The sequence below is a fragment of the Sphingomonas anseongensis genome (assembly GCF_023516495.1).
In the GTDB taxonomy this organism is placed as follows: domain Bacteria; phylum Pseudomonadota; class Alphaproteobacteria; order Sphingomonadales; family Sphingomonadaceae; genus Sphingomicrobium; species Sphingomicrobium anseongensis.
In genome coordinates this window covers 726,935-782,899 of record NZ_JAMGBC010000001.1, presented here as the reverse complement: position 1 = coordinate 782,899, position 55,965 = coordinate 726,935, and the positions used below count along the sequence as shown (strand labels likewise).

Here is a 55,965-nt window from a genome sequence, read left to right as displayed (position 1 = left end):
TTCCGACGACGGTGACGAGCACGAACTCGCCGTGCTTTGCCCAAAACCCAACCGCTAATACCGGACCGGTCGGCAGTCCGTTCCACAACTGCCTTGCGAACACTCAGACGACGCTGATCACGTCGGCTGGTAACCCCGACCTGAAGGAAGAAACCGGGAAGAGCATCACCCTGGGTGCAGTCATCACTCCGAGGTTCATCCCCGGCTTCAGCTTCAGCGCCGATTATTTCGACATCAAGGTGACGAACCTGATCTCGGTGCTGGGCGGTAACGCGATCCTCAACAACTGCTTCAATGCGTCGAGCATCAACAACCAGTACTGTAGCCTGCTCGGGCAGCGCGACCAGTTCGGGCTGTTCATTGAGCCGGCGCTGACCTCGGCGGGCGTGAACTTCGCGAAGCAGACCTCACGGGGCGTCGACTTCGACCTGACCTATCGCAAGCGCTTTGCGAACGGCCATCGTCTCGATCTCCGCGGTATCGCGACCTACACGCTCAATCGGACCAACTTTACCGATCCGACGTTCCCGAAGGTCGGTGATCGCCAGCTGAGCGAGCTCGGCGACCCGGTCTTCTCGGGCACCATGATCGCCGGCTACGGGATCGGTCCGTTCGATCTGCGGTACACGTTCCGGTACATCGGTTCGATGACCGACTGGGATTACGAGGACACGCATTCGTTCGGCCCGGCGTGCGATCCGATCGACCCCACCCAGTGTCCCCCGTTCAATTCGGACGTCGCCGACCGCATCAACACCGGCTCGGTGACCTATTCGGACATCCGTCTGAACTTCACGATCAAGAACCGGTACCAGATGTACTTGGGCGTGGATAACCTGTTCGACCGTCAGCCACCGCTGCGTCTGACCGGTGCGGGCGCGGGCTCGGGCATCTACAGCGGTATCGGCCGCTTCTTCTACGCCGGCTTCATCGTCGACCTGAAGTAGCCCGAGCTAGACTAACCAAGGGGCTGGAGGGCTTGTCGCTCTCCAGCCCTTTGTTTTGCCATCTGCTCGCGCATATGAAATGAGCATGGGCAGAGGGGATCACTGAGGCGTGAGCGCGTTAGCGACGACCGGCTTCATCGCCGCTGCGCTGGCCGCGCTCTGGATCTTGCTCGCCGGGGCGCTGTCGATCGTCGCCGCCCGCCGGATGCGGGACGCAAGCACGATCCTCAGCGCCGCCCGCTCTCTACAGAACCTCGTCGAGCTGTCACCAGCGCGACCCCTGGTCGTTCGGCCGGACTCGACGATCGAAGCCGACGCCCGGCTGCTCCGCGAGATCGGAATCGAAAAGCCGCCGCGAACGCTGTCGGACCTCGCCGGAAGCGACAACGGCCTGCTCGCCGAAGACGTCGACATGCTTGCGAAGAGCGTTGGCGAAGCCGCGCTGTCGAGCAGCAGGTTCCAGTGCCAGGTACGGGTCGGAGGGTCGGGCCGTGTCCTCGACGTTCGGGGAGCGCCGGCGCCTGCGCCGGAGCCTCCGGGAACGATGCTGCTGTGGCTATTCGACACGAGCAGCGCCGAAGCTGAGCGCTCCAAGCTCGCACAGCGGCTGGAGCAGGCGGAGGCGGCTCTCGACGCTCTGACGCGCCTCATCGAAGCTGCGCCTTTCCCTATGTGGTACCGCGGCCCGGACCTCAGCCTCGGCCTCGTCAACAGCGCGTTCGTGGAAGCGGTCGAAGGCCGCGATGCCGCGGACGTGATCGCCCGATCGAGCGAGCTGATCGGCGACGTCAACGAAGCCCAGAGCAGTGCCATGGCTGCGCTCGAAAGCGGCAAGCCGACCTCGCGCAAGCAGGCGGCAATCGTCCGCGGCGAACGGCGAATGCTCCAGATCGTCAATGTCCCGCTGCCGACGGGCGCGGTGGCCGGCTTTGCGCTCGACGTGCAGGATCTGGAGGAAGCCCGGGGGGAGCTTGCCCGGCAGGTTCAGTCGCAGCGCGACCTTGTCGACCGGATGACCGCGGGCGCCGCCCAGTTCGATTCGGACCGCAACCTCGATTTCTTCAACGGGCCGTTCGCGGCAATGGCCGGGCTGGACGGGGACTGGCTGAGCGAAAGGCCGGAATTCGACCGGGTGCTCGAGCGGATGCGCGAGCATAATCGAGTCCCGGAAACTCGCGACTTCCCGACCTGGAAGGCGGAGCGGCGGGAGTGGTTCACCAGCCCGCTGGAGGTGATCGAGGAAGACTGGATGCTTCCGGGCGGCGATCATTGGCGAGTGGTCGGCCAGCCGCTTCCCGATGGCGGGCTCAGGCTTTTCCTGGAGGACAGGACCGAGCAGGCCCGCCTTGCTTCCGCCCGCGACACGCTGCTTCGGGTCCGCTCGGCGACCTTCGACAATCTGTTCGAAGCCGTCGGAGTCTTTGCAAGCGACGGCCGCCTGTACCTGTGGAACCGGCGGTTCAGCCAGGTCTGGGGCCTCGACGAGGAATGGCTGGCCGAGCATCCGCGAGTCGACGAGATGGTTCCGGCGCTTGCCCGCAAGCTCGTCAATCCGACGGCCGCCGCGCAGATCAGGGAGATGGTCCGCAAGACCATCAGCGACCGCGAGCCGGCCAACGGGCGGATTACGCTGACCGACGGTCGGCATTTCGAATTCGCGGCCGTTCCTCTCCCGGACGGGAACGCGCTTTTCACCCTCGTTGACGTGACCGATTCAACGCGGATCGAAGCAGCCCTTCGAGAGCGCGCCACGGCTCTCGAGCAGGCGGACAGGGTCAAGACCGACTTCGTCGCCAACATGAGCTACGAGCTTCGTACCCCGCTGACGTCGATCGGCGGCTTCGCCGAGATGCTGGCGGAGGGCTATGCTGGGACGCTCACGCCGGCTGCGTCGGACTATGTCGCTGCGATCCTGGAGTCCGTCGCCCGCTTGTCCAAGCTGATCGATGACGTGCTCGACCTTACCCACGGCGATTCGGCGGCAATCGTCCTTGAGCGAGAGCGGGTGGATATCGCGGGCCTGTGCAAGATGGCGGTCGAGAAATTCGAGCCGCGAACCAAGGCGAAGGGGCAGAAGCTGCTGCCCGACATCGCCGAAAGCTCGGGCACCGTCGTGGGCGATGCTCGCCGCCTCCGCGAATCGATCGAGCATCTTCTCGAGAATGCCGCCGCCTACACGGAGCGCGGCGGCAAGATCTCCGCGAAGGCCTGGGGCGACGAAGAGCAGGCCTATGTGCAGATCAGCGATAACGGACCGGGAATCGCCAAGAAGGACCTGCCGCGGGTGTTCAATCGCTTCGACCGGATCAACCACGACCCGTCGCGCGGAGAGGCTGCCCTCGGGCTCGGGCTCCCGCTAGCCCGCCAGTTCGTCGAGGCGCATGGCGGCAAGGTCGACCTGGTGTCGAGCAAGAGCAAGGGCACCACAGTGACACTGACCATCCCGCGCGCGCCGCGATGATCCTCGAAGACGAGGTGACGACGGAGGAGCTCGGGCGACGCCTGGCGGGCCTGATCCGCTTGGGCGACGTGGTGACGCTTTCCGGCCCGCTGGGGGTAGGGAAGACAGCGTTGGCCAGGGGGCTCATTAGAGCACTGGGACACGACGGTGACGTTCCCAGCCCCAGCTTCGCGATTGTCCAACCCTATGAGGATCTCGAACCGCCCGTGTGGCACGTCGACCTGTTCAGAGTCGAAGATGCGGGCGAGCTGGATGAGCTTGGCCTCGATTTCGCGGCGGACGCCGTTCTGCTCGTCGAATGGCCCGAGCGGGCAGGGGAGACGGCCTGGCCGGACGCACTTCGGCTGGCGCTCGAATTCGATCGGGGCGGCGCTCGGCGCTTGACAGCATCGGTGCCTCCGGCATGGCAGGATCGATGGCCTCCGCGATGATTCCGGCTCCCGAAGTGCATGAATTCCTTGCCCGAAGCGGTTGGGCTGGTGCGCGAGTCGAGCCGCTCGCGGGTGACGCCTCGTTCCGACGTTACTTCCGTGTGATCGATGGACCGCGAAGTGCGGTGCTGATGGACGCTCCGCCTGCGCATGAGGACGTGCGGCCCTTCGTCGCCGTCGCCGAATGGCTCCACTCGGTAGGGCTGAGCGCTCCGGAGATCCTCGCCCGCGACCTTGAGCACGGGCTGCTCCTGCTCGGCGATTTCGGCGACTGGCGGCTTCGCGAGATGCTCGATAGCGATCCGTCGCGCGAGCTCGAGCTGTACGAGCTTGCGACCGACGTTCTGGTCCACCTCCACAACCACCCGCCGATGTCCGGCCTCCCGCCTCATGGGATGGACCAGTGGCTGGACGAGCTTTCGCTGTTCACCGACTGGTACTGCCCGGCCCTTGGCCTCGCCGTGGACACGGACGGGTTCGCCAAGGCGTGGCGAGAGGTTCTGGAGCCCGTGGCCGACGACGGCCTCGGGCCGGTTACCGTCCTTCGTGACTATCATGCGGAAAATGTGATGCTGGTCCGCGATCGCGAGGGCGTGCGGCATTTCGGCCTTCTCGACTTCCAGGACGCCCTGGTCGGCCACCCGGCTTACGATCTGGCATCGGTCCTTGAAGATGCCCGCCGCGACGTTCCCCCGGAGATCGAGCGGGCGATGATCGACCGCTACGTCAGCGCCACAGGCAACGCCGAAGCGTTCGAGCGCGCTTACTGGACCCTCGCCGCGCAGAGGAACACGCGGATCCTCGGAGTCTTCACGCGCTTGTGGAAGCGCGACAACAAGCCGCACTACACCGCGTTCCAGCCGCGAATGTGGGGCCTGCTCGAGCGGGACCTTGCCCGTCCGGCCCTCAAACCGGTGAGGATTTGGTTCGACTCCAACATAGCGCCGGAGAATCGCGCGACGCCGTGGGCGAACGCGGCATGAAGCGGGCGACCCAGGCGCTTCGGCTGAAGGCCGAGATCGCGAGCGAGGTCCCCAAGACCGCGATGGTGCTTGCAGCGGGCCTCGGCAAGAGAATGCGGCCGCTGACCGCAAGCAGGCCAAAGCCGCTGATCGAGGTCGCGGGACAGTCGCTCCTTGACCACCTGCTGGAGCGGCTTCGCGTAGCCGGCGTCGAGAACGTGGTCGTGAACGTCCATTATCTCGCGGACGCGGTCGAGGCCCATCTCGCGAAGAACACCCACGGCCTTTGCGTTCAAATCTCCGACGAGCGCAGCCTGCTGCTCGAAACCGGGGGGGGAATGGTGAAGGCCGCGCCGCTGATCGACGCAGACCCGTTCCTGGTGGTCAACAGCGACAATTTGTGGATCGACGGCCCCGCCGACACGCTCAAGCTGCTCGCTTCGCACTGGGACGGCGCGAAAATGGACGCCCTGTTGCTTCTGGTCCCGCACGCCCGCGCGGCAAATCACGGCGGCCGCGGCGATTTTCACATGGACAGTTCCGGACGCCTTCGCCGCCGAGTGAAAGCGCATGTCGCGCCGTTCGTCTACACGGGCATCCAGATGGTCTCGAAGAAGCTCCTGAACGATGCGCCGTCGGGACCTTTCTCCACCAACCTGCTGTGGGACCGGGCGATGGAGGAAGGCCGCTGCTTCGGCGCGGTTCACCAGGGACTGTGGTTCGACGTCGGCACCCCGCAGGCGATCAAGGCGACGGAGCTCATCCTGGAGGATGCCTGAGGCCGCAGCCGAGCAGGTGCGGCGGCCGGCCGTCTTCAATATCCCGACCAACCGATCGTTCGCGGATTCGCTCGTTGCGGGACTGATCGCGCGCTACGGACGCGACCCGCTGAGCCTCGCCAACGGCCGGATACTGCTGCCCAACAACCGCGCGGTCCGGAGCGTCACCGAAGCGTTCGTCAGAGCGAGCGAGTCAGGCCTGGTTCTTCCTCGGCTGATCGCCATCGGCGAACCGGAGCTCGACGAGCGGATCGGCGGCGCTCTCGACCCTGCCGATGCGATCGAAGCCGTTCCCCCTGCCGTAGAACCGCTGCAGCGTCTGCTGGCTCTGGCCGAGCTCGTTCGAAGCGATGGCGAAAGCGCCGTTGAAGCACTGCGAATGGCCTCCGATTTGGCTCGGACGCTCGACAGCCTGCTGGTGGAGGAGGTGGAGCCGGCCAGTCTCACGGAAGCGGCTGCCGACGCTCCAGAACTTGCGAGGCACTGGCAGATATCGCTCGACCGGCTGCGCGCCGTCCTCGTTCAATGGCCGCAGCGGCTTCGCGAGCTTGGCCGGATCGACGTAGCCGAGCGGCGCAACCTGCTGCTCCACCGCCTCGCCGATCGTTGGGCGGCCGATCCGCCGCCGGGCTTCACCGTCGCGGCCGGAATCACCACCGCCGCACCCGCAGTCGCCGCAGTGCAGGCTCGCGTTGCAACAATGCCCGAAGGGATGGTGGTTCTCCCCGGCCTGTCGCTCAAATCCGCGCTCCCCGATGAAGAATGGGACGCGCTCGGACCGTACGACAACGGCCGCGGCCAGGACACCCATCCGCAATTCCACCTCAAGCTGCTGCTCGATCGGATCGGGGTAGCCAGGGACGAGGTCAGGCTTTGGCCGCGGGTGGGGTTGGCGGCCTCGAGTCCGCAGCGTTCCCGTGCCGTCACCAATGCGTTCGCGTCGGCGCAATTTTCCGACAAGTGGAGCGCTCTCAAGCCCGATGAGCGGCGGCTGAGCGGAATCCGCGCCGCGGTCCTTCCGGACTCGGCCGCCGAAGCCCAGGCAATCGCGCTTGCGATACGCGAAGCGGTCGAGACTCCCGGGAAAACGGTCGCGCTGGTCACGCCCGACCGCTCACTTGGGCGCAGGGTGTCGGCGCTTCTAAACCGCTGGGGCATTGCAGCGGACGACAGCGCCGGAAAGCCACTCTCGGAAACTCCTCCCGGCACGCTCCTCCTCGGCATAGCATCCGCCATCGCCGAGGAGCTGGCGCCGGTGCCGCTGCTGGCGCTGCTCAAGCACCCGCTTGTCGGCGGTTCGGACGAGGCGAGGCTGAAGTGGCTCGACGACGTGCGGCTCCTCGACCTTGCTCTGCGCGGTCCGCGACCGGCACCAGGGGCCGCCGGCCTCGATCGGCACTTCGAGGAGAAGGAGCAGCAGGACAGCAAATGCCGCGGCTGCCTGGCCGCGTGGAAGCGCATCCGGCCGAGGCTGGAATCGCTGGACGGCCAGTTGAGCGAGCCGGTTTCGTTGGCGGCATTTGCCGGAAAGCTCGTGGTCGGCGCCGAGCGCCTGGCGGGCGATAAAGGATGGCGGGGGCAGGACGGGCGAATGGCCGCCGAGCTTCTGGCCGAGTTGCAAGCCACCGAGCAGGCGCGGCGGATCGCCGTCGCGCCCGAGGAGGCGGCCACCCTGCTCGGCGACTTGCTGGCAGGCAAGAGCATCCGACCGGCCTACGGCGGGCATCCGCGGGTGTTCATCTGGGGTCTTCTGGAGGCGCGGCTCCAGCAGGCCGACGTGATGATCCTTGGCGGCCTTAACGAGGGCGTGTGGCCGGCCATTCCTGCGCCGGACCCGTGGCTTGCGCCGAAGATCCGCACCAACCTGAAGCTTCCCGGGCTCGAGCACCGGATTGGGCTCTCGGCCCAGGATTTCGCGAGCGCTCTGGGCGCGCGCGAGGTGCTGATCACAAGGGCAAGGCGCGACTCTCGCTCGCCGACGGTCGCTTCGCGCTTCCTGCTGAGGCTAAATGCTCTCACGGGCGGTCTCCCGCGCGACATAGTGCTGGAGCGGCTGACGGCCGCGCTGGACGATCCCGGACCGCCCCAACCCGCGGACCGACCCGAACCCTGCCCGCCAGCCGCCGAACGGCCGAAGCGGATTTCGGTAACCGCGGTAGACCGCCTGAAGGCGGACCCCTTCGCCTTTTACGCGCAGGCCATCCTCGGTCTTCGCACCATCGATCCCGTCGATGCCGATCACAGTGCGGCGTGGAAAGGAACGGCGGTTCACGAGGTGCTGGAGGAATGGCTGAAGCAGGATGACTGCGATCCCGACCGGCTTATGGACCGGGCAAGGGCGCTTCTGGCCGACGAGACCATCCACCCCATGCTTCGCGCCTTGTGGTCGCCGCGCCTCATTGAGGCGATCCGCTGGGTCGAGGAGGAGGAGCGCAGGAACCGCGCCGAAGGCCGACGCCCCGTGTCCGCTGAAGCCTGGGGTGAGGCCGACATATCGGGAATCACGCTTTATGGAAAAGCCGACCGCATCGACCGGCTCGCGGACGGCGGCCTGGCGGTCGTCGACTACAAGACCGGCAAGGCCCCCGCACCCAAGGCGATCGACGCTGGATTCAGGCTACAGCTCGGCCTTCTCGGGCTGATCGCCCAGGCTGGCGGGTTTGAGCGCACCAGCGGTTCGCCCCGCGCATTCGAATATTGGTCGCTGACCAAATATGGCGATCAATTCGGGAAATGCGTGAAGCCTGACAAGAAAATGGGTCCGGACGATTTCCTGGCCCATGCGCAGGCGCATTTTGCCGATGCTGCCGCAAGATGGCTGATCGGCGCCCAGCCGTTCACTGCCAAGCTTCACCCGGCTTATGCGCCGTACGGCGATTACGACCAGCTGATGCGGCTCGAAGAATGGTACGGCCGCAGATGAGCTGTTCAGCTCCTCGGCTTCTTCTTGACCTTGGATGCGTAGAGAAGCGCCGCGACGATCGCGGCCGAGCCGATTCCGACGGCGAAGCCCGCCTTCACGAACTTGGCGCGGCGTTCCTCGTTGGCCCGGTCGTCGTCGCGATCGCTCATCGTCCTGTCCTCAGCTCCTCTGCCACAGGTCCATCTATGGCGGCCGTCGCGGGTTGGGAAGGGCACGCGACATGAGCAACCGCGTCAGGGCGCTTCCCGAACTCGGAGCCGAACAGGCGCTGGCGGCGGACCCGTTCGCAAATGCTTCGCTGTCCGCGTCTGCCGGCACCGGGAAGACCCAGGTCCTGACGGCGCGGGTGCTGAGGCTGATGCTCCACGGCGCCTCTCCTGAATCGATCCTCTGCCTGACCTTCACGAAAGCGGCGGCTGCGGAAATGGCCAACCGTATCGGCGAACGGCTGGCGGCGTGGGTGCGGATGCCGGACAAGAATCTCCGCAAGGAGCTGTTCGCTCTTCGCGAGCCCAACGATCCGGTAACGATGCGCCGCGCGCGGCAGCTGTTTGCCAAGGTATTGGATTGCCCCGGCGGCCTGAGAATCCAGACGATCCACAGCTTCGCCCAGGCGCTTCTCGCTGCCTTCCCCGCCGAGGCGGGAGTGGTTCCGGGATTTGAACCGATCGAGGGACGGGCGGAGCAGGAGCTGGCTCGAACCACGCTTGCCAATTTGCTGGCCGATGCGGAAGCGAACGGGCGGCGGAGCCTCGTCGATGACGTGCAGCAGCTCAGCCTCCGGCTCGGCGAAGTCGATGCTGTTCGCTACCTGATGCGCTGCGGGCATTCGGCGGAAGCGATGACCGGGCTGGGATCGGCCGAGGAGATCGAGCCAAAGCTGCGGCAGATGATGGGACTTCCGGAAGGTTCGGTGGGAGACTTCCTGTCGGAACATTGCTCCGATGAGCGCTTCGATTGCGAGCTGTTGCGGGCGGTCGCGCGGGTGAACCGCCAGTGGGGCGCATCGACCGGGGCGGGCCATGCCGATGTGATTGAAGAATGGCTGGCGCAGCCGGCAGTGCAGCGCGCCGCGACACTCGATCGGTTGGCGAAAATCGTCTTCAAATCGGACGGCGACCGCCGCAAAGCGACGGCCGGTCAGCTGAAGATCGAACCCGATTACGACGATCACGCCGACGCAATGGCGGACGCGGTCGCCGAGCTGATCCATATCCAGAACGCATCTCGCCTGGCGGGGGAAATGGCCGCGGGGCTGCGTGCCGGACAGGCGTTTGCGGCCGCTTATTCGCGAGCGAAAAGAGCGGCGGGAGTCGCCGACTTCACCGATCTCATCGACTGGACCCGCCGCCTGCTTGCCGAGCCGGGAATGGGCGAATGGGTCCGCTACAAGCTCGACCGGCGAACCGACCATATTCTGGTCGACGAATCCCAAGACACGAACGCGGCGCAGTGGGAGATCATCCAGGCGCTGGCCGAGGAGTTCTTTGCGGGCGCCGGAGTCCTCGAGAACCGCCACCGCACAATCTTCATGGTCGGGGATTTCAAACAGGCAATCTTCCGGTTCCAGGGTACGGACCCGGAAGAGTTCAAGCGCGCCCGGGCATGGGTTCGCGAACGGAGTGACACGCTTCGGTCCGCGCTTGACGAGGACTCGGAGCTTGTCCTTCCGGACTATCGGGAGCTGTCGATCGACGCGAGCTTCCGATCGTCACAAGCGGTGCTCGACGCTGTCGACGCCACGATCGATGAGATCGGCTACCCGAACATGGGCCTGCCGGAGCAGCCGAACCGCCACCGCGCCTTCTTCAAGCGTCCCGGTAGCGTCGAGCTTTGGAGCCCGTTCGCGATCCCGAATGGCGATGAAGATGCGGGCGAGGAAGGATGGCTCGGCGAAGATGCCCGCATTTACGCGGGCGAGCTTGCGAAGCAGGTTCGCGACTGGATCGAGGACGGTCCGGTGCTGCCGTCGACCGGGCAACGCATTGCACCGGGCGACATACTGGTCCTCGTCAGGAGCCGCGGCGAGCTCGCCTCGCTCATCGTCGCGAGGCTGTTCGAGGAAGGCGTTCCCGTTGCGGGAATCGACAGGTTGCACCTGCAAAAGCCCCTTGCCGTCCGCGACCTGCTCGCGGCGGTCGCCTTTGCCGTGCAGCCTTTGGACGACCTGAACCTCGCCAATTTGCTCGTCTCTCCGCTGGTCGGGTGGAGCCAGGACGAGCTTCGCGAGCTGGCTTATGGGCGAGACGGCAAGCCGCTCTGGGAAACCCTGCGGGCGAAATCGTCGGACTTTCCGGAAACGCGCGAGCTGCTCGGCTCGCTGTTGGCGATGGCGGATTACACCACACCGCATCGGTTCCTGGAGACGGTGCTGACCGGACCAATCGAGGGGCGGCGCAAGCTCTATTCGCGGCTCGGGCTGGCGGCGCGCGACCCGATCGACGAGCTGCTTTCGAGCGCCCTGGAATTCGAGCGCACCGAGACCGCCTCGCTCGACCGATTCCTCGCCTGGTTCGCCCGCGGCGAGGTCGAGATCAAGCGCGACCCGTCGGCCCCAGCGAATGCAGTCCGGGTGATGACGGTCCACGGCGCGAAGGGATTGGAGGCGCCGGTCGTCATCCTTGCCGACTCGACCGCCGATCCGGCCAAGGCGGGAGGCACTCCATCGTCCGTTGAAATGCCGATTCACGGGCGGCAGGTGCCGGTCGTCCGGCCGCGCAAGGCGGAGCAAGCCTCTCCTTTCGCCGAGGTGATCGCGCGCGGCGAGGAACTCGACCTCCAGGAGCATTGGCGGCTCCTCTATGTAGGGATGACCCGCGCCATCGACCGCCTGGTCGTCGCCGGGCTCGACAAAGGCGAGCGGGTCGAAAATTGCTGGCACCTTCGGGTGGAGAGAGCCTTGCGGTCGCTCGGCGCCGCAGAATCCGAAGATGAGCGCTGGGGAAAGGCGCTGACCTACAGCGGCGACGTCACCGCGGCTGCGGAGAAACCGAAGATTTCGAAGGCCCGAGTTGCCGCGCCGGCAATTCCAGAGTGGGCGAAATCACCTGCGCCACCGGAAGCGCGCCCGCCGCGGCCGCTTGCGCCTTCCGCGCTTGCGGAGGATCGCGAGGCGGCGCCGCCCCCGTCGCCCGGAATGAAAGCCGCCGCCGAACGCGGGACGATTATCCACGCGCTGCTGGAGCGGCTTCCGCCGGTGGCGCCCGAAAATCGCCGGCAGGCGGCGTTGCGCTGGCTGGAGCGGGCAGCCGGAATGAGCGACGAAGGCGTCCGCGAGGAGATTACGGGCACTGTCTGCGACCTGATTTCAGACGGCCGCTTCTCTCCCCTATTCGGTCCGGGCTCGCTTGCTGAAGCCCCAATTGCCGCAACCTTGCCCGATGGGCGGGTCATCGCGGGGACCGTCGACCGGCTGCTGGTCGAAGATCGGCGCGTCGTGGTGGTCGACTACAAGACGGGTAGGGCGCCGGAACGGGAAGCGGATATCCCCGCCGCACACCGGCTGCAGATGCAGGCCTACCGCGAGGCGCTGTCGGTGATCTTCCCGGAACGGGACATCGAATCCGCGTTACTTTACACCGCCAGCGGACAATTCTTCATGATCGGCAGTTGAGAGCGGCCTTCGGGCTGCCCATATGCAAATCAAGCGACTCAAAGGAGACTGAGGCCATGGCCACCAAGACCGTAACCGACCAGAATTTCGCAAGCGACGTGCTGGGCGCGTCAGGTCCGGTGCTCGTGGATTTCTGGGCCGAATGGTGCGGTCCGTGCCGGATGATCGCTCCGGCGCTCGAGGAAATCTCGAACGACCTCGGAGACAAGGTGACGGTGGCCAAGCTGAACATCGACGAGAACCCGGACGTTCCGGCGCGCTACGGAGTGCGCGGAATCCCGACGATGCTGCTGTTCAAGGACGGCCAGCCGATCGCCCAGAAGGTCGGCGCCGCCCCGCGCAGCCAGATCCAGCAGTGGCTCGAGAGCAATCTCGTCAGCACGCAGTCGCAGGCGGGCTAGCGTCGGTCACCCGGGCGGCTCGGATCCATCGAGGCCCCGGGTGTCGGGACGGAATCTGTCGTGCCTCGGAATCCCGTCGGACGGGTTGAACCATCCGATCTTGCTGCCCCAGAAGATGTGAAATTCCGGAGCAATCGTTTCCGGGTCATCGAGCGTGGCGACGCTGAAATCGACCGTTTCCGGCTGGTGATCGACCTTCATCAGGAAGGGCGTGCCGCACTCGCCGCAAAATTCGCGATGGCCGAAGCTGGAAGAGTGGACGGAGCGGACCTTGTCAGCGCCCTTCGTCCAGGCGAAGTCGCCGTCCGGAACGCTTGCGAACACCATCGCCGGCGCCCCGCTGTTCAGCTGGCAGGTCCGGCAATGGCACCATCCGCAGTCGAACGGCTCGCTCTTCAGCTCGTAGCGGACCTCGCCGCACATGCACCCTCCGGTCAGCCCCATGCTCGCTCTCCGTTTGACTATCCCTAGCGCCGTTCCTACATCGCCGCCGCAACGCCCGCGCGCGGGCGAGGCAGGTCGCCGGTTCCGCCGTGGCGCCTCGAGCATCTAAGGGAATTCCATGATCGCCGCACTGGCCAAACGCGTCTTCGGATCGGCAAACGACCGCTATGTGCGGAGCCTCTCGAAATATGTCGACGCGGTCAACGCGTTCGAGACGACGATCGAGGCGCTTAGCGACGACGAGCTTCGCGGCCAGACGGAGATTTTCCGCAAGCGGCTCGCGGACGGCGCCAAGCTCGACGATCTTCTGCCGGAGGCCTTCGCCACGGTCCGCGAGGCTGCCAAACGTACGCTTGGCCAGCGGCATTACGACGTCCAGCTGATCGGCGGAATTGCACTCCACCGCGGCGAGATCGCCGAGATGAAGACCGGCGAGGGAAAGACGCTCGTCGCGACGCTCGCGGTCTATCTCAACGCGCTGACCGGCAAGGGCGTGCACGTCGTCACGGTCAATGACTATCTCGCCCGCCGCGACGCGGACTGGATGGGCCAGATCTATCGCTTCCTCGGGATGAGCGTGGGCGTGATCGTCCCCAACCTGACGGACGATGAACGGCGGGCTGCTTATGCCGCGGACATCACCTACGGCACGAACAACGAATTTGGCTTCGATTACCTCCGCGACAACATGAAGTTCACCCGCGAGCAGATGGTGCAGCGGCCGTTCAATTTCGCGATCGTGGACGAGGTGGACTCAATCCTGATCGACGAGGCCCGGACTCCGCTGATCATCTCCGGCCCGACCGACGACAAGTCGGAGCTTTACGTGTCGGTCGACAAGATCGTGAAGACCTTCACCGAGCAGGATTACGAGAAGGACGAGAAGCAAAGGTCGGTTGTCCTGACCGAGGACGGCACCGAGAATGCGGAGCGGATGCTCGAGGAGGCGGGTCTGATCGAAGGCCGCAACCTCTACGACATCGTCAACACGCAGACGGTCCATCACCTCAACCAGGCGCTCAAGGCCAACGTGATGTTCAAGAAGGACATCGACTATATCGTGAAGGACGGGAAGGTCGTCATCATCGACGAATTCACCGGTCGGATGATGGATGGGCGGCGCTGGTCGGACGGACTTCACCAGGCTGTGGAAGCCAAGGAAGGCGTGTTCATCGAGCCGGAGAACCAGACACTCGCGTCGATCACTTTCCAGAACTATTTCCGGATGTACCCGAAGCTGTCGGGAATGACCGGCACGGCGATGACCGAGGCCCCGGAATTCTTCGACATCTACAAGATGAACGTCGTCGCAATCCCGACCAACGTGCCCGTCAAGCGCGTCGACGAGGACGACGAGTTCTACAAGAACATCACCGACAAATTCTCCGCCATCGCCAAGGAGCTGAAGGAGAAGCAGGAGAAGGGCCAGCCGGCGCTCGTCGGCACCGTCTCCATCGAAAAATCGGAGATGCTGTCCGAATATCTCGACAAGGAGGGCATCAAGCATTCGGTCCTCAATGCCCGCTTCCACGAGCAGGAAGCGCATATCGTCGCCCAGGCCGGCCGCATCGGGGCGGTAACGATCGCGACCAACATGGCCGGCCGCGGAACCGACATCCAACTAGGCGGCAACCTCGAGTTCCGGATGCTCGACGAGTTCCCGGACCTGGTCGCCGGAACGCCCGAATATGAGGCGCAGGCGGAGAAGATCCGCGCCGAAATCGTGCAGGAGAAGCAGCGCGTGCTCGAAGCCGGCGGTCTCTACGTGCTCGGCACCGAGCGCCACGAGAGCCGGCGTATCGACAACCAGCTTCGGGGCCGCTCAGGCCGTCAGGGCGACCCCGGACTGTCGAAATTCTACCTCAGCCTCGACGACGACCTGCTTCGAATCTTCGGCCCGCAGACGATGTTCGCGCGGCTGATGAACAAGAACCTGGAGGACGGCGAGGCGATCATCTCGCCGTGGATCTCCAAGGCGATCGAGACCGCGCAGAAGAAGGTCGAGGCGCGCAACTACGACATCCGCAAGCAGGTGGTCGAGTTCGACGACGTGATGAACGATCAGCGCAAGGTCATCTACGAGCAGCGCGCAGACATCATGGACTCCGAAAGCGTCAGCGACGTCATCGTCGAGATGCGCGCGGAGACCGCGGCTTCGATCATCGCGACCCATTGCCCGCCGGGCACCTATCCGGAGCAGTGGGACGTCCCGGGGCTGAAGGAGAGCATCGACGTCGTCTTCGGACTCCAGCCACCAGTCGACGATTGGCTGGAGGAGGAAGCGGTAGAGCAGGACATGCTGATCGAGCGGCTTCAGAACCTGGCCGAGGAACACATGGCCGAGAAGCTAAAGGACGTGGAGCAGGAGCGCTGGGCCGAGGCGGAAAAACAGATCCTGATCCAGACACTCGACCATCACTGGAAGGACCATCTGGCGACCCTCGACGCACTCCGGCAGGTGATCCACCTGCGGAGCTACGCGCAGAAGAAGCCGATCGACGAGTATAAGCAGGAAGCTTTCCTGCTGTTCGAGCGGCTACTGGTGTCGATCCGCGAGGAAGTCACCAAGATGCTGATGCGCGCGAACATCCAGCTTGAATCCGCGCCGCCGCCACCGCTGCCCGATTTCATTACCCAGCACATCGATCCGTTCTCGGGTGACGACGATACTGCGGACGTTGACGCAGCCACCGGAGCGATCCTGTCCAATCTGCCGCCGCTTTCGATACCGCAGCCCGATCTGCCGGCGATGGAGGGTGGCACCGATACGGCGACGGCGCCGGTCAGCCGCAATGCACCATGCCCCTGCGGGTCGGGCAAGAAGTACAAGCATTGCCACGGCCAGCTCGGATAGCTGAAGCGGCGGCTGCGCCCGCCGTCGGCATCGATCGCCAGCGGGTCCGGCTCGCCTATCGTCCGTGCGAAGAAGCCGTCGCGTCGGAGCGTATCGAGCAGGCGCGGTTGAATCCCGAGCAGTCCAGGGAAGCGGGTTCCATCGCCCGGACGCTGGTGAAGGGAATGCGCGCTCACAAGCCCGCAGGCCTCGACGCCTTCCTTCACACCTACGACCTTGGAAGCGACGAGGGCATTGCCTTGATGTGCCTTGCCGAAGCGCTCCTTAGGATTCCCGATGCCCATACGGCAGACGAGCTGATTGCCGACAAATTGTCCAAGCCGCGCTGGGCCGAGAAGCTTGGCGATTCCGGCTCGGCCTTCGTCAATGCGGCGACCTTCTCGCTTCTCCTCACCGGCAAGGTCCTGGAGAATGCGAACGACCGTTCCGACAATTGGCGGGCGGCGATCGGCCGGGCGGTCGGACGTCTCGGCGAACCGGTCATTCGAACGGCGGTCGACCAGGCGATGCGAATCCTGGGCCGCCAGTTCGTCTTCGGCCGGACGATCGATGAAGCGCTAAAGCGGGGTGCGCCCGAGCGGAAGAAGGGGCTAAGCCACAGCTTCGACATGCTCGGCGAAGCGGCGCGGACAGTCGCCGACGCCGAGAGCTACGCAGATTCCTACCGCAACGCGCTCGACAAGATCGCCGCGCAGGCCAGCGGCGGCTTCGCTCGCTCGCCGGGCATCTCCGTGAAGCTGTCGGCGCTCCATCCGCGCTACGAGTGGAGCCATGCCGAGGAGGCGAAGGCCTATATCCTCCCTGTTCTCCGGGAGCTTGCGGCCAAGGCGAGCGCGGCCGATGTGCATTTGACGATCGACGCCGAAGAGGCCGATCGGCTCGAGCTCCAGATGGACCTGTTCGAGGCGCTGGCTGCGGACGATTCGCTTTTCGCCAACGGCTGGGGCGGCCTCGGGATCGCGGTCCAGGCCTACCAGAAACGGGCGCTGCCGTTGTGCGAATGGGCGGTGGATCTCGCCCGCGCTCGCGGCCGCAAGTTCATGATCCGCCTGGTCAAGGGCGCCTATTGGGACACGGAGATCAAGGCTGCGCAGGTCGCAGGCCTTCCAGATTATCCGGTCTTCACCCGCAAGGTCGCCACTGACGTGTCCTACCTCGCCTGCGCCAAGGCCCTGCTGAGCGCGAGCGACGTCATCTATCCCGCATTCGCCACGCACAACGCCAACACCATCGGGCAGATCAAGTCGCTCGCGGGGGGCGCGACGTTCGAATTTCAGCGCCTGCACGGCATGGGCGAGGAGCTTTACGAAGAGCTGGCCAAGCTCGAGAAGGCCATCGGCGACGCGCAAACTCCCGTGCGCATCTACGCGCCCGTCGGAAGCCATAAGGAGCTGCTCGCCTATCTCGTCCGCCGACTGCTGGAGAACGGCGCCAATTCGAGCTTCGTCAACCGCATTGCGGACGAGCAGGTGTCGGTCGAGCAGCTGGTTGGGGATCCGGTCGGCGAGCTTGAATCTCTGGAGCCCAAGCGGAACCCGAAGATCGTCCTCCCACCTGACCTGTTCGCGCCTCAGCGGCGCAATAGCGCCGGGGTCGATCTAAGCGATCCGCTCGTTCGTGAGCCGTTGCTCGAGCGCCTCAAAGCGCTCGAAGCGCGCAATTGGACCGCGAAACCTGGCCTTGGAAAGGGCGAGGGCAGGGCGATCGTATCGCCTCATGACCACCGGATCACCGTCGGAACGACGTTCGAGGCGACCACGGCCGAGGTCGATCGCATGGTTCATGCCGCGCATGCGGCGCAGGTGGGTTGGGATTCGCTGGGCGGCGAAGCGCGTGCGCAGCTTCTCGAGCGCGCGGCCGACCTCTACGAGGCGCATGCCGAGGAATTCTTCTCGCTCTGCATTCGGGAAGCCGGGAAGACCTTGGTCGATGCCGTGCTTGAAGTGCGCGAGGCGGTCGATTTCCTCCGCTTCTACGCGTCAGAAGCACGGCGCCAGTTCACCAGGCCGCTCCCGCTTCCGGGACCGACCGGGGAGCAGAATGAGTTGCGGCTGCACGGCCGTGGGGTCATCGCCAGCATTTCGCCTTGGAATTTCCCGCTCGCCATCTTCACCGGGCTGATGTCCGCGCCGCTGGCCGCGGGCAATGCGGTCATCGCCAAGCCTGCCGGGCAAACGCCGCTGATCGGCGCGCTGGCGGTCGAGCTGATGCATCAGGCGGGCGTTCCCAAGGATGTCGTACAGCTTGCGCCCGGTTCCGGCAGGGTCGTCGGCGGTACGCTGACCGCCCACCCGCTGCTTGCGGGCGTGGTCTTCACGGGTTCGACCGAGACCGCGCGGATGATCAATCGGACGCTGGCCGAGCGCGACGGGCCCATCATCCCGTTCGTCGCCGAAACCGGCGGCCAGAATGCGATGATCGTTGACAGCTCAGCGCTCCCGGAACAGGTCACGCGCGACGTCATTTCGTCCGCCTTCCAGAGCGCGGGCCAGCGGTGCTCGGCCTTGCGGGTCCTGTTCGTCCAGGAGGATGTCGCCGACGGCATGATCAAGATGATCGCCGGCGCGATGGAAGCGCTCAAGGTGGGCGACCCGAGCGATCCGGCGACGGACGTCGGCCCGGTCATCGACCAAGCTGCGAAGAAAGTGCTCGATGATCACCTCAAGTGGCTCGACAAAAATGCGAAGAAAATTTGCCGGCTGGAGCCGCCGAAAGAGGCGAAGAACGGCTGCTTCGTTGCTCCCGCCTTTTATGAGATAAAGTCGCTAAGCCAATTGGATCGCGAGAATTTTGGCGCGATCCTGCACGTCATTCGCTTTGCCGGCGACAAGCTCGATGAAGTGGTCGAGGCAATCAACACGACCGGCTACGGTCTAACGCTCGGCCTCCAGAGCAGAATCGACACGGTCCGCGACTATGTCGAAAAGCATGCTCGCGTCGGCAACCTCTACGTTAACCGCAACCAGATCGGCGCGGTCGTCGAAAGCCAGCCGTTTGGCGGCGAGGGCCTCAGCGGCACCGGCCCCAAGGCTGGCGGTCCTCATTACGTCGCGCGCTTCGCCACCGAGCGCGTCACCTGCGTCGACACGACGGCCGCTGGGGGCAACGCCAGCCTTATGGCTGAGCTTGAAGGCTAGCAGCGGCGAATCGAGTCCAACAGGTCGCGGCGGATCGATTCGTCGGTCTTGAACTCGCCGATCCAGCATTTCGTCACCATCGAAATGCCGTGCTGATTCACTCCGCGCGTGGACATGCAGCCGTGGGTCGCTTCCACCACGACCGCGACCCCCCTGGGTTGAAGCACATCGTCGAGTGCATGAGCGATCTGGTTGGTTAGCCGCTCCTGAAGCTGAAGGCGCCGCGCATAGCCATCGACCAACCGCGAAAGCTTTGAAATGCCTACCACGCGGCCGTTGGGCCGGTAGGCGACGTGCGCCTTGCCTGTGATCGGCGCCATATGGTGCTCGCAGGTGGAAACCAGCGGAATGTCGCGCAGGAGCACCGTCTCTTCATAGCCTTCGGTCTCTTCGAACACCCGGCCGAGAAAAGACTTGGGATCGATCCGATACCCGGCGAACCACTCGGCATAGGCCTTGGCTACGCGGGAAGGCGTGTCGCGGACGCCTTCGCGAGACGGGTCGTCCCCCGCTGCCGCGATCAGCATGCGAACCGCCCGCTCGATCTCGAGCTGCGCCGGCCGTGGAGCCGGCGCGCTCTCCTCGAAAATGTCGCTGTCCGAAATGTCGAAAGCGTTGAACTCGGTAAGATTCACTAAACCCTCCCCGCACTGGCATTGATGCAATTTTCGAGGGTCAGCTCGTCTTCCAGATTGTCCTTGTCGCGGCCGACCGAAGCCGACGCGCAATGGACGTCATCGCGGAAGTATCGGATCGTGAAGGACCCGCCCTCGACGTCGCCGTCGACGAGGACCTTGTCCCAGCCTGCACCGCGGCCGACGTAGCGGATTGAGGTGCCGAACTGCTGGGTCCAGAAGAAGGGCACGGACTGATAAGGCCGGCGGGCGCCCACCATGTTCGCGGCCGCAACCTGGCCCTGGCGCTCCGCCACCACCCAATGTTCTATCCGGACTCGCTCGCCGGTTGCGGCATCCGGGTAGGATGCGATGTCTCCGGCGGCGTAAATCCCCGGGACGGAAGTTTCCAGGAAGGCATCGACCAGGATTCCGTTGTCGACCTCCGCGCCCGCGGAACGCGCCAGGTCGGTGCGCGGCTGTACGCCGATGCCGACGACCACGAAGTCGGCTTCGATCTGTTCGCCGTTGGCGATGGTGACCGTGCGCCCGTCATAGCCCGAAGCTACGCACCCCAGGTGGAAACGCACGCCGTTCCTCTGGTGGATACCGGTGATGTACTCGCCCAGCGCGATCCCGAAGACCCGGTCGAACGGCACGTGTTCGACGGCGACGACATCGACCTCGGCGCCGCGGGCACGAAGCGCGGCGGCCGCTTCCATTGCAATGAAGCTGGCGCCGATGACCACTGCGCGGGACCCTGGCGTCGCCTGGGCGGCGATGGCGCGGGCGTCGGCGATCGAGCGAAGGGTGAAAACCTTCTCGCCGTCGAATCCGGGTGTCATCAGGCGATTGGGCTCCGAACCGGTAGCGATCAGGAGCTTGTCGAAGTGGATGTTCTCGCCCGACGCGCAGTGGACGGTGCGAGCTTCCGGGTCGATTCGAGTCACCGGCGTGGAAAGCCGCAGCTCGATGTTGTTGTCCGAATACCAGTCGGCTGGGCGCAAAGGCAGCCACTCCTCGGGCGCCGTCCCGGCGAGATAATCCTTCGACAGGTTCGGGCGATCGCACGGCGGGTCGGAATCCGCGCTCAGCATGATGATCGACCCCGAAAAGCCGAGCCGGCGAAGCTCGTTGGCACAGGCGAGGCCGGCGGCACCGCCGCCGATGATGACGATCCGGCGAGCGTCGGCTCCCGTGTCCTCCCCGCTCTCGGGCCGCGCCTTCAGCTTGTAACTGACATAGGCTTTGTCGCTGTCGACATCGACCTGCCAGCGGTCGAGCGGGTCGAGCGCGGGGGCTCTCAGCGCGGCGCCCGTCTTCAGGTCGAAGCAGGCGTGGTGGAGCGGGCAGCGCACCGTTCGCCCGTCGGCAAGCCCGTCCGGCAGATGCCCGCCATAATGGGTGCAGGTGCCGCTTACCGCGTAGAGCTCACCGTCGATCCGAGACAGGAGCACGGCCTCGTCGCTGACGCGGCCGGCAATCGTCCCGCCTTCGGTAATGTCCGACAGGGGGATTCCGGCCGTCAGATCCGGTCCCGTCGCCGCCTGTGCTTCGCTCACCTTCAAATCCTCTCGCTCCTTTGATGGAGGGCGGGGCAAAAAGGTTCCGGATGGCAGACATCAGCGTCCGGACTCGCGAAATGCTGACGAAATCTGCGGTGTTTTCGATCCACCGCCACCGATTACCGTGGTATGGAAGCGTGCCTGGAAGGGAGCCTCCACATGCAGCGTCTTAGCCTGATGGGAAGATCACTGGTGACCAGCCTTTGCCTGACATTCTTCGCCGGAATCGCTGCAGCAGAGCCGGTGAAACCGGCCCCAAAGAAGCACCCGGAGTGCCAGGGAACAAAGGTGAAGACCGCCTGCAACCACGCGGCCGACGTGAAGGACTTCGTAACAAGCATACAGGTCCCACCGACACCGGCGCCGACGGCGGACGGACAACAAACCACTGTCCCACAAACTCGTGAAGAGCTGCAGCCCGCGAAGGAGGACAGCGCGGGCGCAAAGCCGCCGCCCGAAAGCGTTGGAGAAATGGCTCCCCGGGCCTGATTCGAACAGGCGACCATTCGATTAACAGTCGAACGCTCTACCGCTGAGCTACCGGGGAGCAGCCCCGTCTCAACGGAGCGCCGCGGCTAGATAGCGAAGCCGGCTCCAAAGGCAAGGCCGGAAAGCCTCCAGGCTCAGGTCGCGAACTGCTCCATCGCGATCCGCTCGTCGAGGGCGTGCTCCGGATCGAACAGCAAGGTTAGCGAGCGCTCCCGGTCGAGGCTGACGTCGACCTGGGCAACCTCACGCACCTCGAACTGATCGGCAACCGCGGATACCGGGCGGTTCTCCGGGTCGAGCACCTTGAAGCAGATGTTGGTGTCGTCGGGCAGGATCGCGCCTGACCAGCGCCTCGGCCGGAATGGGCTGATAGGCGTCAACGCAAGCATCTTCGCCTGGAGGGGAAGGATCGGACCCCCGGCGGACAGGTTATAGGCGGTCGAACCCGCGGGGGTGGCCACGAGGATTCCGTCGCAGGCGATCTCCGGCATCGCCGTCCGGCCGTTCACCGACACTTCGATCTTCGCCGTCTGGCGCGTTTCGCGGAGAAGCGAGACTTCGTTGATTGCCGCGTGTGTGAAAGTCTCGCCCGACACCGTTCGCGCGGTCATCTGAAGCGGTGCGACCCGGATCGCCTTGGCGCCTTCGATCCGCTCCGCCAACCGGTCGAGCCGCCATTCGTTCATCAGGAAGCCGACGGTGCCTCGGTTCATCCCGAACACCGGGCGCGCGGCGCCGCTCTCCAGCATGTGGTGGAGCGTGTGGAGCATGAAACCGTCGCCGCCGAGCGCGACGAGGATGGTGGCCTCGTCGGCCTTGGCCCAGCGATAGCGGCGGCGAAGCATCGCCTCGGCGGCCTGCGCGACCTCACGGTGGGACGCCAGCAGCCCGATCCCCAGCTCGGCGAGATCGACCTTTGCCTGCTTAGGCACGCCCGACGGGTCATTCGCGCTCAGAATTCTACTCCCGGCTGCTCACGTGAGGCCGAGCATAAACGCAATCGCGCAGCCCTGCGAATCGCCTTGGGGTTCCAGCTACGCAGGCTGCAGCTCGTTTTTCGCCGCTTCGCCGGCGGCCGCGACCCGGGAGAGGCCGAGCGACAGCTGCAACGCGCCGTTGAGGCGGTCCTCGGGCGTCGGCCAGTTGCGGCTCACCGCCAGCTTGCTGTCCGGCCGAAGCTTGGCGCTCCCTTTCAGCCGCTCGATGTAGGCGAGGAGCCCCTGAAGGTCGGGGAAGCCGTTCGACGCAAAGGTCACCACGGCGCCTCTCGGCCCGGTATCAAGCTTGGCGACCATGGCTTTCTTGCAGTTGAGCTTGGTCTCTACGATCTTGAGCAGGTTCGCCGTCTCCTCCGGAAGCGTCCCGAAGCGGTCGATTAGCTCGGCTGCGAATTCCTCGATCGCGTTCTTGTCCTCCAGATCGCCGAGGCGGCGATAGAGGCCCATCCGAAGGTCGAGGTCGGGAACATAGGCTTCCGGGATCAGGATCGGCGCATCGACGCTGATCTGCGGCGAGAATCCCTCCTGCCGCTCGATTCCGCCGGCCTTGGTCTCGACGATCGCCTCCTCCAGCATCGACTGGTAGAGCTCGAAACCGACCTCCTTGATGTGGCCCGACTGCTCGTCGCCGAGAAGGTTGCCGGCGCCGCGAATGTCGAGGTCGTGGCTTGCAAGCTGGAACCCGGCACCGAGGCTGTCGAGGTCTGCCAAGACCTGTAGCCTCTTCGCGGCCGTGTCGGTGATCTGCCGGTTCGCGGGCGTCGTCAGATAGGCGTAGGCGCGAACCTTGGCTCGGCCGACGCGCCCTCGAAGCTGATAGAGCTGCGCAAGACCGAAGCGGTCGGCGCGGTGGACGATCAGGGTGTTGGCACTGGGGATGTCCAGCCCGCTCTCGACGATGCTGGTCGACAGAAGCACGTCATATTTGCGGTCGTAGAAGGCGCTCATCCGCTCCTCGACATCGGTCGCGCTCATCTGGCCGTGGGCGGTGACGGCCTTCACTTCGGGGACTTCCTGCCGAAGCCATTCCTCCAAGTCGGGGAGGTCGGCGATGCGCGGAGCGACGAAGAAGCTCTGGCCGCCGCGATAATGTTCGCGGAGCAGCGCTTCGCGGATCACTACATGGTCCCACGGCGTGACGTAGGTGCGCACCGCAAGCCGGTCGACCGGCGGGGTCTGGATTACGCTCAGCTCGCGAAGCCCGCTCATCGCCATCTGGAGCGTGCGCGGGATCGGGGTCGCGGTCAGGGTCAGAACATGGACGTCGGCCTTGAGCCCCTTCAACCGCTCCTTGTGAGTCACTCCGAAATGCTGCTCCTCGTCGACAATAACGAGGCCCAGCTTCTTGAACTTCAAGCCTTTTGCCAGAAGTGCGTGAGTGCCGATAACGATATCGACGGTGCCTTTCTCAAGGCCTTCCTTCGTCTTCTTGGATTCTGCCGAGGGAACCAGCCGCGACAGGCGTCCGACCTCGATCGGAAAGCCGTGGAGGCGGTCGACGAAGTTCGAATAATGCTGCCGTGCGAGCAAAGTCGTCGGGCAGATCAGCGCGACCTGCATTCCGGACATGGCGACAAGGAAGGCGGCGCGTAGCGCGACTTCGGTCTTTCCGAAGCCGACGTCGCCGCACACCAATCGGTCCATCGGCCGCCCGGCCTCCAGATCCGCCAGAACCTCCTCGATCGCACGTTCCTGGTCGTCGGTCTCCTCGTAGGGGAAGCGGTCGACGAACTGCGGGAACGCCGAATCCGCCTCGATGACCGGCGCTGGCCGCGTCGCCCGGATCGCAGCGATCTTGATCAGCTCGCCGGCGATCTCGCGGATCCGCTCCTTCATCCGCGACTTGCGCCGCTGCCAGGCTTCGCCGCCGAGCCTGTCCAGGCTCACTCCGTCGCTCTCGCTGCCGTAACGCGACAGGAGCTCGATGTTCTCGACCGGAAGGTAGAGCTTGTCGCCGCCCGAATATTCGATCGCGACGCAATCGTGCGGCGACTTGCCGACCTGGATCGACGTCAGCCCTTCATATTTGCCGATCCCGTGCTCGGCATGGACGACGAGGTCGCCGGGGGACAGGCTCGCGATCTCGGCAAGAAAGGCGTCCGCGCTCTTGCGCCGCTTGCGCCGGCGGACGAGCCGGTCGCCGAGCATGTCCTGCTCGGTGAGGACGGCGACGTCGGCGGTTGAAAAGCCGTGGTCGAGGGGAAGCACCAACAGCGCCGGCTGGGTCTTGGCGCCGAGAGCTTCCTGCCAGCTTTCGACCTTCGCCTGAGCCTTCACTCCATGGTCTTCGAGAAGCCCGGAAAGCCGCTCGCGAGCGCCGCGGGTGTAGCTTGCGAGCACGACCTTGCGGCCGCTCCGCCTAAGCTTGCCGATATGCTCGGCCACCGCTTCGTAGACGTTGGCATTTCTAGCGCGCTCCGGCGCGAAGTCGCGCGCTGCCTCGACGGCGAAGTCGATCGTCCGCGGCCCCTCGGCTTCGGGCAGAGGCGAACTCCGATGGATCGGTCGCGAGGCTACTGCCCCGTCCCACTCATTCTTGGGGAAGTAGAGCGCGTCGGGAGGAAGGGGGCGATAACTCCCCGGCTCCGACTGCATGGCGCGAGTCCGGTTCTCGAAATAATCCGCGATGCTTTCGCAGCGCGATTCCAGGGCCCCGTCGGTCCCCGAATCGCGGACGAGGATGTCGTCCTCTCCCAGATAGTCGAACGGCGTTGCCAGCCGCTCCTCGAGCAGTGGCAGCCAATGCTCCATTCCCGCCATCCGGCGCCCGTCCGACACAGCTTGGTAGAGCGGATCGCCGGTCGCGGTCGCGCCGAAGGTTTCGCGGTAGCGTTCGCGGAACCGCTTGATCGTGTCCTCGTCGAGCAGTGCTTCGGAGGCCGGCATCAATGTGAAGGCTTCGGCAGCGCCGGTTGACCGCTGGTCGGCGGGATCGAACCGCCGAAGGGTTTCGATCTCGTCGCCGAAGAAATCGAGGCGAAGGCCGGTCGACTCTCCCGACGGGAACAGGTCGATCAGCGATCCTCGGACGGCAAATTCGCCATGCTCGGCAACCGTGTCGCTCCGCTGATAGCCGAGCGCCGTCAGTTGTTTCACAAGCTCGTCGCGGTCGATCCGCTCGCCAACTGCGATCCGTCGGGTCAGCTGGCGCACCCGGAATGGCGTCAGTACGCGCTGCGTCGCGCCGTTCGCGGTGACGACCAGAAGCTGCGGCTTCTTTATCGGCTCCTGGAGTACATGGAGCGTCGACAGCCGCTCCGCCATTACCCGAAGCGCGGGCGAAGCGCGGTCGTAGGGCAGGCAGTCCCACGACGGGAGGGCAAGCACCTCCACTTCCGGAGCGAACAACGGAACCGTGTCAGTCAGCGCTCGCATCGCCGCTTCATCCGCGGCGACGATGACCGCCCGAGAGGACTTGCTTCGCCCATGCGCAGCGCGGGCGAGGTCCGCGGCGAGCCACGGCAGGAATCCCCCCGGGACGCCGGTGAGGGTCAGCGGCTCGCTGGCGGCGAGGATCCGTTGGAGCGGCTCCGTCATGGGGCCTTGGTTATGTAATCGAGCTTGCGCAGCGCATCGAGCATTGGCCCTTGGTAGCGTTCCGGCGCCTCGGCGGTTCCGCTCGCCCAGGCGAGGATGTCGACGTCCTGCTCCTCGAGCATCTCGGCGAAGCTTGCCCGCTCCGACGAACCCCACGACGGATGGTGAGCGTCAAAGAACCCGCCGACTAGGAGGTCGGCTTCATACGTCCCACGATGATGGGCGCGCCAGCGCAGGCGCTTCAGTTCCGCGTCCTGATGCATGGCCGCCATGTAGGAGCGCAGCACGACGGAGGAAAGTCGCCGCATCCGCTTGGGATTCGTTGCGGCCGAAACATCCATCTTCTACGACTTGCGAGATGGACGTCCTTGGCGATTTTGACCGCGACGGATTCGCTCATCTGCGCGGTCTGATTCCCGGCGAAGTCGCGCGTGCGTTCATGGGTAGGCTCAAGGAAGCGACGCGCGGGCGCGCCATTCCGCTCAGCAAACCCCAGCCATTTCCGGCTGTGCTGAAGCATCCGGCATTCGACGTTTCGTCGGACGCATTCAAGCCAATGGAATTTTTCCTGTGGGGGCTGACGCCGATCATGAGCCAGTTGCTCGGACGGCGTCTCCTGCCGAGCTATACTTATTTCAGGATCTACCTGAAGGGTGACATCTGCCGGATTCACTCGGACCGTCCTTCGAGCGAGTTCGGGCTGTCACTAACTCTGGACTACAGCGACGGCGAGGTATGGGACCTACAGTTGGGCAAGGAACGGATCGATTCCCTCTATCCCCTGTCCGACGACTTTGGCTCCATGGATTATGCCTCGATTGGGATGCAGGTCGGTGATGCTGTCCTCTATCAGGGAAGCCATTACGCGCACGGGCGAATGCAGCCGAACCCCAACAAGTGGTCCGCTCATCTCTTCTTATTCTTCGTAGACCGCGACGGTCCGTATCGGCAGCATGCGTTCGACGAGAAAAATTTCGAGAAAGTCGACTTCACCTTCGTTTAACGCAGCGGCGACGGGGGGCATCACGGAATTGAACACCTATGCGGCCTGACGTGCTCAATGCGTTGTTCGCGGAGGTCGAGACTCTTCCGGGTGTCGGGCCGCAGGTGGCGAAGCTTCTAAAGAAACTCGACATCACTCGCGTCATCGACCTGCTCTATCACCTGCCGACCGGTGTCATCGACCGAGTCAGGGTTCCCGCGGCAAGCCCAAGCCTTGTGGGCCGCAACGTGATCCTCGAGCTGAAGCCCTACCAGGCGCGCGAGCCCCGCTCCGGGCGCGGTCCGATGCGGGTGTTCGCGTCCGACGGCGACGGCAACACCATCAGCCTCGTCTATTTCAACAACCCCGGCTGGGCTAAGAAGAGCCTGCCGATGGACCAGGTCCGGATCGTCTCCGGAAAGCTCGAGCAATATGGCGACGAGTGGCAGATCATCCATCCGGACGTGTCGGAGCCCGGGAAGGGGCCCGCGCCCGTCATTCGCGAGCCGGTCTATCCCCTGACCGAGGGCATCACCAACAAACGGATGCGGGAGCTTGCCGGAGAATCGGTCGAGCGCGCGCCCGACCTGCCCGAATGGATCGAGCCGAGCCTTGCCGCGCGCGAGGCGTGGCGGCCGTGGCGGGCCGCGGTCGCCGAGGCCCACCAGGACCCCAATGCCACCGACGCTTGCCGGCGCCTCGCCTATGATGAGATTTTCGCGAACCAGCTGGCGTTGCTCCTGCTCAGGCAATCGGCACGCCGGAACCGAGGCGTCCCGCTGGTCGGCACCGACGCGCTGATCGGCAAGCTCAAGCTGCCCTACGAGCATACAGGAGCGCAGCGGCGGGTTATCGGCGAAATTCGCGGCGACATGGAGCAGGCGGTGCCGATGCTCCGGCTGCTCCAGGGGGACGTCGGATCAGGCAAGACCCTGGTCGCGCTGGAAGCAATGCTGATTGCGGTGGAGGCGGGCGCCCAGGCGGCCCTCCTGGCGCCGACCGAGATCCTCGCCAGGCAGCATTTCGAGACCCTGACGAGGCAATTAGGCTCGCTCGGCGTGCACGTCGCCATCCTGACAGGCCGGGAGAAAGGCCGCGCGCGGGAGAGTGTGCTGATGGGTCTCGCCGACGGTTCGATCGATATCCTCGTCGGCACCCATGCCATCTTCCAGGAGAAGGTCGCGTACAAGAAGCTGGGGTTGGCGGTAATCGACGAGCAGCACCGCTTCGGAGTGTCGCAGAGGCTGCTTCTGTCGCAGAAGGCGGAGCGGCCGCCGCACTTGCTGGTGATGACCGCAACCCCGATCCCGAGGACTCTGACCCTCACCCAATATGGCGAGATGGACGTCAGCCGGATCGACGAGATGCCGCCGGGCCGCTCGCCGGTCGAAACCCGGGTGATCAGCGACGAGAAGCTCGCCGATGTCGTTGCGGGTCTCGGCCGCCACGTCGCAGCCGGAGGCCAAGCTTACTGGGTCTGCCCGCTGGTTGAGGAAAGCGCGACGAGCGACGCCGCTGCGGCCGAAGAACGGGCTCGGCTGCTCAAGGTCAGGTTCGGCGATGACAAGGTCGGGCTTGTGCACGGCCGGATGAAGGGCCCGGAGAAGGACGCGGTGATGGCCGCCTTCGCCGCGGGCGGCATCGCTGTGCTGGTAGCGACCACTGTGATCGAGGTCGGCGTCGACGTGCCCAATGCGACCCTGATGATCATCGAAGGGGCAGAGCGCTTCGGGCTCGCGCAGCTGCACCAGCTTCGCGGCAGGGTAGGGCGCGGAGCGGGCAAGAGCACCTGCCTTCTGATCCGTGGGCCGAGCCTTACCGAATCGGCGCGGGCCCGGCTGGCGCTGATGCGCGAGACCAACGACGGCTTCCGCATCGCCGAAGAAGATCTGCGGCTTCGCGGTCCGGGCGAAATACTGGGCACCCGCCAGTCGGGCGAGGAGGGTTTTCGCGTGGCCAAGGTAGAGGACGTCGAGGCGCTCGCCCCGATCGCCCAGAGCGACGCGCAATTGCTTCTCGACCGCGACGGCGGGCTTTCCGGCCCCCGAGGGCAGGCGGCGCGGGTGTGCCTGTATCTCTTCGAGCGCGACCAGGCGGTCGGGCTCATCAGGAGCGGGTGACGAGAGACATCATGGCCCTTCTTATTCCGATCCTGCTCGTGTTCTTCGCCGGAGCGATGGTCGCCGCGCAGGCGCCGACGAATTCGATGCTCGCGAAAGCTGGCGGCTCGCCGATCCTGGCAGCGCTCATTTCATTTTGCGTGGGGACGGTTGCGCTCTTGCTCGTCTGGCTCGCCACTCCGAACCGCCCGGGGGTCTCAGCGTTCGCAGGCCTGCCGTGGTACGCGTGGATCGGCGGCTTTTACGGAGCCGTGTTCGTGGCCGTCGCGGCTTATGTGGCGCCCAGGATCGGCGTCGCTTCGCTGATCACGATCGGAATCGCAGGACAGATCGCGATGGCGCTGATGCTCGACCATTTCGGGGCGCTCGGCCTTGAGCGCGAGCCGATCAATTTCGGGCGCGTCGCGGGCGCGGTGCTGGTGATCGCCGGAGTCGTTCTCGTCCGTCGGAGCTAACGGGTGAGCAGCGCGTGGCGCTTCTTGCCGAGGCTAAGCTTCACGGGATCGGCAGTGACGGTAACGACCAGCGACGGGTCGCTGACCGGCTGATCGTTCAGGCGCACCGCACCTTCGGCTATCTTGCGCTTCGCTTCCTTGTTCGACGGAGTGAAACCAAGCGCGGTGAGGGCATGGGCAATCGTCATGCCGTCGCCGACGGACAAGGTTGGCAAATCGCCGCCCGTCCCGCCTTCCGCAAATGTCTGGTGGGCGGTCTTCTTGGCATCGAGCGCCGCATCGCGCCCGTGAAGCAGCGCCGTGGCTTCCGTCGCGAGCACGACCTTCGCGTCGTTGATCTCCGCGCCGGGAAGGCTCTCAAGCCGAACGATGATGTCCAGCGACAGATCGGTGAACAGGCGGAGGAACTTGCCGACGTCGGCATCCTGCGTATTCCGCCAGAACTGCCAATAATCATAGGGGCTGAGCATGTCCGGATTGAGCCACACTGCACCCTGAGCGGTCTTGCCCATCTTGGCGCCGTCGGCGGTCGTGATCAGCGGGGTGGTGACGCCGTAAAGCTCAGTCCCGTCCACGCGGCGTGCCAATTCGATGCCGTTGACGATATTGCCCCATTGGTCGGAGCCGCCGAGCTGCAGCCGGCACTCCTGGCGCCGCGACAGCTCCAGGAAATCGTACGCCTGCAGGATCATGTAGTTGAATTCGAGAAAGGTCAGCGGCTGCTCGCGGTCGAGCCGGAGCCGGACGCTGTCGAAGGTCAGCATCCGGTTGATGGTGAAATGCGGGCCGATGTCGCGAAGGAACGGCAGATATTCCAGGCCGTCCAGCCACTCCGCATTGTTCAGCATGATCGCATCGGTTGGCCCGTCGCCAAACGTCAGGAACGGTTCGAAGTTCTTGCGGATTTTGGCGATGTTCGAATCGATATCAGCTTCGGCGAGCAGCTTGCGGCTCTCGTCCTTGCCTGACGGGTCGCCGACCTTGGTCGTCCCGCCGCCCATCAGCACGATAGGGCGGTGCCCGGCTTGCTGCATCCGCCGGAGCAGCATGATCGACACCAAATTGCCCACGTGAAGGCTCGGCGCGGTCGCGTCGAAGCCGATGTAGCCGGTGACCGGTCCTTTTTCAGCAAGCGCATCGAGCGCCGCGGGGTCCGTCAGCTGATGAATGTAGCCGCGCTCTTCGAGCAGCTTGAGCAGGCTGGAGCGGTAGGCTGTCATGATCGTCGCTTAGCCAACTCGTCAGCACCGGGAAAGCTGGATAGGAAGCGAGGGTGCAAGTGAACCTCGTCCCGCACCCGTCCACTCCACCCACCAGCCAGCCGTTCAAGGTTTGGGCAACGGTCGATTATGTTGCCTCGTTCGGCGCCGTGGCCACCGCCAACATCTGGTTTGGGGTAGGCGCTCCGCTCGAACGGTTCGTCATTCCGCAGTCGGACGAGCCAGGGCGCGCGGACGACCTGTGGAAGACGACCTGCTTCGAAGCCTTCCTCCGAGCGGACGGCGAGCAGGAATACCGCGAGTGGAATTTCTCGCCCTCGGCTGACTGGGCGGCCTACGATTTCTCCGCCTATCGCGATGGAATGGCCGAAGCGGAGGTCCAGGCCCCCTACATCAGGCTCGAGGACAATCTGACCTGGTGGGCGCTCGGAGCGACGATTGTCGCCGAGGCGAGCAAGACCTGGCAGCTCGGCCTCGCGGTCGTTCTCGAGGAGGCGGACGGGACCAAGTCCTATTGGGCGGCGAAGCACCCGGCGGAAAAGCCCGATTTCCACGATGCGGATTGCTTTGCTTTGCAACTGGCGGCAGCGAAGCCGGCATGACCCTGTTCGGAATCGACCGGCTGCTCGCCGACCCGGAGCTTCGCCGCGAGCTCGACGGCAAGCGCGTCGCGCTTCTCGCCCATCCTGCTTCGGTGACTGCCGACTTGACCCACAGTCTCGATGCTTTGGTCGCAGCGGGCATCAAGGTCACCGCCGCATTCGGGCCGCAGCACGGCCTTCGCGGCGACAAGCAGGACAATATGGTCGAGTCCGAGGACTTCACGGACCGGGTCCACCAGATCCCCGTCTTCAGCCTGTACGGGGAGGTCCGCCGTCCTACGGGGCAGATGCTGTCCACCTTCGACACGTTCCTGGTCGACCTTCAGGACGTCGGATGCCGAATCTACACATTCATCACCACGCTGCTCTACGTGCTCGAAGCGGCGGCCGAGACGGGCAAGAGCGTCTGGGTGCTCGACCGTCCGAACCCCGCCGGCCGTCCTATCGAGGGACTGACGCTTCGCGAAGGTTGGGAGAGCTTCGTCGGCGCAGGCCCGATACCGATGCGCCACGGGCTGACGCTGGGCGAGCTCGGCAGCTGGTTCGTCGATCACTTCAAGCTCGACGTCGACTACCGGGTGATCGAGATGGACGGCTGGCGGCCGGACGAGGGCCCTGGCTTCGGCTGGCCCGAGGATCGCATCTGGATAAACCCGAGCCCGAACGCCGCCAACGTGAACATGGCGCGTTGTTATGCCGGAACCGTGATGCTCGAAGGCGCGACGCTCAGCGAGGGAAGGGGGACCACCAGGCCGCTCGAGCTGTTCGGAGCGCCAGACATCGAGCCCCGCGCGGTCCTTGCGGAGATGGTGAAGCTCGCGCCGCAATGGCTGGCCGGGTGCAAGCTTCGCGAGATCAACTTCGAGCCAACCTTCCACAAGCACGTCGGCCAGTTGTGCAACGGCGTGATGATCCATGCCGAAGGCCGCTTCTACGACCATCAGGCGTTCAGGCCCTGGCGGCTTCAAAGCCTGGCCTTCAAGGCGATCCGCCGGCTTTACCCCGACTACGGCTTGTGGCGCGATTTCCCCTACGAATATGCGTTCGGGAAGCTGCCAATCGACGTGATCAACGGCTCGCCCTTGCTTCGCGAGTGGGTGGACGGTGATTCAATACCGGCCGATCTGGACGCGATCGCTGTATCGGACGAGCGCGACTGGGAAGAGCAGCGAAAGCCCTTCCTCCTCTACTGATGGCCGACGAAGCCGAAATCGATGCGCTGCTCGAGCGGGAGCCGCGCAACATCGAAGCGCTGGTGCGCAAGGGTGACTTGCGCGCTTCCGCTGGCGACGACCGGGCGGCGATGGCCTTCTACAAGGCCGCGCTGTCGGCGGCGGCGGCGGCCCAGCCCCTGCCGCAATCTCTTCGCCCGGCGATCGAGCGCGCCCAGGCCGGGGCTGCCCGCGCGAACGCATTGTTCCAGGAGCATCTCGAGCGGGCGCTGGCCGAACGCGGCTTTCCCGAAAACCGGCGACCGCCCCGCTTCCAGGAGTCGCTCGACCTGATGCTCGGGCGGAGGACCGCGACCCTGCAGCTGCAGCAGCCCGGCAGCTATTATTTCCCGGGCCTCCCGCAGCGCCGATACTATGAGCGCACGGACCTGCTCTGGTCCGCAGGGGTCGAGGCGGCGGCAGCTGCGATCCGCGACGAGCTTCTTGCTTTCCGCTCTGCCGGAAGTGCGGGCTTTTCGCCGTACCTAATCAGCGATCCCTCTCGCCCGCGGAGCGAATTCCACGGCCTGGTCGACAATCCGGAGTGGAGCACCCTTTATCTTTGGCAGAACGGCAGCGCGGTCGAAGGTGTGACCAGCCAATTTCCCGCCACCATGGCCGCGCTGGAGGCGCTCGAGCTCACACGCCTCGGCGCCCGTGCGCCGTCAATCCTGTTTTCCCGTCTCGCTCCCGGCGCGCGCATTCCGCCGCACCATGGAGTGATGAACGCCAGGCTGATCTGCCACCTTCCGCTGATCGTTCCTCCCGGATGCGGATTTCGGGTCGGCGGGGAAACTCGCGAATGGCGCGAGGATGAGCTGCTCGTCTTCGACGATACGGTCGAGCACGAAGCGTGGAATGACAGCCCGAGCGAGCGCATCATCCTGATCTTCGACGTGTGGCGTCCGGAGGTCGGTTCGGAAGAGCGGCGGGCGATATCTGCGCTCTTCGAAGCGGTGGACAGTTACGGCGCCTAGAACGCTCAGGGAACCCGACTCGGCGGCGGAGCATTAATTCCGCGAAAGTCAACACAAAAGTTCAGGTGATGGAAAATGAAACAGCTAGCCTTGGCGCTGGCGGTAACGGGTGCGTTCGCGCTCGGCGTCCCCGCAACTCCAGCCAATGCCACCCAGAGCTACGAAGCCCGTGTAACGGCGTCTTATGCCTCGCGTTCCGCTCATGATGACATGGTTGCCACGTTCGGCGTCGATACGGTCAAGCCGGGGAAATATCTGTGGCGCGACGTGCCGGCCTCGGCCGGTGATGAGAGGGTGGTCATCAGTCTCGGCGACCAGCTCGCCTACCTCTATCGCGGCAATGAGCTGATGGCGGTTGCTTCTGTGTCCAGCGGTAGCGATGGGCGGGAGAGCCCGGCGGGCGTTTTCCAGATCCTCAACAAGACGCCGATGCACCGTTCGAAAAAGTACGACAATGCGCCGATGCCCTTCGCCCAGTTCTTCACCGATTACGGGATTGCGCTCCACGCCGGTGCGAACCCCGGTTATCCGGCTTCGCACGGCTGCATCCGGCTTCCGTCGGCGTTCGCCAAGAAGCTCTACACCGTCACCGAGGTCGGAACGCCGATCCTGATCGGCGCCTGACCTGGCAAACCCAAACGGCTTACCGCGCTTGCAGCACGTGCTGTCGGCGCGGTGAGTCTTTTTGGGCACGTTTTGCGGCGAATGGCGGTGTTTGTGCCCGGTCATCCGTTGTTAAGCACGAATCCCTCATCTAATTCAGTGTCATGAGAATGGGGATCCTTTCCGCCGCGCTTTCAGCGCTAATGCTCACCCCTGCAGTTGCAGCCGCGAGGGGTGCGCCCCCGCCGACGGCACCGGTGCAGATTCCCTATCAATCGGCGAACCTGCCCTCGTCCGGTGAGGTCGCGGCTTTTTATTCGGGCTATCGGTCTTCGCCGATCTGGTTCAGCGGCAATGCCGCAAAACCGGCCGCGACGGAGTTCATCCAGATCCTGCAGCGGTCGCCGCTCGACGGTCTCGCCAACGGCGCCCAATATGCGGCGCAGGTGCAGGCCGCCCTCGCCCAGGCGACTTCCACGGGCACACCGCAAGCGATCGCCTTTGCCGACCACACGCTGTCGGAAGCGCTGGTTCTCTACGCCCAGACCATGAGCCGCCCGACCCAAGGCGTGACATACGGCTACGAATATATGCGGCCAAAGCCGCCGAGCGCGACCAAAGTGCTTCAGATCGCCGCTGGTTCGCCGTCCCTTGAGAGCTATCTGGCGAGCGTCGCCAATCCCAACACCGTTTATACCGGTATTCGCGATGCAGCCTGGCGCCAGATGCAGGCCAGCGGCTCGGCCGTTCCCGATCCGCGCGTTGTGGTGAACCTCGACCGCGCGCGCGAAATGCCCGCCAGGGGTCGTTTCGTGATGGTCAATTCGGCCAATCAGACGCTCTACATGTATCAGGATGGCATTCCGGTCGGATCGATGAGGATCGTGGTCGGCGACAATGGTCAGCACCTGAAGAACCGGCCGGATACCCGCACTCCGCTGGTCACCAGCATGATGTTCTACGTGATCCACAATCCCTATTGGAATTCCTCCGACATTTTGACGCGACTGAACATCGCCCCGCGATACGCGGCCGAGGGCGACAAATATCTCAAGAGCCGGGGCTTCAGGGTGATGTCTGACTGGACCCACAACGCGACGGAAATCCCGGCGAGCGAAGTGGATTGGAAGGCCGTGCGCGCGGGAAAGGTGAGCATCCGTATTCGCCAGGATCCCGGCCCCGAAAATTTCATGGGCCAGTTGAAGTTTCCCTTCGCCAATCCCCAGGACATCTATCTCCACGATACAGACCCGGCCGACCGCAACCTGTTTGCGCTTGCGCAGCGGACCCGCAGCAACGGCTGCGTCCGGCTTGAGAATGCCGAGGGGTTGGCGACCTGGCTACTTGGTCACTCGCCTGACAAGTCGATCACTCAGGCGGAATATCCGGAGCAGCTGGCTCGCGGAGTCCCGGTTTTCGTCACCTATATCACCGCCCAGCCGGTGGACGGTCAGCTGACCTTCCTCAAGGACGTCTATGGCTGGGACCCGGCGGGTGGCACCCGCGTCGCCAGCGGGGAATAGCCCGCCGGCGACTGGGACGTTACTCCATCGTCGACAGCTCGGGCGTCGGCAACGGTCCGCTCTCCGTTTCCTTGAGTAGCTGCGCCTTGCGCTGGGCGAGTTGCTCGCCGAGAGCGTCCATGTCGAGGCCGGCCTTGCGGGCCTGGGCGAACAGCCCCTCCATTCGCTTCTCTTCTTCCTCGACGTGGTGCTCGATCTCCTCGCAGAGCACCTTCATCTTCGCCTCATAGAAGTCGTCGCTCGGCTCCCCAGCTTCGATCTGGGCGATCAGCACCTTGGCCGCATCATGCTCGACATAGCTTTCCTTGAGCAGATCTTCGTCGACCTTGCCCTCGCAGGCGGGGTAAAAGACCTCTTCCTCGATCATCGCGTGGATGGTGAGCTCGCGACAGATTTGACGGGCCAGCTTCTCCTTGCGCCCTTCGCCCGAGGCTTTGCTGAATTCCTCGAATAGCTCCTCGACCTCTCTGTGGTCTTGTTTCAGCAGCGCGATCGCGTCTTTTTTTGTCTCGGCCATCCTTGTTCTCCTTTGGAGCGGAAACCGATTTGCGGTGACGGATGTTCCTGCGTTCAAATGATAAAAGACGATATCAAGAACCATGCGGGCCTCGACTGGAAGGCTCTCGGCTACCTCACCTCGATCGTGAGCGTGCTGTTCCTCGGCGCGGTTGCCTGGCCGAAGCCAAGCGATCCAGCCTGGGTTCTCCCCGTGCTGCTCTTCGGAATGGCGACGTCCATCCTCGGCATGGGTTTCCGCTACCTTGCGCACATCCATGAGAAGAAGGAAATTGCGAAAGCTAAAGGGAAACGCGGCTGACCTTGTCCGTTGAGGCTCGGCAATCGGAAAGGGAGTCCATGGCAAAGACCACGACAAAGGCCGCGGCCGCGAAGAAGAAGCCGGCGCGAAGCTCGACCAAGACGCGGCGGCTGGCGTCGCCCGCCGGCTCCCGCGCTGGAGCAGGCAAGGGCGGCAGCAGCAGCGGCCGCACCGGCGGCGGGGCGAAGCGCGAACCCGGAATGAGCGCCGCGGACGCCCTGATGGGATTGCTCGAGAGCCCTCTCGTTGCGGATATCCTGGCCGCCGGAGCCGCCGCTGCGCTAGCAGCCTTTGCCCAACGCGGCCTCAGCAAGCGCCAGGACCGGTCATCCAAGACCGTGATCAAGAATGCGGCCAAAGCCGCTGCTACCGCGATGGGCGCGCGCATCGCGGAGGAGATCGACGAGATCCTGGCGAAGTCGAAAGAGACTAAGCGCGCAGCAAAGTAAGCCGGGCGGCACCGATGTCGCGCTCGGTGTCGATCGCGCACCCTTGGGGCTCCACTGCGTCGCCTCGTTCGGTCTCGACGGCAATCCAGCTCCCTTGGGCAACCCAGCCGTTTGTAAGCATCATGCCCAGCGCCCTGGTTCCCGAGCTTGCGGTATAGGGCGGGTCGGCGAAGACGAGATCGAAGGACGCCTCCACTCGTGCGCTTTCGACCGCCCGGCCGAGAATTTGCGTTTTCGCCTCCGCTTCCAGGCTGGCAACATTCGCGCGGATCGCATCCAGCGCGCCCCGGTCCTGTTCGACGAAAGACGCGAAAGCTGCGCCTCGTGACAGGGCTTCCAGCCCAAGCGCCCCGCTGCCCGCATAGAGATCCGCGACCCGAAGGCCCTCGAAGGTTCCGAGCCTGCTCGCCAGCATCGAGAACAAGGTTTCCCTTACCCGGTCAGCGGTCGGCCGGGTGCTGATCCCGGGTGGCGACACCAGCTTCCGCCCGCGCCACTCCCCGGCGATGATTCTCATTTGAGCGTGGCTCGAAAGTGGTCGAGCTCGCGGCGCGGGACTTCGTCGACCCGGCCCTGGTCGAGCCCGGCCAGGTCGAACGGGCCGTATGCGGTCCGGATTAGCCGCGACACCTTTAGGCCGAGATGTGCCAGGACTCGCCGAACCTCACGGTTCTTCCCCTCTGTCAGGCTGAGCTCGATCCAGCAGTTGCGGCCGGTCCGCCGCTCGAGGTTCGCATTTATCGAGCCGTAGTTGACGCCTTCGACAGTGACTCCCTCGGACAAGGCTTCGAGCTGCTCCTGTGTCACGTTGCCGAACGCCCGCGCGCGATAGGTTCGAACCACGCCCGTCTTCGGAAGCTCGAACTGCCGCTTGAGTTCGCCGTCGTTGGTAAGCAGCAGCAGGCCTTCGGTCATGAAGTCGAGCCTTCCGACCGGCATCAGCCTCGGCAGGTTGGGCGGAAGGCGATCGTAGATCGTCGGGCGGCCCTTGGGATCGCGCTCCGCGGTAAGCGCCCCTTGGGGCTTGTAGAAGCGGAACAGCCGGGTGGATTCGGCGGAACGAACTGCGTTCCCGTCAACGGTGACGCCGCGCAGATCTTCGAGCAGAGTAGCCGGGGTCGTCACTGCCTGGCCGTCGATGGCGACGCGCCCTTCGGCGATCATCCTCTCGACTTCTCGCCGCGAAGCGATTCCGGCGCGGGCTAGCAGCTTTGCGATGCGCTGCGGCCCCGCCTCGCGCGCGCCCGGCGGGCCTGGGCGTTTGCGCGGCACAGGACGGCGCTTCATTCGTTCGGCTGGCACGTCTATCATTCCTTTGGGGGCCAGATGCTGTTCGGGAAGCGCAAGCGTATCGTCAAGCGGATCGTCATCGTCGAAGATGAGCCGCTGACCGCGTTCGACAACGAAGTGACGCTCGGCGACCTCGGCTACGAGGTGGTCGCGACTCTCGACAGCTTCGACGATGCGATTGCAATGCTCGACAGCGAGGACGTCGACCTCGTCCTCAGCGATGTCAGGCTGAGCGGCGAGCGCAGCGGCCTAGATCTTGCCAAGGCGGCGAAAAGCCGCGGAATTCCGGTGCTGTTCTCGACCGGCCACAAGATTCCCGACAATGCCAGGTTGCTCGCTCTCGGATGCCTGACCAAGCCCTATACGGAACGCCAGCTGAAGGGTGCGCTGGAGGCAGTCGACGGGCTTCTCGCAGGCGAGAAGGTCAAACCTCCCAAGGGCGTCGAGATCTATCCGCCGGTGGACAGCTGATCACCCCTGTTCAGCGCCGTTCGGGCTGTTAAGCAAGGGCATCCAACGGAGGGGCTAGGACATGGGGACAAAGGCCGACCTTGAGCGCAACTGGCGGCACGTTTTGCCGGCTGGAGTTCGGCCCTACACCGAGGCGGCGCCGATCGCTGCCCTTTTCCTCGGCATCTCGTCCGGCTTTCCATATGCGATGATCGGCGCGACCCTGACGACGCGCCTGAAGCAGGACGGCATCGACAAGGCGACGATCACTGCCTTCACGCTCGCCTTCCTCATCTACAATCTCAAACCTTTGTGGTCCTGGGTCGTCGACGGAGTGCGGCTGCCCTTGCTAGGGCGTCTGGGGCAGCGCGTGTCCTGGATGCTGCTTGCCGGTGCGCTAGTGATGGCAGCGGTCGTGAATCTGGCGCTGGTCGACCCTTCGGCCAGCCTCGCGTCGACGGTGACCGCTGCAATCCTGGTCGGGCTTGCCGGCGCGACCTTCGACATCGTCATCGATGCCTACCGGATCGAGATATTGGAGCCGCGCCAGCTGGGCGTCGGGTCGGGCATGTCGCAATATGGCTGGCGGATCGGATCGGCTGGAGCAGGCGCGCTTGCCCTGGTGGTTGCTGCGCGGTCTGATTGGCACACGGCGTACCTTGCCTGTGCCGCCCTCGCTCTTCCAGCCATGCTGACGGCTTTCTTGATGGGCGAGCCCCAACGGCACCGCGAACCCGCCGAGAAGAAGGGCATCTCGCGCACCGTGGCTGCGATCTGGCGGCCGTTCGTCGAGTTCTTTGCGCGCAAGGGTGCCTTCCTCGTGCTGCTCTTCATCCTCCTCCACAAGATCGGGGACACGCTCGCGAACCTGACGTTCCGCCTCCTCTTCGACGACCTGCATTTCACCAATGACGAGATTGCGCTCTACGACGTGGGCCTGGGCTTCTGGGCCTACCTGATCGGCATTTTCATCGGCGGCATTATGTATGCGCAGCTGGGGATGAAGCGGTCGGTGCTGATCAGCCTCGTCCTGATGGGCGTCTCCAACTTCAGCTTCGCGATGCTGGCGATGGCAGGCCACAGCAACTGGGGCATGGCGGGCGCAATCGGCTTCGAGAATATCGCCAGCGGCATCGGCGGCGTTTGCGTCGTCGCTTATTTCTCGGCGCTCTGCGACCTTCGCTTCACGGCCTCGCAATATGCGTTGATTTCCGCAGCGGCGAGCGTTGTCGGTCGCTTCCTTACAGGGACGACGGCCGGAGCGCTCATCGATGCGATGGGTTACGTGAACTTCTACCTGCTCACGACTGCGGCCGCGGTACCTGGCATCGTCCTCTTCTGGTTCATGATGCGGATGGGGCTGATCGACCAGTCGATCGGAACCGCAGGCGTGGAGGGCGGAGGAGACGTTCGCGCCGAGCATCCGGACCAGGACCGGCCGGCAAAAGCCTAGTCGGGGATTTCTCCGTTGGCGCGGAACACCTCGCCAGCGAGATAGAGCGAGCCGAAGATCAGCACTCGCGCTGGCTGGCCAACGCGTCCGAGTGCCTGCTCAACGGTCTCGTTGCCGGACGCCCTGAAGCCGAGTTCGGCCGCCAGCTCTGCAAGCGCGGTCGGCGGTCGGCAGTCATAATCGGCGATCGGGACCGTGTGGATCTCACTCGCCAGCCCGGCGAATGGCTTCAGCATGGCCCGGGGGTCCTTCGTCGTGAGGCTGGCGAAGATCAGCACCAGGGGTAAGTTGTCTCGGGCTGTCCGGCGCAGGTGGTCCGCGACCTGCCGGGCCGCCGACGCATTGTGGCCGCCGTCGATCCACAATTCGCTTCCCTTCGGAAGCATTGCCGTTAGCGGCCCAGCAGCAAGCTTCTGTAGTCTCGCCGGCCAGGTCGCCGACCGAATGCCTTTCGCCATCGCTTCGGGAGCGACGGTAAGCACGTCCTGATGCCGCAGCATCGCCACCGCAAGCGAGGCATTGTCGGCCTGGTGCCGCCCGGGGAGAGATGGCATCGGCAGCGTCAATGCGCCGTGGGAGTCCCGATAGTGGATCTCTCCGCGTATGAGGCGCGACTCCCATAAAGCGCCTCGGCCGATCCACGGCGCGCCAGCCTCCTCGGCCTTGCGCTGGACCTGATGCGCCGCGGGCGGTGAATAGCGCTGGGTGACGAGCGGGACCCCCCGCTTGGCGATTGCCGCCTTTTCGCCGGCGATGTCGCTCAGCCGGTTTCCGAGCCACTGCCGGTGGTCGATTCCCAGGCCGGCAATTCCACACACCAGCGGCCGGTCCACGACGTTGGTCGCGTCCAGGCGCCCGCCGAGCCCGACCTCCAGGATGCAGGCGTCGGCGGGAGTTCGGGAGAAGGCGAGAAGGGCGGCCGCGGTCGCCACTTCGAAGAAGCTCGGCTCGATGTCCTGGCTGCAGTCGAGAACCTCGGTCAGTAGCTCGGCCAGCTGCTCGTCGGTGACGAGCTTGCCAGCGATCCGAATTCGCTCGTTGAAACGCACCAGGTGCGGGCTGGTGAACATGTGCACATTGAACCCAGCGGCTTCGAGCATCGCCCGGAGGAAGGCACAGGTCGAGCCCTTGCCGTTGGTTCCTGCAATGTGGAGCACCGGCGGAAGGCGGTCCTGCGGGCGGCCCAGCCGGTCGAGCAGCTGGACGATCCGCTCCAGCCCCAGGCGGTCGCCGCCGGGCGATAGCTTCGCCAGCCGGTCGAGCTGCGTCTGGACCGCGCCGCTGTCCGACCGAGCGAAATCGGCCATGTCAGGCGGCTTTCTTCTCCGGCGTCAGATAACCGATCACCTTGGCCAGCGTCTCGGTCAGTTGCTGGCGGGGGACGACCATGTCGATCATCCCGTGCTGAAGCAGATATTCGGCGCGCTGGAAGCCCTCCGGAAGCTTCTCGCGGATCGTCTGCTCGATCACCCGCTGGCCGGCGAATCCGATCAGCGCTCCCGGCTCGGCGATCTGGATATCGCCCAGCATCGCGTAGGACGCCGTCACTCCGCCGGTGGTCGGGTCGGTGAGCACCACGATGTAGGGAAGCCCGGCCTCCTTCAGCTCGGTGATAGCGACCGTGGTCCGCGGAAGCTGCATCAGCGAAAGCACCGCTTCCTGCATGCGCGCTCCGCCCGAGGCGGTGAAGATGACGTAAGGAATTCTGGCAGCGATCGCGGCCCTGATGCCGGCGACGAACGCCGCACCGACGGCGATGCCCATCGATCCGCCCATGAACGCGAAATCCTGGACTCCGACGACCGCCTCGCGGCCACCGATCTTTCCCCGCGCATTGATCAGCGCATCCCGCTCGCCGGTCTTGGCCCGGGCGTCCTTCAGCCGGTCGGTGTAACGCTTGCTGTCGCGGAACTTGAGCGGGTCCTCGCGCACCTCGGGGGAGGGCAGGACCTCATATTTCTCGCCGTCGAACAGATATTGGAAGCGATGCTTCGGACCGATGCGGTCGTGGAAATCACAGCGCGGGCAGACACGCTGGTTGTCCTCCCATTCCTTCAGGAACACCATCGTCCCGCACTTCGTGCACTTGTGCCACAAAGTGTCGGTGGATTGCCGCTTGGGAAGGAAGGGAATGCCGCTTCGGACACGGCTGAGCCAGCTCATCGGATCCTCGCAAAGGTGAGTGTCAGTCGCCGCGCGGTAGGCGCAACGCCCGCCGCTTGTCCACCGTCACAGGGTGGCGGCGATCGTCCTGAGCGCTTCTTCGGGATCCTCGGCCGCTGTGATCGGTCGACCGATCACGAGGATCGATGCGCCGGAATCGAGCGCTTCACGCGGCGTCACCACCCTTTTCTGGTCGGCGACTCCGCTGCCCATCGGGCGAACGCCGGGGACGACGAAGAAGCCATTCGGCCAGGCGGCCTTGGCCGCTTTCACCTCCGCGCCGGAGCAGACGACCCCGTCCAGCCCGGACAAGCGCGCGAGTTCGGCGAGCCGCTCCACCTGTTCTGCGGGCTGCCCGGAAACACCGATCGATTTCAGATCGCCGCCGTCGAGGCTGGTGAGCACTGTCACGCCGACCACCTTCGTCTTCTCCGGAGCGGCCGCCTTCGCTTCCTCGAGCATCGCCCGGCCGCCGGCCGCGTGGACGGTTAAAACCGCGGGCTCCAACGGGCGAAGCGCCTGCGCTGCCTTGGCGACTGTGTTCGGAATGTCGTGAAGCTTGAGGTCGAGGAAGATCGGCAGTCCGATCGAAGCGATTTCCTGAACCCCCGCCGGGCCATTCGCGCAAAAGAATTCCAGGCCGAGCTTCACCCCTCCGGCGCTCGATCTCACCGCCCGCGCAAGCGACGCGGCTCGTTCCAGGTCGGGAGTGTCGATCGCGACGAAGATGCTCTTCATTCGGCCACGTCAGGCTCGGCAGGCACCGGCGGTAGCTCGCGCTGGGCGGCGGCAACCCGGTTTCCGGCGCGCCATAGCTTGGTCCTGAACATCAGCCAGGTCGGGACGAAGCCCAGAAGGAAGCTTATCGCCAGGAGCACCGGGATTTTGATGTCGGCCTGGAGGTTCCCCCACAGGTCGATGGTGACGTCGCGCCAGTTCCTCGCCGCGAACAGACTTATGAGCACGGCGATGACAATCCAGACGAGGGTCTTCAAGAAGCGCAACGGACGCCCTCCCTGCCAACGGCCTTAAGGGAGACCCGCGGGATTGGCCAGACGCGCGCGCCCGAGCATTCATCCCGCCGAATCCTCGCTTCGTCGCAGCGCTCCTCTTCGGCTGTTGAGCGCGGAATCGGCTGCGGCAACAGCGGCCACGGGAGCGGGAGGGATCGTTTGAAGTCATCGTCGAAGATTGTGATCGGGGTTGCCGCTCTCGCTCTAGGCACCGCCTGGATTGCGACGCGCCCGGTTGAGCCGGCCGAGAATAGCCGGACCGCGGCCCGCACACGCCTCGCGACGGTTTCCCCTTCGTCGCGCCACGACGTCGATTATGCGCTTCTGGACTCGCGCCTGCAGCAGTTGATGAAGCGCCCGGCGATGGTCGGGCTGGCGATCGGCGTGGTCGAGAACGGCCGGATCACCTTCCTCAAGGGCTATGGCGAGACGGCTGCCGGCTCGGGCGATCCTGTCACTCCCGAGACGGTCTTCCGCTGGGCGTCCTGCTCGAAGGGCGTTGCGGCGACGATGGTCGCCAAGCTTGCGGAGCAGGGCGCCGTCGATCTCGGCGCGCCGGTTTCGCTGTACAGCGCGACGCTGAAACTTCCCGACCACGCCGAGCAGCGGGCAAGCGTCGCCGACCTGCTCAGCCACCGGCTCGGGATCTACCACAACGCCTACGACGACCGGCTCGAGTCCGGCGAGGACCCGCGGCAGATCCGCAATGAGCTTGGCGGTCTCAGCCTCGTCTGCCAGCCCGGCACCTGCTGGAATTACGAAAACGTCGCTTACGATGCTGCTTCCGAGATCGTCGAGAAGGTCACCGGCAAGCCGTATCACGACGTCGTTGCCCGGAGGCTGTTCGCTCCGCTTGGAATGACCAGCGCAAGCGTGTCACGGGAAGGGCTGATGAGCGCCAAGAGCTGGGCTCGCCCGCACAACGCGGGGAAGCGGGTCATTGAGCTTTCGGATGCTTATTATCGCGTGCCGGCCGCGGGCGGCGTCAACAGCGACGTCAAGGACATGGCCATGTGGATGCTCGCCCAGATGGGCGAGATGCCGGACGTCATTTCGCCCAACGTGCTCAATGCGCTCCATTCAAGGCAGGCAAAAACTGCCAATGAACGGCGCCGGCTGCACATGCCGCCGGAGCCGCTGACCGGCGCGTGGTACGGCTTCGGCTGGCGAAGCTACGACTATGCCGGCCACGTGATCGTCGGCCACCGCGGCGGAGTGGACGGGTACCGTTCGCTGATCCTGTTCGATCCCAAGAAGAAGAGCGGGGTGGTTGCTCTATGGAACAGCAACACCAACCAGCCCGGCGGGCTGGAGTTCGAGGTGATGGACATGATCTATCACCTTCCATTCCACGACTGGCTACGCGTGAACCAGAGTGGCGCGCCCACTCCGGAAGCGGATGACGAGAACAGCGAAAGCAGCGGCGGCGGCACGACCTGAGCCGCCACCCGCGGCTATTGGACGTAGATGGTCGTGTGCATTCCCATCTGGTCGTGCATGAAATGGCTGCAATGCGCAGGGTAGGTGCCGCGCGCCGGTATGAGGGTCACTGACATGCTCCGGTGCGGCATCACGTGGACCTCGCCCTTCATCGTAGTTCCGTTGACGATCCGCGAGTGGGCGAAGAACGCCGGCGCCTTGAACGAATGGCCGCCGCCGGAGACGTTGGTGAATACCATGGTCACCGGCTGGCCGGCTCGAAGCACGATCGGCGAGGGGTTGAACCCGAAGCTGTAGAGCTGGACGGGAACCGCCGGGGCAGGCGGTTGCGCCGCACCGGGCGCTGCGAATGCAAGAGCAGCGATCAGGAAAAGAGCTGGTTTCATCGAAAGCCTCCGCTTGGTCGACTCGCGCCCAGCCCAAGCGCGTCGTCCGGAAACGTGCCTGGCCAAATTAGGTTGCGAAGGCAAGTGCGGGCGGCGGGGGCGCCGCCGCCCGTTGCTTACAGTTAGTCTTGAGCTTCCATTCTGTGCTTGATCCGACTGATCTGGTCGTGTCCTGAGCGGACTGACTGATACGCCTGTTCGACCACCTGGCGGACCTCATGGCTGAGGTCGCCGCTACCGAGCGCGGTTTCGAACTTCTCCTTGAGATAATCCTCACCGGCTTCGACCGAGTTGATCACCCGCTCGTCGTCGCGGCCGGTCACTGCGGCCTTGAGGTCAAGCCAGGTCTGATGGGTCTTGCCCATGAAAGAGCCGTCGTCGGGCGGATTGCCTCCGAGACGGCGAATTTCGGAACGGAGAGACTCAACCACCTGCCTGCGCTCGCCCGCATGTTCGCGGAAAAGCTCCTGGAAGCGCGGGTTTTCGCTGTTTTCCGCTGCCTCCTGATAGCCGTTGACGCTGTCGATCAGCGTCGTCGTCAGCGTTTCGAGAACGCCAACCTGTGCGTCGTTGTCCATTGAAATTTCCTCTCTGGTGATTGCTCATGACAAGAACGCCCCAGCATCGAAGCCGATGCGCGATGCCGAGAAAATTGCGACGGGCGGGGATTCGGTGCAGTCAGTGCGTGGGGGAGAACTGCCATGGCACTGACGCGTCGGGGGCTGCTGCAGCGAATCGGGGCGGCAGGGGGCGTCGGCGCCGCCTACGCCGCGATGGAAATGCTGGGGCTCGCGATCCCCACGCCCGCAAATGCCGAGAATTTCGAGCTTCCGCCGGGTGCCGGGCGCGGCAAGTCCGTGGTCATCCTCGGCGCCGGAATCGCCGGACTGGTCTCGGCCTTCGAGCTACAACGCGCCGGTTACGACGTTACGGTCCTTGAGGCGCGCCACCGTGTCGGCGGGCGCGTGTGGACGGTCCGCGGCGGCGACTATGTCGAGCAATTCGGAATGCCGATCCAGCGCGCGGAATTCGACGAGGGCCTCTATTTCAACGCAGGCGCCGCCCGCATCCCGTCCTCCCACCGCGTCATCCTCGGCTATGCGCGGCGCTTCGGCGTTCCGATGGAAACGTTCGTCAATTCCAACCGCAACGCCAGCTGGGACTTCGCAGGCAAGGTCCGGCAGGACCGGCGGATGGTTCTCGACCTTCAGGGACACATCGTTGGCTTGCTCGCCAAGGCCATCGACCAGCATGCGCTTGACCAGGCAATGCCCAAGTCGGAGCTCGCCCAGTTCCGCCGTTTCCTGCAATTCTACGGCGGGCTCGCGCCTGACGGCAGCTACCAGAATGTCGGCGGAGCCTCCGGCTACGCAGTCGAACCCGGAGCCTATGACCAGGCACCCAGCGACCTGCCGCCACTGAGCCTTCGCGAGACCTTGCCCACTCCCGCCATAGGCCTCCCGCACGTCTTCGAGTTTATCCCCGACATGCAGGCGACGATGCTCCAGCCGGTCGGCGGAATGGATCGGATCGCCTACGCGATCTACGAGCAGGTGAAGCCCCTGGTGCGGTTCGGGACTCCGGTCACCGCCATCCGCAGGTCGGGCGATCGCGTCCGCATTGAGCACGGGCCCCAGGTTACCGAAGCTGACTATTGCGTCTGCACTCTCCCGATGAACCTCCTGTCGCGAATTCCGAATGATTTTTCAGCCGCGAAGAAAGCCGCGATCTCGAGCGCGCCCGCCTATTTCAAGAGCGTGAAGGTGGCTTTCGAAAGCCCGCGGTTCTGGGAGAGCGACGACCAAATCTTCGGCGGCCTCGCCTGGACCGACCGGAAGAACGAGAACGTCATCTATCCGTCCAACGGCTTCAACCAGCACAAGGGCGTGCTCGTCGGCGCCTATGTCGCCGGCTGGACCAACCAGGATAATCCGGACGCCTTCGCCGCGCTCAGCAACGAAGAGCAGTTCAAAATCGTGCGGGACTCCATCGAAGCCCTGCATCCCGGCAAGTCCAAGCTCATGTCGAAGCCGGTAACGGTGCGATGGGGCCGGACGCCTTATTCCGAAGGCGTCAGTCCGCTGTGGCCCGGCAATGGCGGGCAGGGTCCCCGCGGGCCCCAGTATTCAGAGCTGTTCAAGCCCGAAGGGCCGATCGTCTTCGCGGGCGAGCATCTGAGCTACCAGCCCGCATGGCAGGAGGGTGCAGCTGTCTCAGCGCATGCCGCGTTGAAGCTTCTTCAGGCGATGGCGGCGGAGCGGACCACGGCCGCCGCCTAACTTCCGACGCCCGGAAGCATCGCGGCGATCGGCGCCCAGCTGTGGGTGCCCATAAGCACCATCGGGATAGTCGCCGCGACCGCGCACGCGCAGAACGCGGTCCAAGTAGCCGGATGAACCCTGCCGGTCGTTTTCCGATCCCAGATGAACAGCGGCGTGAACAGCAGCAACATGCCCGCGAACAGCTGGATGAAAAATCCGGCGAACGTCGGCGGCGCCAGCGGGATCCGCGAGAACCCAGGGCCGAATACCACCAGGATCGAAGCGCCGAGCATCAGCCGCTTGTGCCACTGAGCCTCGCGCCGGCGTCTCCAGCCTTCCTCGATCAGGAAAGCGAAGGACGGGATCACCGCTAGCGGGACAATCGTCCACTCCAGCGACGTGGTGAAGGGAGGATTGCTGCCACGCGCAACGCCCCACACAGCCGTCATGTACATGACGCCAATCATCAGGACTGCGAACGCGACCCAGGCGATGCCGAGGCGCATATGCAGCTTATGCTTGCGCGCGGAAATGAGCTGGGTCTGGGCGATGAAAATTCCCATCCACGCGGTGAACACGAGCCCGTGGAATATCACCGAGGGCGGAAGCGTCGGGTTCGGTCGCGGGTAGGGCGGGACGACACCGCGCAGGTAGAAACTGGGCCCGAAACCGAGCAGGACGATGAGCACCAGGAACAGTGCCATCCGCGTGTAGAACTTGCGCTCCGACGCAAGGCGATCCTGAGTTGAAACAGCTACGGTAGCCATCGGCGAACCCCCCTTGCCGTTGGAAGCGGCGACTGTAGCAAGGCAGTCCGATTCGCGGCAAATCGCTTTCGCTGGCGCTCGTTACGGCGGCGCGATAAGCCTCTGCTTACGGAGGACCGATGATGGCTCGATATCGTGGATTCGCGCTCTTGACCGCTTTGCTTTGCGCGCCTGCCGCGGGTTGGGCACAGTCCGGCGGCACGCCGCTTCCAGCCGGGACGACTGAGCATGTCGCGATTGCCGAAAGCCCGATCGCCGCGGCCGTCGCGAGCCCGGCTCGGACGGCCGACAATGTCAAGCTCGACGAATCCCGAAAGCCCGCGGAGGTCCTTGAGTTCTTCGGATTACAGCCGGGGATGAACGCGATCGATATGTTCGGCGCCAACCGCTACTGGTCCGAGATCATGGCGCCCGTCGTCGGACCGTACGGCTCCGTCGTGGTGTGGCAAGCGACGCAATTCATGAACGACAAACGCCGCTCCGAGTTCGCCGAATTCGCCGCTCGCCAGCCGAACGTCGCGCTGATTTCCAGCCCGTTCGAGAACCCGCTGCTGGGCACGAACCGCTACGACTTCCTGATGATGAACATGGACTACCATGACGTCTATTGGCAGAATCCCGAGCGCAAGATCCCACGCATGGACCCGGACACATGGGTCAAGGCGCTCTACTCGGCGATGAAGCCGGGCGCGGTGGTCGGCATCATCGACCATGTCGCAAGCCCCAACGACGACCCGCGAGCGACGGTCGAGAAATATCACCGGATCGATCCGGCCGTAGTGAAGGCAGATTTCCAGCGCGCCGGCTTCGTTCTTGAGGCGGAAAGCAACATCCTTCGCAATCCGGCCGACGATCACACGCTCAACGTGTTCGACGAGAAGATCCGCGGAAAAACCGACCGCTTCATCTTCAAGTTCCGGAAGCCCGCTTGAGCGATAGCGGGCAGCCGACGATCAGGGCACCGAAGCCGGCGTTGGTGCTGGCGGCCCTGGTCGCGGGAATATTGCTTGGGATCCTGAGCTCGCGAACGTCTCCCGAGGCGCGCGACATTTTCGCCCAGGTCGCTTCGACCGTAGGAGGGCTGTGGCTATCCGCGCTCGAGATGACGGTGGTTCCGCTGATCGTGGCGCTGCTGATTACCGGCATAGCGGCAAGCGCCGAAGCCGCTCGGGGCGGGCGGATCGCCGGCCGCGCGGTCCTGTGGATAGTCATCCTGTCGACCTCCTCGGCGATCGTCGGCATGGTCCTGAGCCTGCTGCTCGTCCAGCTGGTGCCCGTGTCGCCCGAAGCCGCCGAGGCGCTTCGGTCCAGCGTCTCGGCCGGCACTTCCGCCGCCGCTGGCGCGGGGCAGAGTCTCGGCTCCTTCTTCAAGGCGCTGATCCCGCCGAACATCGTCTCGGCTGCGGCCAATTCGGACATCCTCGCCCTAGTGGTGGCCACGGTGCTGTTCGCTCTCGCCGCGACCCGCATCGCCGCTGCTAGGCGGAAGAGCATCGTCGATTTCTTCGCCGCAGTGAGCGACGCCTTCCTTGTGATCATCGGCTGGGTGCTGTGGCTCGCGCCCGTCGGCGTTCTCGCCCTTGCCTTCGGGCTTGGCGCCGCAGCGGGAGGTACCGCCTTCGCCGCACTGTTCAACTACCTGCTCGTGGTTTGCGCCGTTGGGCTGGTAGTCACTCTCGCCGCCTATCCCATCGCGGTGGCCGTCGGAGGAGTCCCGCTGGTCCGGTTTGCCAAAGCGCTGCTTCCCCCGCAGGGGATCGCCATTTCCACGCGCTCGTCGCTGGCCTGCCTTCCGGCCATGCTGACCAGTGCCCGCGAACTCGGCATTCGCGACGAGGTCGCCGACGTCAGCCTTCCGATCGCAGTCGCTTTGTTCCGCGGCACGGGGCCGGCGATGAACATCGCGGTCGCGGTCTATGTCGCGCACGCGCTTGGGATGGAGCCGGGCTTCGGCGCGATACTTGCTGCCACCGCCGTCGGCGCGGTGATGAGCTATGCTGCGATCAGCCTGCCAGGCGAGATCAGTTACATCAGCTCGATCGCTCCGATCGCAATTGCGCTCGGCGCGCCGATTGGCCCGCTGGCGCTGCTGGTGGCGGTGGAGATGATCCCCGACGTGATCCGGACGCTTGGCAATGTGTGCCTCGACGTTGCGTTGGCCGCGGTGGTCGGCAGATCAAGGTAAACCCGTAGCCCGGTTACCTCCGTTCGTCGGTTCGGACTCTCACGGACGCCGTTTGTAGCCGTGCCGACAATTCGCCTCCTGCCCGTCGACAACCTGGCGATTTGGCCGCCGGACAAGCGCATCAAAGGCTCGCGGCGCGGCGAATCATCAAGCCCCCAGCCGCCGCGTCGCCAAAGGAGATGCGACATGATCAAGACCATTTCGGCAATTGCCGCCTTGCTCGTCGCCTCGGCCCTCGTAGTGCCGACCGTCAGCCAGGCCTCGGTGTCAAATTCGGTTCGCGTATCGTACGCAGATCTCAACCTCGGCTCCGAAACTGGCGCCTGGATCCTCGAGCGGAGAATCTCTTCCGCTGCCCGGATCGTATGCGAGATAGAAGACTCGCGTGAGTTGGCTCTGCGCCAAGCGACGGTTGTGTGCCGAACTCAGGCGATCGCCGATGCGCAGCCTGCGTTCAATGCGGCCCTGGCGGCCGCCCGGAACCCATCGGTGACCGCCCTTCCGGCAACCATTACTGTCATTGCGCGATGAGTGATTGCAGGCCGCTGCGCGTCTCCGGGCGCGTGGCGGCCGCGCATCAGCGTCCGGCGATCGCCCGGACCCGATCCGAATAGAGGCGGCCGACCGGCTGCTCGGTCCCGTCGCCGAGCCTTGCGATCCAGCGCCCGGAGGGGTTCCGGCTGAAGCCGATGATGAAGTCCTTTCGGACGATCGCCGAGCGATGGAGCCGAACGAACAGGGAAGGGTCCAGCCCTTCCTCGAGCGCGGTCATCGAATGGTGGATCAGCCAGCTTCGGCGGCCGACGTGAAGCCGCATGTAATCGCGTTCGGCCGATACGCGGTCGACGTCTCGGGCGGCGATCCTGACGAGACCGCTGAGGTCGGATGCCCAGAATTCGTCGATCCATTCCGACGGGGCCGCGGCCTGAGTCGACGGCGCTCGGTGGTGATCGACATAGTCGCGGGCGCGGTCCAGCGCTCGCTGCAGTCGATCCGGCTCGACCGGCTTCATCAGATAATCGACGGCAGCCACTTCGAACGCTGCGACCGCGAACTGGTCGAAGGCGGTCACGAAGATGACGGCGGGGGTGGGCCTTTGGCTTGCGAGCGACCGTGCGACGTCAATCCCGTCGAGTCCCGGCATTGCGATATCGAGGAGCAGCGCATCCGGCTCGAGCGCCTTGGCCATGCTAACGGCCGATTCTCCGTCGCTAGCGGTACCGACGAGGGTTGCGCCCTTCGTCCGCGACAAAAGCACCTGCAGGCGTTCCGCTGCGAGAGGCTCGTCGTCGGCGACCAGCACCCTCAACGACGGGGAGTCAGGCATTGCCCTCGACCGGCATCGTCAAGGTCACCTTGTAGCCACCCTCTGCGGTCGGACCGGACCGGCACTGGGCCTTGGTTCCGAAGCGCGTCTCCAACCGCTCGGTGACATTGGTGAGGCCAAGCCCCGTGCCTTCATGAGTGGCAGCTGGAAGCGCATTCTTGCGTCCGTTGAGAAGCCGGTTGGTGACGGTGATCGCCATCCGGCGGTTGCCCAGGTTCTCTGCTTTGATCTGGACCAGCATCTTCTGGCGGGTCTTCGACACTCCGTACTTTATCGCATTCTCGACGATCGGCTGCAGGATCAGCGCGGGCAGGCGAGCCGACTCCAGCTCTTCGGGAACGTCGATCTCGACCTTCAGCCGGTCAGGGAAGCGGGTCATCTCGATTTCGAGGTAAAGGCGCTGGAGGTCGATCTCCTGCGCAAGGCTGATGTCCGCCGCAGGATCGAGCGACAGGCTGCTTCGGAAGAAGGTCGAAAGCGCCAGGAGCATGGCCTCCGCGCGGTCGTTTCGCCCCGTCATCACCAGCGAAGACAGCGAATTGAGCGTGTTGAAGAGGAAGTGCGGATTGACCTGGTACCGGAGTGCCCGAAGCTGCGCCGTCTGCGCCGCGGTTTCCGCTTCGGCGGCTCGCCGTTGCGCGTTCAGCGCCTGCCCCTGCGCCTGCATCGCCAGGTAATAGGCGCTCCACGCCATGAAGAAGAACAGCCAGGCGACGACTGAATCCGTCGCGATCCGGAACTGCGTATAGGGCTCCAGTGCGTTGACGTCCGGCCAGGTGATGACAAGCGGCGGATGGCCATCGCGCTCGATCCGCTCGGAATTGCCGAGTTCGGTGATCCGGTACCCCTCCAGCGAGACGTAGTGGACCTCGTCCTGCGGCTTGTCCTGGTAGCGGTCGGCATACAAAAGGATGGCGGCCATCGCAGCAGCCGCCGCGATCGAGGAGGCCGTGGCGATGACCGCTCGCCGGCGAAGGCTTGCACCGCGGGTGAGCCGCGCAAGGCTCAGATAGATTGCGAACGTCAGCGCAATTCCAACGCCGATCGTCAGCGCCTTGTTTTCAAGGACCGTTTGAGGATCTCGGCCGAGAAAGGCCCGAAGCACGACGGTCAAGGCGTAGAAGAGCCAAAAACCCAAGATGGATTTCACCGCCAGCGGCCAATCGGCGAGGGTGCGTTCCCGAAGCGGATGCTGAAGCGGTTTCATACTTTGCCTCTTAAGCCTCGACGGCCCGGCCCGCCATTGCGCAGCACGCGTGTTCGCAGAACCTGCCGAGCCACCGGTCGAAAGCGTCCAGCTGCCGGAACGGCTTTTCCTGTCCGCTCGTTGTGGATTCAAAATGATTGCGGGAGCGAGCCAATGACCGACGTGCCAACCAAGAAGCGCCAGCCGCCGCCTGCTGTTCAATCAGCAGCGCCTGAGCGGGAGCTCGAACGGAAGCTGCGCGAAAATCCCCACGATTGCGACGCCAAGGTCGACGTTGGAAGCGACGAGTCCATGGATGCATCCGACCCACCCTCGGTGGTTCAGCCCGAGCATTCGGAGCCGGTGCCTTCATCCACTTTCGACGAGGACTGAGCCCAGCGAATCGTAACGCGCGCGTTTCGATGCGTTGCTGATAATCAACACACGACTGCTGTTCCGGCGGTCCGTGAAATATTAACGTTGCGCACCGGTCCCCCCTCTGATTCAATCATGAACGGGGGTGGGATAAGTGGTTAAGCAATACGTAACTGTAAAAACCGCATGATCCTGCTCGGGCAAAAGGAGTCGGGATCATGATTACGAGGACCAGCCAGCCAGCCAACGGCGCGTTGCTGCTCTCGGAAATGAAGGAGTTTGCGGGCTTCTCGAAAGCGACCCAGCGGTACATCCGCCGCTCGCTGGACGTAGCCTACGGACGCCGCGATCCGATCGACTGCTGGGCCCGCGACGAGGGTGAGGCGGCTTCGATCCGCGCCCAGGCGCGCCTCTACAAGCAGCTCGACCATCTTCGCATGCAGGTTCCCGATGACAGCGGCCTCGACATGATCGAGCCGTTCATCGGCACGCTGATCACTCTTGCCGCCTTCGACCTCGGCCAGGACCGGCTTCCGAATTTCGCTGCCTTCCGCTTCCTCTACGAGCGGCTGATCGGGGCTTCGGCGCGCCCGTGGCTTCCGGCTGCCTTCTGCTCGGCGGCCGCGCTTCCGCACCTTCACCCGGATCGCCGCAGGACTCTCCTCCAGTCGATCAGCGAGAGCGCTGCGACCGCGCCGGGCTGGTCCAGCCGCGAGCCGGCTTTCTGGCTGGAGTGGGTAGAGAAGGTCGACGTCCGCGCCGCAGCGTAGGACAGATCTAAGGTTCCACTTTCACCGACGGATAGATTTCCGCGAGCTGGCGGATCGAGTCTGCCGCATTCTTGTGATGGATGAAGATGCCGCCGGCGTCCTCCCACAGGTGTCGGTGGTTCTCCCGGTCGTCGACGAGCACGTCGCCTGGATCCATATGCAGATGCTTCTGCCGCGCCATGGTCGTGATGATCGGCACACCGGGGAAATGCTCGGCTGCCCAGTGCTCCTTCTGCGGGGCTGCCCATTTGCCCAGCGGCAGGCCTGTCAGGATCGTCGGCCTAAGGTGCTTCACAGCCTCGAACAGCTGCTGGGCGTCAGGCATCTCCGGCAGGTCCCCGTAGAAATTCGGGGCTCGCGCCAGGCGCTTCCAGAACTCCCCCCTGCCATGCCGTTCCTCGAAGACCGCCGCAGTCATGCCCAAGGTCGCCTTCGCCCCGGCATCGAAGTCGGCCAGCACGCCGTCGCAGTCGAGGAACAGGTGCGGCTGCTTCGTCACCATTTGAACTTCGCCGCCTCGAGCTCAATCGGAATCGGCCTGTCCAGCCGCTGCCAGCCGCGCTCGCGGAGCACGTCATTGCTTTCCCTCGCCCGCCGTCCTTCGCCGAGCGACCAAGTGATGTGATAGGTCGACCCGTCCGGCCGGTCGGTTGTCCCGTCGATCTCCACGACCAGGCACTCCAGGCTGTCGTCGTCATCGCCATGGCCGACGATGCGCGCTTCGACGTCGCGGGGCAGGGGCGTGTCTTCCGTCGCTCCGGTCTGGAGAGTCACATGGTCGGCGATCGTGCGCTCATATTTGGGTGGGAAGCGCTCGAGCAGCCGCTCGCGCTCGCCGTTGCGGGGGAGTTTCCAGCCTGTGACATATCCGGCCATCTTGGCCTCAACCTTCGTGAGGCGAGCCGGTTTCAGCCAAGCCGCCGGACGAGCTCGCGGGCGAACTCGGCAAGCGTGTCGTCGCGGGCGCCCATGATAACGATCCGGTCGCCCTCCCGCGCTTCCGACAACAGCTTCTCGCCGATCGCCGCGCGGTCGGCCACATGCTCGACATTGGCGCCTTCAGAGAGAATCTGCTCCGCCAGCCATTCCGACCCGCGCGAGCGGTCGACCGTTCCGCCGTGATAGACCGGGTCGGGCAGGTAGAGCCGATCGTGGGTGCCCATCGCCTTCGCGAAGCTCTCCGCTAGCTGCTCGCCCATCTTCGCGATCGGGCCGTAACCGTGCGGCTGGAACATGATCAGAAGCCGCCCCTCGTGCGCGCGAAGGGTGGCCAGGGTGGCGTCGATCTTGTCGGGATTGTGGGCGAAATCATCGATCACCGTCACTCCGCCGGCCACGCCCACGGTTTCGAGGCGGCGGCGGAGACCTTCGAACCGTCCCAGCGCGGCAGCCGAGTCGCCGACGGGCACGCCAAGCTGGCGAGCGGCGGCAATGGCGGCGAGCGCGTTGGACGCATTGTGCCGGCCCGGGACCTTGAGCTGGACCTCGTGACGCTTGCCGTCATGGTCGACGTCGAAGCACACGCCCACTGGAAGCAGTTCGAGATTCCGCCCGGCGAAGTCCGCTGTGGGAGAATCGAATCCGTATCCGACCACCTTCTCGCCGGGGACAGCATCGCCAAGCGCCCGAGTCTCCGGGTCATCCAGGTTGACCACCGCCTTGCGGGAGGCGGCGAGGAAGCCGGCGAACAACCCGCGAAGCTCAGCCATTTCCTTGTGGTCGAGGCTGATGTTGGTCAGCACGGCGACTTCCGGCCGGTACAAGGCGATCGACCCATCGCTCTCG

53 protein-coding genes and 1 tRNA gene (2 of these 54 only partly in view) are annotated in these 55,965 nt (G+C 64.8%); 30 read left to right on the top strand and 24 right to left on the bottom strand.

The features are described from left to right. From LZ519_RS03970 to addB, 6 genes are all read left to right on the top strand, one after another. Positions 1-947: the 3' end of a TonB-dependent receptor domain-containing protein gene (locus LZ519_RS03970; RefSeq protein WP_249867425.1), read on the top strand. Its footprint begins 2,263 nt before the window's first position; 947 of the gene's 3,210 nt are visible here — the last part of the coding sequence; its start codon lies off the left edge, out of view; it ends in the stop codon at positions 945-947. 109 nt (positions 948-1,056) lie between these two features. Then, positions 1,057-3,408 (top strand): PAS domain-containing sensor histidine kinase, encoded by a 2,352-nt coding sequence (locus tag LZ519_RS03965; protein WP_249867424.1) that lies wholly within the window; start codon positions 1,057-1,059, stop codon positions 3,406-3,408. Further along, entirely contained in the window at positions 3,405-3,839 is a 435-nt protein-coding gene (tsaE, locus tag LZ519_RS03960; RefSeq protein ID WP_249867423.1) for a tRNA (adenosine(37)-N6)-threonylcarbamoyltransferase complex ATPase subunit type 1 TsaE, read from the top strand. The genes LZ519_RS03965 and tsaE overlap by 4 nt, the downstream gene beginning before the upstream one ends. Further along, the gene (locus tag LZ519_RS03955) at positions 3,824-4,822 is read left to right on the top strand and encodes an aminoglycoside phosphotransferase family protein (protein ID WP_249867422.1); all 999 of its coding nucleotides are present in this window, start codon (positions 3,824-3,826) and stop codon (positions 4,820-4,822) included. Before tsaE ends, LZ519_RS03955 begins: the two co-directional genes overlap by 16 nt. Next, on the top strand, positions 4,819-5,580 hold the full coding sequence (locus LZ519_RS03950) for a nucleotidyltransferase family protein (RefSeq protein WP_249867421.1): 762 nt from the start codon (positions 4,819-4,821) through the stop codon (positions 5,578-5,580). Before LZ519_RS03955 ends, LZ519_RS03950 begins: the two co-directional genes overlap by 4 nt. After that, positions 5,573-8,503, top strand: a complete 2,931-nt coding sequence (gene addB / locus LZ519_RS03945; RefSeq protein WP_249867420.1) for a double-strand break repair protein AddB — start codon at positions 5,573-5,575, stop codon at positions 8,501-8,503. Before LZ519_RS03950 ends, addB begins: the two co-directional genes overlap by 8 nt. Positions 8,504-8,508: 5 nt before the next feature. Here addB and LZ519_RS03940 read toward each other — a convergent pair whose 3' ends face one another. Next, on the bottom strand, positions 8,509-8,652 hold the full coding sequence (locus tag LZ519_RS03940; RefSeq protein ID WP_249867419.1) for a hypothetical protein: 144 nt from the start codon (positions 8,650-8,652) through the stop codon (positions 8,509-8,511). Between the two features lie 71 nt (positions 8,653-8,723). Between LZ519_RS03940 and addA the strand changes: the two genes are divergently transcribed. Both addA and trxA read left to right on the top strand, forming a co-directional pair. Further along, positions 8,724-12,116: a double-strand break repair helicase AddA gene (gene addA / locus LZ519_RS03935; protein ID WP_249867418.1), complete on the top strand. Its 3,393-nt coding sequence runs from the start codon at positions 8,724-8,726 to the stop codon at positions 12,114-12,116. Between the two features lie 56 nt (positions 12,117-12,172). After that, entirely contained in the window at positions 12,173-12,517 is a 345-nt protein-coding gene (gene trxA, locus LZ519_RS03930; RefSeq protein WP_249867417.1) for a thioredoxin, read from the top strand. A gap of 6 nt (positions 12,518-12,523) precedes the next feature. On the opposite strand, the gene LZ519_RS03925 is transcribed toward trxA, so the two are convergent. Continuing rightward, positions 12,524-12,961, bottom strand: a complete 438-nt coding sequence (locus LZ519_RS03925; RefSeq protein WP_249867416.1) for a GFA family protein — start codon at positions 12,959-12,961, stop codon at positions 12,524-12,526. Positions 12,962-13,079: 118 nt separating this feature from the next. Here LZ519_RS03925 and secA point away from each other — a divergent pair, with 118 nt between their 5' ends. Further along, positions 13,080-15,815, top strand: a complete 2,736-nt coding sequence (secA, locus tag LZ519_RS03920) for a preprotein translocase subunit SecA (RefSeq protein WP_249867415.1) — start codon at positions 13,080-13,082, stop codon at positions 15,813-15,815. Beyond that, positions 15,794-18,952, top strand: coding sequence for a bifunctional proline dehydrogenase/L-glutamate gamma-semialdehyde dehydrogenase PutA (gene putA, locus LZ519_RS03915; protein ID WP_249867414.1), 3,159 nt, complete (start codon positions 15,794-15,796; stop codon positions 18,950-18,952). The genes secA and putA overlap by 22 nt, the downstream gene beginning before the upstream one ends. Here the strand turns inward: putA and folE are convergent. Together folE and LZ519_RS03905 are read right to left on the bottom strand one after the other, a co-directional pair. Further along, positions 18,949-19,587, bottom strand: a complete 639-nt coding sequence (gene folE, locus LZ519_RS03910) for a GTP cyclohydrolase I FolE (RefSeq protein ID WP_249867413.1) — start codon at positions 19,585-19,587, stop codon at positions 18,949-18,951. The two genes, putA and folE, sit on opposite strands and share 4 nt — an antisense overlap. Next, positions 19,587-21,128 (bottom strand): FAD-dependent oxidoreductase, encoded by a 1,542-nt coding sequence (locus tag LZ519_RS03905; RefSeq protein ID WP_249867412.1) that lies wholly within the window; start codon positions 21,126-21,128, stop codon positions 19,587-19,589. Before LZ519_RS03905 ends, folE begins: the two co-directional genes overlap by 1 nt. 162 nt (positions 21,129-21,290) lie before the next feature. Between LZ519_RS03905 and LZ519_RS03900 the strand changes: the two genes are divergently transcribed. Beyond that, positions 21,291-21,620 (top strand): hypothetical protein, encoded by a 330-nt coding sequence (locus LZ519_RS03900; RefSeq protein ID WP_249867411.1) that lies wholly within the window; start codon positions 21,291-21,293, stop codon positions 21,618-21,620. On the opposite strand, the gene LZ519_RS03895 is transcribed toward LZ519_RS03900, so the two are convergent. The 4 genes from LZ519_RS03895 to LZ519_RS03880 all read right to left on the bottom strand — a co-directional run bounded on the left by LZ519_RS03895 (position 21,604) and on the right by LZ519_RS03880 (position 26,496). After that, positions 21,604-21,678 (bottom strand) — tRNA-Asn (locus LZ519_RS03895). The two genes, LZ519_RS03900 and LZ519_RS03895, sit on opposite strands and share 17 nt — an antisense overlap. A gap of 76 nt (positions 21,679-21,754) precedes the next feature. Beyond that, entirely contained in the window at positions 21,755-22,519 is a 765-nt protein-coding gene (locus LZ519_RS03890; RefSeq protein ID WP_283937393.1) for an NAD kinase, read from the bottom strand. 135 nt (positions 22,520-22,654) lie between these two features. Further along, positions 22,655-26,155 (bottom strand): transcription-repair coupling factor, encoded by a 3,501-nt coding sequence (gene mfd, locus LZ519_RS03885; RefSeq protein ID WP_249867409.1) that lies wholly within the window; start codon positions 26,153-26,155, stop codon positions 22,655-22,657. Next, a complete protein-coding gene (locus LZ519_RS03880; RefSeq protein WP_348539379.1) occupies positions 26,152-26,496 on the bottom strand; it encodes an FAD assembly factor SdhE in 345 nt (114 codons plus the stop codon). The genes mfd and LZ519_RS03880 overlap by 4 nt, the downstream gene beginning before the upstream one ends. 17 nt (positions 26,497-26,513) lie before the next feature. Here LZ519_RS03880 and LZ519_RS03875 point away from each other — a divergent pair, with 17 nt between their 5' ends. The 3 genes from LZ519_RS03875 to LZ519_RS03865 are packed head-to-tail and all read left to right on the top strand — an operon-like array spanning position 26,514 to position 29,712. After that, positions 26,514-27,158, top strand: coding sequence for a hypothetical protein (locus tag LZ519_RS03875; protein ID WP_249867408.1), 645 nt, complete (start codon positions 26,514-26,516; stop codon positions 27,156-27,158). A gap of 38 nt (positions 27,159-27,196) precedes the next feature. Beyond that, a complete protein-coding gene (gene recG / locus LZ519_RS03870) occupies positions 27,197-29,257 on the top strand; it encodes an ATP-dependent DNA helicase RecG (protein ID WP_249867407.1) in 2,061 nt (686 codons plus the stop codon). 11 nt (positions 29,258-29,268) lie between these two features. Continuing rightward, the gene (locus LZ519_RS03865; protein ID WP_249867406.1) at positions 29,269-29,712 is read left to right on the top strand and encodes a DMT family transporter; all 444 of its coding nucleotides are present in this window, start codon (positions 29,269-29,271) and stop codon (positions 29,710-29,712) included. On the opposite strand, the gene tyrS is transcribed toward LZ519_RS03865, so the two are convergent. Continuing rightward, on the bottom strand, positions 29,709-30,932 hold the full coding sequence (gene tyrS / locus LZ519_RS03860) for a tyrosine--tRNA ligase (RefSeq protein WP_249867405.1): 1,224 nt from the start codon (positions 30,930-30,932) through the stop codon (positions 29,709-29,711). The genes LZ519_RS03865 and tyrS overlap by 4 nt on opposite strands. Positions 30,933-30,991: 59 nt before the next feature. Here tyrS and LZ519_RS03855 point away from each other — a divergent pair, with 59 nt between their 5' ends. The 5 genes from LZ519_RS03855 (at position 30,992) to LZ519_RS03835 (ending at position 35,848) form a co-directional block, all read left to right on the top strand. Beyond that, positions 30,992-31,534 carry a DOMON-like domain-containing protein gene (locus LZ519_RS03855; protein WP_249867404.1) on the top strand — a complete coding sequence of 181 codons (543 nt, stop codon included), beginning with the start codon at positions 30,992-30,994 and terminating at the stop codon, positions 31,532-31,534. Further along, complete coding sequence (locus LZ519_RS03850; RefSeq protein WP_249867403.1) at positions 31,531-32,727, top strand: exo-beta-N-acetylmuramidase NamZ family protein; 1,197 nt, start codon at positions 31,531-31,533, stop codon at positions 32,725-32,727. The genes LZ519_RS03855 and LZ519_RS03850 overlap by 4 nt, the downstream gene beginning before the upstream one ends. After that, complete coding sequence (locus LZ519_RS03845; protein WP_249867402.1) at positions 32,727-33,722, top strand: aspartyl/asparaginyl beta-hydroxylase domain-containing protein; 996 nt, start codon at positions 32,727-32,729, stop codon at positions 33,720-33,722. The genes LZ519_RS03850 and LZ519_RS03845 overlap by 1 nt, the downstream gene beginning before the upstream one ends. A 75-nt stretch (positions 33,723-33,797) precedes the next feature. Further along, a complete protein-coding gene (locus LZ519_RS03840) occupies positions 33,798-34,346 on the top strand; it encodes a L,D-transpeptidase family protein (protein WP_249867401.1) in 549 nt (182 codons plus the stop codon). A gap of 149 nt (positions 34,347-34,495) precedes the next feature. Then, positions 34,496-35,848 carry a L,D-transpeptidase family protein gene (locus LZ519_RS03835; RefSeq protein WP_249867400.1) on the top strand — a complete coding sequence of 451 codons (1,353 nt, stop codon included), beginning with the start codon at positions 34,496-34,498 and terminating at the stop codon, positions 35,846-35,848. Between the two features lie 19 nt (positions 35,849-35,867). Here LZ519_RS03835 and LZ519_RS03830 read toward each other — a convergent pair whose 3' ends face one another. Then, positions 35,868-36,365 (bottom strand): hemerythrin domain-containing protein, encoded by a 498-nt coding sequence (locus LZ519_RS03830; RefSeq protein WP_249867399.1) that lies wholly within the window; start codon positions 36,363-36,365, stop codon positions 35,868-35,870. Positions 36,366-36,422: 57 nt separating this feature from the next. Here LZ519_RS03830 and LZ519_RS03825 point away from each other — a divergent pair, with 57 nt between their 5' ends. Next, entirely contained in the window at positions 36,423-36,665 is a 243-nt protein-coding gene (locus LZ519_RS03825) for a hypothetical protein (RefSeq protein ID WP_249867398.1), read from the top strand. 38 nt (positions 36,666-36,703) lie between these two features. Next, entirely contained in the window at positions 36,704-37,114 is a 411-nt protein-coding gene (locus LZ519_RS03820; RefSeq protein WP_249867397.1) for a hypothetical protein, read from the top strand. On the opposite strand, the gene rsmD is transcribed toward LZ519_RS03820, so the two are convergent. Further along, positions 37,095-37,631: a 16S rRNA (guanine(966)-N(2))-methyltransferase RsmD gene (rsmD, locus tag LZ519_RS03815; protein ID WP_249867396.1), complete on the bottom strand. Its 537-nt coding sequence runs from the start codon at positions 37,629-37,631 to the stop codon at positions 37,095-37,097. The two genes, LZ519_RS03820 and rsmD, sit on opposite strands and share 20 nt — an antisense overlap. Then, positions 37,628-38,401, bottom strand: a complete 774-nt coding sequence (locus tag LZ519_RS03810) for a pseudouridine synthase (RefSeq protein ID WP_249867395.1) — start codon at positions 38,399-38,401, stop codon at positions 37,628-37,630. The genes rsmD and LZ519_RS03810 overlap by 4 nt, the downstream gene beginning before the upstream one ends. 39 nt (positions 38,402-38,440) lie before the next feature. On the opposite strand from LZ519_RS03810, the gene LZ519_RS03805 reads away from it, so the two are divergent. Both LZ519_RS03805 and LZ519_RS03800 read left to right on the top strand, forming a co-directional pair. Further along, complete coding sequence (locus LZ519_RS03805; RefSeq protein ID WP_249867394.1) at positions 38,441-38,875, top strand: response regulator; 435 nt, start codon at positions 38,441-38,443, stop codon at positions 38,873-38,875. 61 nt (positions 38,876-38,936) lie between these two features. Then, entirely contained in the window at positions 38,937-40,307 is a 1,371-nt protein-coding gene (locus LZ519_RS03800) for an AmpG family muropeptide MFS transporter (protein ID WP_249867393.1), read from the top strand. Here LZ519_RS03800 and LZ519_RS03795 read toward each other — a convergent pair. The 4 genes from LZ519_RS03795 to LZ519_RS03780 form a co-directional block, all read right to left on the bottom strand. Then, positions 40,304-41,614, bottom strand: a complete 1,311-nt coding sequence (locus LZ519_RS03795) for a bifunctional folylpolyglutamate synthase/dihydrofolate synthase (RefSeq protein WP_249867392.1) — start codon at positions 41,612-41,614, stop codon at positions 40,304-40,306. The genes LZ519_RS03800 and LZ519_RS03795 overlap by 4 nt on opposite strands. A 1-nt stretch (position 41,615) precedes the next feature. After that, positions 41,616-42,470, bottom strand: coding sequence for an acetyl-CoA carboxylase, carboxyltransferase subunit beta (gene accD, locus LZ519_RS03790; protein WP_249867391.1), 855 nt, complete (start codon positions 42,468-42,470; stop codon positions 41,616-41,618). Positions 42,471-42,536: 66 nt separating this feature from the next. After that, complete coding sequence (pyrF, locus tag LZ519_RS03785) at positions 42,537-43,208, bottom strand: orotidine-5'-phosphate decarboxylase (RefSeq protein WP_249867390.1); 672 nt, start codon at positions 43,206-43,208, stop codon at positions 42,537-42,539. Then, positions 43,205-43,474, bottom strand: a complete 270-nt coding sequence (locus LZ519_RS03780) for a LapA family protein (protein WP_249867389.1) — start codon at positions 43,472-43,474, stop codon at positions 43,205-43,207. The genes pyrF and LZ519_RS03780 overlap by 4 nt, the downstream gene beginning before the upstream one ends. A gap of 168 nt (positions 43,475-43,642) precedes the next feature. Here LZ519_RS03780 and LZ519_RS03775 point away from each other — a divergent pair, with 168 nt between their 5' ends. Beyond that, positions 43,643-44,923, top strand: coding sequence for a serine hydrolase domain-containing protein (locus LZ519_RS03775; RefSeq protein ID WP_249867388.1), 1,281 nt, complete (start codon positions 43,643-43,645; stop codon positions 44,921-44,923). Between the two features lie 14 nt (positions 44,924-44,937). On the opposite strand, the gene LZ519_RS03770 is transcribed toward LZ519_RS03775, so the two are convergent. Beyond that, positions 44,938-45,309 carry a cupredoxin domain-containing protein gene (locus tag LZ519_RS03770; protein ID WP_249867387.1) on the bottom strand — a complete coding sequence of 124 codons (372 nt, stop codon included), beginning with the start codon at positions 45,307-45,309 and terminating at the stop codon, positions 44,938-44,940. A gap of 122 nt (positions 45,310-45,431) precedes the next feature. After that, on the bottom strand, positions 45,432-45,887 hold the full coding sequence (locus tag LZ519_RS03765; protein WP_249867386.1) for a ferritin-like domain-containing protein: 456 nt from the start codon (positions 45,885-45,887) through the stop codon (positions 45,432-45,434). Between the two features lie 123 nt (positions 45,888-46,010). Between LZ519_RS03765 and LZ519_RS03760 the strand changes: the two genes are divergently transcribed. Continuing rightward, the gene (locus tag LZ519_RS03760) at positions 46,011-47,588 is read left to right on the top strand and encodes a flavin monoamine oxidase family protein (RefSeq protein ID WP_283937285.1); all 1,578 of its coding nucleotides are present in this window, start codon (positions 46,011-46,013) and stop codon (positions 47,586-47,588) included. On the opposite strand, the gene LZ519_RS03755 is transcribed toward LZ519_RS03760, so the two are convergent. Beyond that, positions 47,585-48,337 carry a hypothetical protein gene (locus tag LZ519_RS03755; RefSeq protein ID WP_249867385.1) on the bottom strand — a complete coding sequence of 251 codons (753 nt, stop codon included), beginning with the start codon at positions 48,335-48,337 and terminating at the stop codon, positions 47,585-47,587. The genes LZ519_RS03760 and LZ519_RS03755 overlap by 4 nt on opposite strands. Before the next feature lie 119 nt (positions 48,338-48,456). On the opposite strand from LZ519_RS03755, the gene LZ519_RS03750 reads away from it, so the two are divergent. The 3 genes from LZ519_RS03750 (at position 48,457) to LZ519_RS03740 (ending at position 51,053) form a co-directional block, all read left to right on the top strand. Beyond that, complete coding sequence (locus tag LZ519_RS03750) at positions 48,457-49,269, top strand: class I SAM-dependent methyltransferase (protein ID WP_249867384.1); 813 nt, start codon at positions 48,457-48,459, stop codon at positions 49,267-49,269. Beyond that, complete coding sequence (locus LZ519_RS03745; RefSeq protein ID WP_249867383.1) at positions 49,266-50,522, top strand: dicarboxylate/amino acid:cation symporter; 1,257 nt, start codon at positions 49,266-49,268, stop codon at positions 50,520-50,522. Before LZ519_RS03750 ends, LZ519_RS03745 begins: the two co-directional genes overlap by 4 nt. 186 nt (positions 50,523-50,708) lie before the next feature. After that, a complete protein-coding gene (locus LZ519_RS03740) occupies positions 50,709-51,053 on the top strand; it encodes a UrcA family protein (protein WP_249867382.1) in 345 nt (114 codons plus the stop codon). A gap of 46 nt (positions 51,054-51,099) precedes the next feature. Here the strand turns inward: LZ519_RS03740 and LZ519_RS03735 are convergent, their stop codons facing one another. Both LZ519_RS03735 and LZ519_RS03730 read right to left on the bottom strand, forming a co-directional pair. Then, positions 51,100-51,849, bottom strand: a complete 750-nt coding sequence (locus LZ519_RS03735; RefSeq protein ID WP_249867381.1) for a LytR/AlgR family response regulator transcription factor — start codon at positions 51,847-51,849, stop codon at positions 51,100-51,102. Then, positions 51,842-53,056: a sensor histidine kinase gene (locus tag LZ519_RS03730; RefSeq protein WP_249867380.1), complete on the bottom strand. Its 1,215-nt coding sequence runs from the start codon at positions 53,054-53,056 to the stop codon at positions 51,842-51,844. The genes LZ519_RS03735 and LZ519_RS03730 overlap by 8 nt, the downstream gene beginning before the upstream one ends. Before the next feature lie 153 nt (positions 53,057-53,209). On the opposite strand from LZ519_RS03730, the gene LZ519_RS03725 reads away from it, so the two are divergent. Both LZ519_RS03725 and LZ519_RS03720 read left to right on the top strand, forming a co-directional pair. Beyond that, the gene (locus tag LZ519_RS03725; protein WP_249867379.1) at positions 53,210-53,428 is read left to right on the top strand and encodes a hypothetical protein; all 219 of its coding nucleotides are present in this window, start codon (positions 53,210-53,212) and stop codon (positions 53,426-53,428) included. Between the two features lie 200 nt (positions 53,429-53,628). Next, the gene (locus tag LZ519_RS03720) at positions 53,629-54,180 is read left to right on the top strand and encodes a hypothetical protein (protein WP_283937284.1); all 552 of its coding nucleotides are present in this window, start codon (positions 53,629-53,631) and stop codon (positions 54,178-54,180) included. A 7-nt stretch (positions 54,181-54,187) separates the two neighbouring features. Here LZ519_RS03720 and LZ519_RS03715 read toward each other — a convergent pair whose 3' ends face one another. The 3 genes in view from LZ519_RS03715 to LZ519_RS03705 are tightly spaced (at most 32 nt apart) and all read right to left on the bottom strand, a layout consistent with a single transcriptional unit that may run on beyond the window. Beyond that, a complete protein-coding gene (locus LZ519_RS03715) occupies positions 54,188-54,682 on the bottom strand; it encodes a 5' nucleotidase, NT5C type (RefSeq protein WP_249867378.1) in 495 nt (164 codons plus the stop codon). Next, a complete protein-coding gene (locus tag LZ519_RS03710) occupies positions 54,676-55,056 on the bottom strand; it encodes a hypothetical protein (protein WP_249867377.1) in 381 nt (126 codons plus the stop codon). Before LZ519_RS03710 ends, LZ519_RS03715 begins: the two co-directional genes overlap by 7 nt. 32 nt (positions 55,057-55,088) lie before the next feature. Continuing rightward, positions 55,089-55,965, bottom strand: partial view of a UDP-N-acetylmuramate--L-alanine ligase gene (locus LZ519_RS03705; RefSeq protein WP_249867376.1) — the 3' portion only. The gene runs 512 nt beyond the window's last position; 877 of the gene's 1,389 nt are visible here — the last part of the coding sequence; its start codon lies beyond the right edge, outside the window — the gene reads right to left on this strand; it ends in the stop codon at positions 55,089-55,091.

Bases quoted from the DNA above. Each gene is read 5' to 3' on its own strand.
- tsaE (WP_249867423.1), top strand. From the start codon at position 3,405: ATGATCCTCGAAGACGAGGTGACGACGGAGGAGCTCGGGCGACGCCTG.
- LZ519_RS03955 (WP_249867422.1), top strand. From the start codon at position 3,824: ATGGCCTCCGCGATGATTCCGGCTCCCGAAGTGCATGAATTCCTTGCC.
- LZ519_RS03950 (WP_249867421.1), top strand. From the start codon at position 4,819: ATGAAGCGGGCGACCCAGGCGCTTCGGCTGAAGGCCGAGATCGCGAGC.
- addB (WP_249867420.1), top strand. From the start codon at position 5,573: ATGCCTGAGGCCGCAGCCGAGCAGGTGCGGCGGCCGGCCGTCTTCAAT.
- LZ519_RS03940 (WP_249867419.1), bottom strand. From the start codon at position 8,652: ATGAGCGATCGCGACGACGACCGGGCCAACGAGGAACGCCGCGCCAAG.
- addA (WP_249867418.1), top strand. From the start codon at position 8,724: ATGAGCAACCGCGTCAGGGCGCTTCCCGAACTCGGAGCCGAACAGGCG.
- trxA (WP_249867417.1), top strand. From the start codon at position 12,173: ATGGCCACCAAGACCGTAACCGACCAGAATTTCGCAAGCGACGTGCTG.
- LZ519_RS03925 (WP_249867416.1), bottom strand. From the start codon at position 12,961: ATGGGGCTGACCGGAGGGTGCATGTGCGGCGAGGTCCGCTACGAGCTG.
- secA (WP_249867415.1), top strand. From the start codon at position 13,080: ATGATCGCCGCACTGGCCAAACGCGTCTTCGGATCGGCAAACGACCGC.
- LZ519_RS03900 (WP_249867411.1), top strand. From the start codon at position 21,291: ATGCAGCGTCTTAGCCTGATGGGAAGATCACTGGTGACCAGCCTTTGC.
- mfd (WP_249867409.1), bottom strand. From the start codon at position 26,155: ATGACGGAGCCGCTCCAACGGATCCTCGCCGCCAGCGAGCCGCTGACC.
- LZ519_RS03880 (WP_348539379.1), bottom strand. From the start codon at position 26,496: ATGGATGTTTCGGCCGCAACGAATCCCAAGCGGATGCGGCGACTTTCC.
- LZ519_RS03875 (WP_249867408.1), top strand. From the start codon at position 26,514: ATGGACGTCCTTGGCGATTTTGACCGCGACGGATTCGCTCATCTGCGC.
- recG (WP_249867407.1), top strand. From the start codon at position 27,197: ATGCGGCCTGACGTGCTCAATGCGTTGTTCGCGGAGGTCGAGACTCTT.
- LZ519_RS03865 (WP_249867406.1), top strand. From the start codon at position 29,269: ATGGCCCTTCTTATTCCGATCCTGCTCGTGTTCTTCGCCGGAGCGATG.
- tyrS (WP_249867405.1), bottom strand. From the start codon at position 30,932: ATGACAGCCTACCGCTCCAGCCTGCTCAAGCTGCTCGAAGAGCGCGGC.
- LZ519_RS03850 (WP_249867403.1), top strand. From the start codon at position 31,531: ATGACCCTGTTCGGAATCGACCGGCTGCTCGCCGACCCGGAGCTTCGC.
- LZ519_RS03845 (WP_249867402.1), top strand. From the start codon at position 32,727: ATGGCCGACGAAGCCGAAATCGATGCGCTGCTCGAGCGGGAGCCGCGC.
- LZ519_RS03840 (WP_249867401.1), top strand. From the start codon at position 33,798: ATGAAACAGCTAGCCTTGGCGCTGGCGGTAACGGGTGCGTTCGCGCTC.
- LZ519_RS03835 (WP_249867400.1), top strand. From the start codon at position 34,496: ATGGGGATCCTTTCCGCCGCGCTTTCAGCGCTAATGCTCACCCCTGCA.
- LZ519_RS03830 (WP_249867399.1), bottom strand. From the start codon at position 36,365: ATGGCCGAGACAAAAAAAGACGCGATCGCGCTGCTGAAACAAGACCAC.
- LZ519_RS03825 (WP_249867398.1), top strand. From the start codon at position 36,423: ATGATAAAAGACGATATCAAGAACCATGCGGGCCTCGACTGGAAGGCT.
- LZ519_RS03820 (WP_249867397.1), top strand. From the start codon at position 36,704: ATGGCAAAGACCACGACAAAGGCCGCGGCCGCGAAGAAGAAGCCGGCG.
- rsmD (WP_249867396.1), bottom strand. From the start codon at position 37,631: ATGAGAATCATCGCCGGGGAGTGGCGCGGGCGGAAGCTGGTGTCGCCA.
- LZ519_RS03810 (WP_249867395.1), bottom strand. From the start codon at position 38,401: ATGAAGCGCCGTCCTGTGCCGCGCAAACGCCCAGGCCCGCCGGGCGCG.
- LZ519_RS03805 (WP_249867394.1), top strand. From the start codon at position 38,441: ATGCTGTTCGGGAAGCGCAAGCGTATCGTCAAGCGGATCGTCATCGTC.
- LZ519_RS03800 (WP_249867393.1), top strand. From the start codon at position 38,937: ATGGGGACAAAGGCCGACCTTGAGCGCAACTGGCGGCACGTTTTGCCG.
- LZ519_RS03795 (WP_249867392.1), bottom strand. From the start codon at position 41,614: ATGGCCGATTTCGCTCGGTCGGACAGCGGCGCGGTCCAGACGCAGCTC.
- accD (WP_249867391.1), bottom strand. From the start codon at position 42,470: ATGAGCTGGCTCAGCCGTGTCCGAAGCGGCATTCCCTTCCTTCCCAAG.
- pyrF (WP_249867390.1), bottom strand. From the start codon at position 43,208: ATGAAGAGCATCTTCGTCGCGATCGACACTCCCGACCTGGAACGAGCC.
- LZ519_RS03770 (WP_249867387.1), bottom strand. From the start codon at position 45,309: ATGAAACCAGCTCTTTTCCTGATCGCTGCTCTTGCATTCGCAGCGCCC.
- LZ519_RS03765 (WP_249867386.1), bottom strand. From the start codon at position 45,887: ATGGACAACGACGCACAGGTTGGCGTTCTCGAAACGCTGACGACGACG.
- LZ519_RS03760 (WP_283937285.1), top strand. From the start codon at position 46,011: ATGGCACTGACGCGTCGGGGGCTGCTGCAGCGAATCGGGGCGGCAGGG.
- LZ519_RS03755 (WP_249867385.1), bottom strand. From the start codon at position 48,337: ATGGCTACCGTAGCTGTTTCAACTCAGGATCGCCTTGCGTCGGAGCGC.
- LZ519_RS03750 (WP_249867384.1), top strand. From the start codon at position 48,457: ATGATGGCTCGATATCGTGGATTCGCGCTCTTGACCGCTTTGCTTTGC.
- LZ519_RS03740 (WP_249867382.1), top strand. From the start codon at position 50,709: ATGATCAAGACCATTTCGGCAATTGCCGCCTTGCTCGTCGCCTCGGCC.
- LZ519_RS03735 (WP_249867381.1), bottom strand. From the start codon at position 51,849: ATGCCTGACTCCCCGTCGTTGAGGGTGCTGGTCGCCGACGACGAGCCT.
- LZ519_RS03730 (WP_249867380.1), bottom strand. From the start codon at position 53,056: ATGAAACCGCTTCAGCATCCGCTTCGGGAACGCACCCTCGCCGATTGG.
- LZ519_RS03725 (WP_249867379.1), top strand. From the start codon at position 53,210: ATGACCGACGTGCCAACCAAGAAGCGCCAGCCGCCGCCTGCTGTTCAA.
- LZ519_RS03720 (WP_283937284.1), top strand. From the start codon at position 53,629: ATGATTACGAGGACCAGCCAGCCAGCCAACGGCGCGTTGCTGCTCTCG.
- LZ519_RS03715 (WP_249867378.1), bottom strand. From the start codon at position 54,682: ATGGTGACGAAGCAGCCGCACCTGTTCCTCGACTGCGACGGCGTGCTG.
- LZ519_RS03710 (WP_249867377.1), bottom strand. From the start codon at position 55,056: ATGGCCGGATATGTCACAGGCTGGAAACTCCCCCGCAACGGCGAGCGC.